Here is a 55,384-nt window from a genome sequence, read left to right on the forward strand (position 1 = left end):
CGCATTAGCGGAGCCGTAACAGAGGTCGCTGGTCTTGCGGTTGGTGTTGTTGCCGCCGGATGTGTCGTCACGGCCGGACCGGTCCGTACCGCCCTCCTCCTGTGCCTCAGAGCACCTTCGACAGAAACGACTTCGTCCGGTCGTGCCGCGGGTTGGTCAGTACATCGCGCGGGTGGCCCGACTCGACCACCACACCGTCGTCCATGAAGACCAGCGCATCGCCGACCTCACGGGCGAAGCCCATCTCATGGGTCACGACGATCATCGTCATGCCGTCCTCCGCGAGACCGCGCATGACGTCCAGGACATCGCCCACCAGTTCCGGGTCGAGCGCCGACGTCGGCTCGTCGAAGAGCATCAGTTTCGGCTCCATGGCCAGGGCGCGGGCGATGGCCACCCGCTGCTGCTGGCCGCCGGAGAGCTGGGAGGGGTAGTTCTTCGCCTTGTCGGCCAGGCCCACCCGGTCCAGCAGCCGCTCCGCCCGGGCCCGGGCTACGGCCTTCGCCTCGCCCTTGACCTGGACCGGGGCCTCCATGACGTTCTCGATCGCCGTCATGTGCGGGAAGAGGTTGAAGCGTTGGAAGACCATGCCGATGTCCCTGCGCTTCAGGGCGACTTCGCTTTCCTTGAGCTCGTAGAGCTTGTCGCTTTTCTGACGGTAGCCCACCAGATCACCGTCGACGTACAGCCGGCCGGCGTTGATCTGCTCCAGGTGGTTGATGCATCGCAGGAAGGTCGACTTGCCGGAACCGGACGGGCCGATCAGGCAGAAGACCTCACGCGGGGCGACCTCCAGATCGATGCCCTTGAGGATGTGCGCGGCGCCGAAGGACTTGTGGACGCCCTCGGCCTTCACCATGGCGGTCATGCCATGCCTCCCTTCGGGCGGCTCATGGACAGCAGGTTGGCCCTGATCTTCTGCAGCGGGGTGGGCGGCAGGCTGCGGGTCGACCCGCGTGCGTAGTAGCGCTCCAGATAGAACTGGCCGACGCTCAGCACCGAGGTCATGATCAAGTACCAGGCCGCGGCCAGGAAGTACATCTCGACCGGGGCTCCGGACGACTGCCCGATGTCCTGGGCGTACTTGAACAGCTCGTAGAACTGCACGGCCGCCACCAGTGACGTCGTCTTGAGCATGTTGATGACTTCGTTGCCTGTCGGCGGCACGATCACCCGCATGGCCTGCGGGATCACGATGCGCCGCAGGGTCTTGCCGTGGCTCATGCCCAGCGCGTGCGAGGCCTCCGTCTGGCCCTCGTCGACCGAGAGCAGACCCGCACGGCAGATCTCGGCCATGTAGGCGGCCTCGTTGAGACCCAGGCCGAGCAGCGCCGTCAGCAGCGGCGTCATGAAGCTCGACCAGTAGTCCTTGTAGATCGGTCCGAGGTTGATGTACTCGAAGACCAGACCCAGATTGAACCAGACGAACAGCTGGACCAGGACCGGGGTGCCGCGGAAGAACCAGATGTAGAACCAGGCGATCGACGAGGTCACCGGGTTCTTCGACAGCCGCATGACGGCCAGCAGGACGCCGCCGAGGACGCCGATCACCATCGACAGAGCGGTCAGCATCAGGGTCTGGCCGACGCCCTTGATGATGCGGTCGTCGAAGAAGTACTCAGGGACCGCACCCCAGTTGATCCTGCCCTGGCTGAACGCGTAGACGATCGCGGCGAGTGCGGCGATGGCGATGACGGCCGAGACATACCGGCCGTAGTGCCGTACCGGAATGGCTTTGATCGCCTGCGGTCCGGCCGACGGGGTGATGGGGGGTATGGCCGGCTGGTCGGCCGGGTTCGTCTTCTCGATGTCAGTCACAGGAAACGCCTTTCAGCGTCGGTCCTTCTCAGGATCCGCCGTTCACCTTGGCCTCGGTGACCGCGCCGGCCTCCACGCCCCACTTGGCGAGGATCTTCCCGTACTCGCCGCTCTTGATGATCGCGTCCAGGGCCGCCTGAACGGCCTTGACCAGCTGGTCGTTGCCCTTGGCGACGGCGATGCCGTACGGGGCGGCCTCGACCTGCTCGCCGACGATCTGGAAGTCCTTGCCGCCGCCCGAGGTCTTCACTGTGTACGCGGCCACCGGGAAGTCGGAGGAGCCGGCGTCGGCGCCACCGCTTCGCAGCCGGGTCTGGGCCAACAGGTCGTTGTCGAACGTCTCCATGGCGATCTTCTTGCCGCCCGTACACTTCTTCGACTCGGACTTGGCGAGGTCGTGCGAGACGGTGCCGCGCTGGACGACGATCTTCTTGCCGCAGAGGTCCGCCCAGGTCTTGATTCCCTGGTCGTCGCCCTTCCTGGTGTAGATCGAGACACCGGCGGTGAAGTAGTCGACGAAGTCGACACCCTCGCCGACCTTCTTCTTCGTCTCGGAGTCGATGCCCTCCTGGCGGTCCTTGGTGTCGGTCATCGACGACATCGCCAGGTCGTAGCGCTTGGAGCGCAGGCCCGTGATCAGCGTGTCGAACGTGCCGTTCTCGAACTGGAACGTCACGCCGAGTTCCTTGCCGAGCGCGGCGCCGAGGTCGGGGTCGATGCCGACCGTCTGGCCGGACTTGTCCTTGAACTCGACCGGCGGGTAAGCGATGTCCGAACCGACCTTGATGACGCCCTTGTCCTTGATCTCCTGCGGCAGCAGTGCGGCGGCCGCGGAGCTCTCGGTTCCGGTCTTCGTCGAGTCGGAGCTGTTGGATCCGCTCTTGGTCTGGTCGCCACAGGCGGTCAGCACCATGGTGCCGGCGACCGCGATGGCGCCGACCGCTGCAATCCGGGACTTCGCGGCCGTACGACGGGTGGTGCTTGCGGTCATGATCGGGTTTCCTCCGGCAGATGAGCGTGGTGTGCCAGGCGGGTGAGGACATACGACATCGGATGTCGCCGCCCTGCGTGATTACGGCATCTTGCCATTCGGACTTGCTCAAACAGGGTGCCAGTCATGTCAAAATCGGGTAACGGGCGATCCCCGAACCTCAAGGGAACCTCAGGGGCCGCGGCATCTCGGGGCCGGACCATCTGAAGGGGTTTCATTTCCGTGCCGGAGGATCTGTGGCGCGTCTCAACCGGTGGGCGTCATTTCGGTGCTTGGCGGACTTGTCCAGATATACGACTATGAGTCGCGTCACCGCGTCGGTATGGACTCGTCCGTAACGCGGTCCGTCCGGTAAGAAAGACCTTTACACCCCTCATCCGGGGCTCAGGGCGCGTGTGCGGCGCGCCCGCGCGTATGTATCTCCCCCTGCCAGGGCGGGCCAACCGCCCCGCGCAGGGAACGTACGCGGTGCCCGCCCACCCCTCCTCAACCAGGAGTGGCCACCCTCAAACGATGAAGAATTAAGGGGTCAACACCATGGCAGCGGAGATCGTCAATCCTCGCAGCGACAGCACAACTGACAGCACAACAGAAGAGCCGTTCGATCCGGCCTTCGCGCTCCACCGCGGCGGCAAGATGGCCGTGCGGGCCACCGTGCCCCTCCGTGACAAGGACGACCTTTCCCTCGCGTACACGCCCGGCGTCGCCAAGGTGTGCAGCGCCATCGCCGAGAATCCCGAGCTGGTCCACGACTACACCTGGAAGTCACAGGTCGTCGCGGTCGTGACGGACGGCACCGCGGTGCTTGGCCTCGGTGACATCGGTCCCGAGGCGTCCCTCCCCGTGATGGAGGGCAAGGCGATCCTGTTCAAGCAGTTCGGCGGAGTCGATGCGGTCCCGATCGCGCTCGCGACCACCGACGCGGACGAGATCGTCGAGACGGTCGTCCGGCTCGCGCCGTCCTTCGGCGGCGTGAACCTGGAGGACATCTCGGCACCGCGCTGCTTCGAGATCGAGCGCAAGCTGCAGGAGCGGCTCGACATTCCGGTCTTCCACGACGACCAGCACGGCACCGCCGTCGTGACGCTCGCGGCCCTGCGCAACGCCGCGAAGCTGTCCGGCCGGAGCCTCGGCGAGCTGCGCGGTGTCATCTCCGGCGCCGGTGCCGCCGGGGTGGCGATCGCCAAGTTCCTGCTGGAGGCGGGGCTCGGCGATGTCGCCGTGGCCGACCGCAAGGGCATCGTCAGCCGGGACCGCGAGGACCTGACGGACGTCAAGCGCGAGCTCGCCGAGATCACGAACCGGGCCGGGATCTCCGGTCCGCTGGAGAGCGCGCTGGCCGACGCGGACGTCTTCATCGGGGTCTCCGGCGGTACGGTGCCCGAGGCTGCCGTCGCCTCGATGGCGCCCGGTGCGTTCGTCTTCGCCATGGCCAATCCGAACCCCGAGGTCCACCCCGACATCGCGCACAAGTACGCGGCCGTCGTGGCCACCGGGCGTTCCGACTACCCGAACCAGATCAACAACGTGCTGGCCTTCCCCGGCATCTTCGCGGGCGCCCTTCAGGTCCGGGCCTCCCGGATCACCGAGGGCATGAAGATCGCCGCGGCGAATGCGCTGGCGGATGTCGTGGGCGATGAGCTCGCGGCGGACTACGTGATTCCGTCGCCGTTCGACGAGCGGGTGGCTCCGGCGGTGACGGCCGCTGTGGCCGCGGCGGCGCGGGCGGAGGGCGTGGCTCGGCGCTGAGGTCCGGGGCGGGGCGGGGCGCGGGTTCCCGGGTGTGGGGTGCGCCTGCGGCGGGCTTGTTCCCCACCCCGCCCCTTGCCGTAACCGGGGCTCCGCCCCTGGCTCCTCAATCGCCGGTGGGGCTGCTCCCGCCACGCGGTGCGCGTCACACCCGTAGCCGGTTACACCGGCCCGCGCCCCGGCCTATCGTCGAGGCCATGTTCGCCGCCTACGCATCCCGCATCGACCGCGACCACCCCCTCAACGGCCTTGAGCTGGGCGAACGCCCGGCCCCCGAGGCACGTCCCGGCTGGAGCACCATCACTGTCCGGGCCGCCTCGCTCAACCATCACGATCTCTGGTCCCTGCGCGGCGTCGGTCTCACCGAGGACAAGCTGCCGATGATTCTCGGCTGCGATGCCGCAGGGATCGACGAGGACGGCAACGAGGTCGTCCTGCACTCCGTCATCGGCCAGACCGGGCACGGCGTCGGCCCGGAGGAACCCCGCTCCATCCTCACCGAGCGCTACCAGGGCACCTTCGCCGAGCAGGTCACCGTCCCCAGCTGGAACGTGCTGCCCAAGCCGAAGGAGCTCACCTTCGAGCAGGCCGCCTGTCTGCCCACCGCCTGGCTCACCGCGTACCGGATGCTCTTCACCAACGCCGGGGTGCGTCCCGGCGATTCCGTTCTCGTCCAGGGCGCGGGCGGCGGCGTCGCCACCGCCGCGATCGTGCTCGGCCGGGCGGCCGGGCTGCGGATCTACGCCACCAGCCGGGACGAGGCCAAGCGCAAAAGGGCCGTCGAACTCGGTGCGATCGAGGCGTACGAGCCGGGCGCGCGGCTGCCGCAGCGTGTCGACGCCGTCATCGAGACCGTCGGCGCCGCAACCTGGTCCCACTCGGTGAAGTCGCTGCGGCCCGGCGGCACGCTCGTCATCTCCGGTGCGACCAGCGGCGACCGACCCTCGCACGCCGAGCTGACCCGGATCTTCTTCCTGGAGCTGAAGGTCGTCGGTTCGACGATGGGGTCCAAGGACGAGCTGGAGGACCTGCTGGCGTTCTGCGCGACAACCGGAGTGCGGCCCGTCATCGACGAGGTGCTGCCGCTGGACCGGGCCCGCGAGGGGTTCGAGCGGCTGGCCTCGGGCGGCCAGTTCGGAAAGATCGTACTCACCGCTTCCTGACGCGCTCTCCGCGGTGCGTCAGTTCGGCTGTTGACTCCGGACGCTCACTTTCACCCGTCGGTGCGCTCGGCGTCGGTGTCCTTCCGCAGCAACGCCCCGATTTGGGCCGCCGCCGTCGACAGATGGCGGCGGGCCTCCGTCAGCTGGGCCTCCGTGACGCCCCGGTCCCGGGCCGCGTCGCGGATGTCGTCGCGGAAGCGGTCGAGCAGGCGGTCCAGATCGCGGGCCGGGTCGCCGGTTCCCGCGGTGTCCTTGCCCCATTCCGGGGCGGCGTCGGCGGGCTCGGGCTTGACGTACGGGGGCCAGCTGCCCGTCCTCGCGAAGCTGCCCAGCTGGCCGGTGATCTCGGCCAGACCCTCCCGTACGCCCGAGGGCCAGTCGCCCCGCGCGAAGTGCTCCTGGACCTGGCGGGCGGCGTTCTGCATCTGCTCGCGCGCCCTGTCCTGGGCCTCCTTGGCCTGGCGACGGGCCTGCTGGGCATCCTCGCGGGCGCGGCGGGACTCGTCCTTCGCCCGGCGGGCCTGCTCCTTCCACTCCTGCTTGGCCTTGCGCAGCTCCTCCTCCGCGGCACGCCACGCCTCCTTGCCGGCGAGGTCGCCGAGGTCGCCGAGGGCGGACCTCCAGTCGCTCTTGCCCCCGGTGGGGCCGGCGGAGGTGTGCCTGGTCTCGTGCGCCGCGGCCCGCATCTCGCTGCGCAGCTTGCCGGCGGCGCCGCGTACGTCGTCCCGGATCTCGGCGGCCAGTTCGGAGACGGAGTCCCTGATCTCCTGTTCCAGATCGGCCAGTTCTCCTGTGCGGCCGGCCAGCTCGGCGCGGCCCGCGTCGGTGATCGAGTAGACCTTGCGGCCCCCCTCGGTGGCATGGGTGACGAGACCTTCGGCCTCCAGCTTGGCGAGGCGCGGATAGACCGTGCCCGCCGAGGGCGCGTACAGCCCCTGGAAGCGTTCCTCCAGGAGCCGGATCACCTCGTAGCCATGGCGAGGGGCCTCGTCGAGCAGTTTCAGCAGATAGAGGCGGAGGCGGCCGTGGGCGAATACAGGGGGCATGTCAGAGCACCTTTCCGGTCGGCTCGGCATCGTACGGATCGTCTTCGGCCGGCGGGCGGCGCAGCAGGGCGATCGATCCCGAGACGGTCGTCGCCCTCAGCTTCCCGGTCCCGGCGCCGAGCGTGCCGGTGATCTTCTTCGCCCCCCACTGGCCGCTGACCCGCAGATCCTCGAAGCCGTTGGAGACGGCGCCGCTCGCGGTGTTCGCCTCGACCGTCGCGTCCGCCGGGTGCGGCAGCCGGATGGCGACCTCGCCGGACACCGTGGCCAGCCGGATGTCCGTGGGCTTCCCGGTCAGGTCCAGGTCCAGCATCATGTTGCCGCTGACCGAGTCCGCACGTACCGAGGCCCCGGCGCCCTCGACGACCGTCAGATCGCCCGAGACCGTCTGGAAGCGCAGCTCACCGGCGACCGACTGGGCCTCCACGCTGCCGGAAACGGTCTCGGCCCGGACCGGGCCTGCGAGCCCGACGAGCGTGGTGTCGCCGCTGACGCCCCGTACGTCCGTACGCCCGCGGATCCCGGATACGACGGCTCCGGCGCCGACCACACCCACTTCCACCGCCGACCCGGCCGGCACGGCGAGCGAGACGACCGCGCTGCGGCGCCAGCCCTTGGGGTCGAACCACTTGAGGAAGTCGTTCCACGGCAGGCCCTCGTACGCGACCGTGAGGGCACCGCCCTCCCGGGTCACGATCAGCGGCGGGCCCTCGATCGCGGAGATCTCCAGCCGGGCGGTCGGCTCCTCGGTGCCGACGACATTGACGGTCCCCCCGACGATGCGCACATTGAGCGACGTCACGGGGTCGTCGAAGGTCAGCTTCTGGGGCTCGGCGATGGCCCATGTCGACACAGGCATGGATCTGGCCTCCCGGGGAACGCGGAATGACGCAACATATCGCGTCTCTTGTCGAAGACGATATATCGCGGATCGATGAAGTCAAGGGGAGGTGCGGGCGCAGGGGGAGGTGGAGGAGTGCGTCGCGACGCCCATTGTTTGATCAAAGGATGCCAAATATGGGCAAATTGCCCGGCCGTGTGAACCAATTGCCCGGCCGTGTGGGCTGTGAATGCGACATCCGCTGTGGGGGGCGCTGCGCTGCTGCGCCGTGCCGAAACCGAGACCATACGGCAAGTGGCGGCTGCGCTGCCGCTCGCTCTCCGGGGGACGAACCGCCGCAGCGGCGGCTGGGTCTTGGCGAGGGGGCTGTTGATGACGAACGGGGCGCTCGGCCTCGTGCACGACCGTTCAGGGCCGAGGGCCCGATGGCATCGGGCCGGTCCAGCTACTCGTCCTCCTACTCGTCCTCGTCGTCGAGGCGGGCCAGCCAGGTGGCGAGGCGCTCGACCGGCACCTCGAAATCGGGATTGAGATCGACGAACGTACGCAGCTGCTCGGCGAGCCACTCGAAAGTGACCTCTTCCTCGCCTCGCCGCTTCTCCAGTTCCTCGATACCTCGGTCAGTGAAATACATGCGGCAAGCCTAACGGCCTGATCCGCACTCTTTATCGTGCACCAGGCCGTAATGCCTGGTGACAGCCCTGCGAAGGTCGGGAGTACGTCCCCGGCAGCCGCGCGAGCCCGCCGAGAACCGGCCCGCGGCACGCCGGCGTCATGGTCCGCGCATCTCGCATCGGCAGCGTACTGCCGTTAGCCTGCGGGTAGTTGGGGGAACGGGGGGTTTCATGGGTGACAGCGGGGCTCGTATCACGCGCATCGAGATGCCGGACGGCACACCGGTCTGGGCGCGGATCTCCGGGGCGGAGGAGCTGGCGAAGCCCGCCCGGGGGCCGGCATTCACGGACATCGGCTACGGGGACTTCGCCGAGCAGGTGCAGGCCCGGGTCGAGAGCCTCCAGGCCGTCGTGACCAGCGTCGCGCGTTCGCTCGCCGAGCCGTTGCGGGCGGTGCGGCCCGACGAGGTCAGCGTCGAATTCGGCATCGAGCTGACCGCGAAGGCGGGCAAGGTCGTCGGCCTCCTCGCGGACGGCGAGGCCAAGGGCGGCATCAAGGTCACGCTGACGTGGAGCGGTGGCGGTCCGCCCGCCGATCCGACGATCCCGGCGCAGACAGGGGCGCGTGGGGTGGGGCAGCCGCCACCGCACCCCGTACCGCCCATGCCGCCCCCGCCCTCCTCGCCGCCCGGACATCCGCCGGCGCCCACGGCACCACCGGCGGCGGCCCGGGGCGCATCCGCGGGAAATCCGGGTGCCGGGGCATCCACCGGCGCACCGGCGCATCCGGACGGTGCCGGGCCGGACGCCGGAAGCCCGTCATGACCCAGCCGCCGGGCAGGGGCGCAGGGGGTGGCTCGGAGAGTACGTACCGCGCGCTGGCGGGCCTCGTGATGGCGGCGACCGTACGCATCCATCGCCCTGAGCCCGGGTATGCCCCTGACGGATCCGACATCGGCTTCCTGGGGAGCGGCTTCTTCATAGCCCCGAGCTGGGTCCTCACGTGCGCGCACGTGGCGATGGAGGGGGAGGGGCGTCACGTGAACGTGGTCTTCAAGCCGGACCGGGGCAGCGCCGAGACCGCGGTCGAGGGCGCCGTGGTCGCCGCCCTGCCCGAGAGCCGTCGTGCCACCGCCGGGCTGGGAGGTGCGCGGTTCGCGGCGCCTTCGGGCGGCTGGCCGGCCCCCGACCTCGCGCTCATCCGGCTGCTGCGGCCCGTCGAGCACCCCTGTGTGTACGTCACCGAGCGCCCGGCGGGCATGTTCGGCGGCGGCTCGGTCCTCTACACGGGCTGGACCGACGGCGGGTCGGGGCAGCTGACCCGGTTCAGCGGGCGATGCCAGGTGATGGGCACCTTCGGCGACTGGGCCGAGGACGACGAACAGATGCGGCTCGACGGCGACCGGATGTATCCGGGCCTGTCCGGCGGCCCCGTGGTGGACCTGGCCCGCGGCGAGGTCGTCGGCGTACTCAAGTCGCGCTCCGACGGCACGACCGGCGGGACCTCGATCGGCGTCGAGCGGCTGCGTACGCTGCCGGTGCCGCCCGGGGCGGTCGCCGCCGAGTCCGACGACCCCTATCAGGCGGTGTTCCACGCCCACGACCGCTACCACGCCGACCGGCACACCAGCCCGGTCGGCACCGAGCGGACCTGGGCCGATCTCCAGCGCGAACTGGGTGCCGGGGCGGGGCTCGCCCTCAGCCCTCAGCAACGTGTCGACCTGCTGGGCCGGCTCGCCGAACTCCCGCCCCCGCTCAGCACCCGCAGCCTCCTCGACCTCCTGGACCGGCTGCCGGACACCCACCCGACCGAGCACCACGCGGCCCCGCGCGGCTGGCGCGACGGACTGGGGACGCTGTACGACGCCCCCGGTGGCGACAACGCACTGGAACTGATCCTGCGCTACTGCATGAGCGCCATCTCCGCCGAACGTCCCTACGTGCTGCCGTCCACCCAACTCGCCGAGGCAGCCCTGTGGGAATGGGTGAAGCGGATGGCCGAGGACCGGCTCTCCCGCAAGTTCCGTCATGAGCTTGCCGGGCTCCGGCACAACGGCCGGCACGCCCCGGTCCTCGAGCATCTGCGAACCCCGTCGCCGACGCTCGAACCGAACGGGACGCGCAGTGCCCCGTTCGTACTGCTGGCGCTGGAGCCGCGCGGTTGGGAACGGGACCACTACGACTGGCGGATCGGCGTCGCCCAGCACGACGGGGACGTCCTGCCCGTCGCCGAGAACAGCCGGGGTACCGCACAGGACGCCCTCCCGGCCCGGCTCGCGGGCCCGCTGGCGGAGGCGTTCCGGAGGTGCGACGAACCCGACGAACCCGCCGTGCTCCAGGTCGCCGTACCCCAGGACCTCATGGACCTGGAGGTCGACGGATGGCGGGTGCCGCCCGACGGGCGGCCGCTCGGAGTGCTGCGCCCCGTGGTCATCCGCCGCCTGGACCGTCCGCTCCTGGCCGATGACGGGATCGACGAGCGTGCGGCGCGCTGGAACCGGACCATGACCGCCGTGATGCGGGCCGCCGTCGTCGACTGCGAGGACGGAATGCGGGTGCCCGTACCCGGGGTGGAGGAGCTGCGGGGACTGGCGTACGAGACCGTCCCGGTGCTCTGCCGTTACGGCGACCGGGCCCACCCGGAGGCCGCGGCCGGTCTCGGGCGGGTGTTCGACGGGGGGTTCGGGGTGGCCCTGTGGCAGCGCCGGGCGGCCGAACCGGCCGCGGTCTGCACGGAATTCCACCGGCGCGCCGCCGATTCGGTTGCCGAGGCCCGAACCGCTGTTCAACTCCCGGAAAAGGTCCATGAGTTGAGGCGGGGGGTGCATGCGGGCCGCGCAGAGATGTTCTGGTCGCACAGCGTCGCCCTGTACTACGACGATCCGCACCATCAACTGCCCGGCTCCGGGCAGTTCCTGGAGGCGCCGTGAACGACCGGGCCCTTACGGGGTGCACGCCGGATCGCTACCGTGATGGATGTTCGACTGCTGCCCCTGGCGGACGAGTGACGACGAGGAACACGCTATGAGCGAACCCAGCGAGTGGCTCATCTACCGAGGGGCCGGCGAACCGCACGAAGGCATCGAGCAGCTCCCGCCCCCACCGCCCTGGCGGGACTTCGGCGGCCGCGGCGCCCCGGCCCCCGACGAGCAGGACGGGGACCGATCCGCCGACCGCCGCCTCGGCGGCTACCGGCACATCGCCGAACTCCACCGGCCGGGCGCCGAAGAGCTCGAAATGATCAATGCCGCGCTCTATCTGCGGCGTCCGCTGCTGGTCACCGGCAGCCCCGGCGCCGGAAAGAGCACGCTGGCCCACTCCGTCGCCCATGAGCTCGGGCTCGGCAGGGTCCTGCGCTGGCCCATCGTCAGCCGCTCGACGCTCCAGGACGGCCTCTACCACTACGACGCGATCGCCCGGCTCCAGGACGTACAGATCGCCGCGCACAGTACGGCGGCCGGGGCGGCCGGCGCCGAATCGGCGCAGAGCGTCGGCAGCTACATCCGGCTCGGGCCGCTCGGCACCGCGTTGCTGCCCTCGGACCGGCCGCGCGTACTGCTCATCGACGAGCTCGACAAGAGCGACATCGATCTGCCGAACGACCTGCTCAACGTGCTGGAGGAGGGCGAGTTCGCCATCCGTGAGCTGGAGCGGATCGCCGACCGGCTGCCTGACGGCGAGGCGGAGGTCCTCGACGACGACGGCAACAAGGTGAAGGTGAAGGGCGGCAGGGTGCAGTGCCGCTCCTTCCCGTTCGTGGTGCTCACCAGCAACGGCGAGCGGGACTTTCCGGCGCCCCTGATGCGCCGCTGCATCCACCTGGAGCTCGGACGCCCCGACCACCAGCGGCTCGCGACCTTCGTACGCGCCCACCTCGGCGACGAGGCGGCACGCTCCGGTGACGATCTCATCGCCCACTTCCTGGAGCGCTCGCGCAGTGAACTCCTCGCCACCGACCAGCTGTTGAACGCGATCTATCTCACCGATGCCGCCGCTCCGGCCGGCCGCGACCGCCTCGCAGACCTGCTCATCCAGCGACTCGACCGGCCGAGGTGATGCGCTGATGGCCGACGGCAAGGCACGGCACGGACCGGGTGAGGGACGCAGCCCCGACGACGGAGGCCTGCTGTCCGCATTCGTCGCACGGTTGCGTGAGGCCGGGCTCGACCCCGACGCCGAGCAACTCTGCGACGCCCTCTGGCTGGCCCGCTGGACCCGCCACCCTGACGCGCCGGACGACGAGAGCGACGCGCCCACGCCGCCTCGGCCCGCCGGCCTGGCCCAGCAGGACCCGGAGGCCGGGCGCCCCGCCCCGCCGGTGAACGGACGGGAGGAAGCCCCGGATCCCGCACCGGACGACGACGAGCCTGTGGAGCAGCGGCACCCCGGCGACGCCGACCGGCGGATCGCCCTCCATCCCGCGCCCCGCTCCGCGCCGCCCGGCGACCCCCGCCCGGGCGGGCGCGGACAGAGCTCCGTCAGCGGCGGCCGGGCGAGAGCGCTCACCCTCGGCGTACCCGCCGCCCCCGCCCTCCCCGCGCCGCTCGAACTCCAGCGAGCTCTACGCCCGTTGCAGCGCTACCACCCGGCCGCGCCCCCGCTGCGCCGCACCCTCGACGAGACGGCGACCGCGGAGCTCAGCGCCCGGGCCGGCGGGTTGATCATTCCGGTGTTCCGCGGCGCGTCCCGGGGCGAGGCGTTGCTGCAGTGCGTCATGGACGCCTCGTCCTCGATGCTGGTGTGGGACCGGATGTTCGGCGAACTTCAGCAGATTTTCGGTCAGTTGGGTGCGTTCCGGGATGTCCAGGTGCGCTATCTGCACCAGGGACCCGACGGTGCGGCCGCGGTGAGTCGCAGCCCCGATCCGGCCGCCGCACCGCTGAACTCCGCGGACCGGCTGAGCGATCCGACCGGCCGCCGGGTCACCGTCCTCGTCAGCGACTGCGCCGGACCGCTCTGGCACAGCGGCCGGGCCCACCGACTGCTGCACCAGCTGGCCGGACAGGCCCCGGCCGCCGTGCTCCAGCCCCTGCCGCAGCGCATGTGGAACCGCACCAGGCTGCCGGTCACCTACGGTTCGCTGTCCCGGGGCGACGGGCCCGGCGGAGCCGCCGTGCTGAAGGTCACGGAGCACGCCGGAACAGGGCCCGCCGTGCACCCGGGAGCCCTCGCGATTCCCGTACTCCCGCCGGTGGAAGGCGCGTTGGCGGCCTGGGCAAGGCTGCTCTCCGGCACCGGAGCGGGACAGATCTCCGGAGCCGTCGGCTGGGTGCGGGCCGATCAGCCCGCGGCGGCCGCACAGCGTCCCGGCGATGGGCTGTCCTCACTCCAACTGGTCAGCCGCTTCCGGTCCGCCGCCTCCCCGGTCGCCGGACAGCTGGCCGTCTACCTCGCGGCGGCCCCGCTGTATCTGCCCGTGATGCAGCTGGTGCAGCGCACGATGCTGCCCCACTCCGGGCCGTCGGAACTCGCCGAGGTGCTGTTGAGCGGTCTGCTGGCACGGAGCAGGCCCGAGGGCGGCGGTGCGGACGGCGGCCAGTGGTACGAGTTCGCGCCCGGCGTCCGGGAAGCGCTGCTCGGTCCGCTGGGCCGGGACGAGGCGCTGCTCGTACTCAAGCACTGCTCGCAGTACATCGAACAACGGTTCGGGAAGGGTGGGCCGAACTTCCCGGCCCTCGCCTTCGCCCAGCTCGGCGAGGGCAGATACGGATCGGCGCGGTCCACCCACACCGCGGACACCGCGGAGAAGGGCACGCTCGACGGGGAGATCGAAGAGGGTGACGAGAACGGGGAGAGCGGCGCAAGCGGCGGGTCGCGCGTCCCCCATCCCTTCGCCGAGGTCGCGGTCCGTGTGCTGGAGCGTTTCATGCCCCTGCCCGAGCAGTTCGTCATCCAGACCGACCAGGACGGCTACCGGAGCCCCGTTCAGACGCCGAACGCGGCGGTGGAGAGCGCCCGCGTCCTCCTGCGGCACTTCGAATCGGACAGCATGGTGCAGTACCTGATCGACGCCGTGCAGCTGCTTCGGGGTGCCACCGAGCGCGAGGAGCGGCCGGGCGCCGACCCCGAGCTGTGGGCGGAGTACTCGCGCTGTGTCCTGCGGCTGTGGGAGGTCCAGGGCGACGCCGAGCTGCTCCGCGAGGCCGAGTACGCCGCCGAACGGGCCGCTGCGCACCCCGGCGCGGCACGCGAACGGGCAGTACTGGCCAAGGTGCTGCACGCCGCGGCCGACGACCGGCGGCGGCGCGGCGACCGGCGCGGCGCACTGGAACTGCTGCGGCGCGCCGACCGCGAGTACACGGCCGCCTGCTCGGACCCCGGTCTGGAACCCGCTGAGGCCCTCCGGCTCACGCTGGAGCGGGTCCGGGCCCTGGAGGCGCAGTGGCGGCTCGACGGCGACACCGCCCTGCTGCAGGCCGCGTACGGCATGCTGGAGGCATTCGCCGATGTCTGGCCCGACCAGGAGAACCGGCCCGCCGCCCTGCCGCTGGCACACGGCCGGACCCTGCTGAGACTGGCGGGGGCCACCGCCGACACCGAGCAGTCCCGGATGTACGCCGGACAGGCGGCGCGCTCCTTACGCGCGGCGTTCGAGCAGGGCGACGGCAGGCACACCACGGGAACCGAGGTGCGCGTCCTGCTGGATCTGGTGGACGCCCTGCTCGCCTCCGGTGAGGAGCCGGACGAGGCGGGCGTGCTGATCGAGCAGGCCCTGGAGACCGTGCGGGAACAGCGGCTGCGCGCCCTGCTCCGGACCCGGGCCGCCCGAGTCCGTGTCGCCCGTTACGAACACACCGGGAATCCGGATGAACTCGTCCAAGCGGCCGACTGGTTCGCCCGCGCCGCGCGCGGCGTCCCGCGCGACTCGAAGGCCCACGCCGATCTGCTCGCCGAATGGGGTGGCACCCTGCTGCGCCGCGCTCAACTGCCCGACGGACGCGCGCATATCGGCGCTGCGGTACGGGTGCTGCGCGACTGCCGTACGGAGACGGCGGCGGGCGGCGCGCGCCAGGCCGAGCGGCTGCTGATGCTGGGGCGGGCGCTGATGCTGCGGCACCGGGCCACCGAGGACCGGGTCGATCTGCGGGAGGCCGAGCATCTCTTCGGGCTTGCGGCCCAGGAGGCGGCCCACCCGCTGACCGCGGCGCGCTGCTGGCTGGAACTGGGCCAGTCCCACCTCGACGCCTCCCGGGTGCTGCAACGTCCGGCCCGGCTCGACGACGCGGCCGAGGCGTTCCGGGACGCGGCCGATGAGGCCGGTACGGCGGAAGCGGAGTTGGAGAGTCCACAACAGGTCCGAGAGGCAGTCGAGTTGGGCGCTACAGCCAACCATTGGCGGGGTATGACATACGAGAGGGCGGGACGTCCCCGGGCCGCACGCGAGGCGTACCGGGCGGCCCGCCAGAAATGGCGCGAACTGCCGGACGGCGGCGGCGCGGCGGGCGAGTCGACCGCCGAACGGCTGGCCGAGCTGGAGCGCTGAGAGGCTGTCGGGTGGCCTCCGATCGGAAATCGTGCGTGCCAGGGCGTGGCCGCCCGGTCAGGCGGCACCCGACAGCCTCTGGGCGCGGGGCAGCGAGCGTTCGGGTCCGATGCGGTAGTGACGACCTCGCCCACGATTGGCAGTGGGAGAAGGAGCGGTGTCTGGGGCCTTCGAATCCAAGGCGGAGGAGGGAGTGATGGCGGAGCCATCGCGACTGACGACAACGCGGGAGGCGGAGGTCCCAGACGCTGCGACGCCGCTGCCAATCGTGGGTGAGGTCGTAAGCGTTACGAGGAGGCGTGATGAGCGAGTCGACAGGCAACGGAGGGCCGGGCGGTGGGCCGTCCGGCGTTCCGGACGCCCTGCCGGATCTGCTGGAACTCGATCTGGAGGAGCTACGGACACTGGACCACCCGGTGCTCAGCGAGGTGGTCGCGGATCTCTGCGGCCGGACCGAGCAGCCTCGGGAAATGCTGTGGGGATTCAACAGCGCCTTCTGATGAGAGGAGCCCCCCGGCGCACGGAAACCGGTGCCGATGGCCGACTCCCGGTCCCCTTCGGGCAGTTCATCGTCAAGGTACACGGCCGGTGCAATCTCGCCTGCCGCTACTGCTACCTCTACGAGGGCCCCGACCACACCTGGCGTGCCCGCCCGGCTGCCGCCGCACCCGCCGTCCTGGACCGCGCCGCGGACCGGATCGCCGAACATGCGTCGGCCCACGGACTGCGCGACGTCGCCCTCGTCCTGCACGGCGGCGAGCCCCTCCTCGCGGGTGCCGGCCGGCTGGCCGCACTCACCGACCGGGTACGCGAGCTGGTGCCTGCGCACTGCACCGTCCACGCCACCGTGCAGACCAACGCCACCCTGCTCGACGAGGCGCGCGTCGCCACCCTCGCCCGGCACGGCATACGTATCGGCATCAGCCTCGACGGTGGTCTGGCCGCCCACAACACTCAGCGCACCGACCACGCCGGACGGCCCTCCTGGCCCGCCGCCTCGCGCGGCGCCCGGCTCCTCGCCGACCGGCACCCCGACGCGTACGCGGGCATCCTCACCGTCGTCGACCCGCAAACCGGCCCGGTGGAGATGTACGAGTCGCTGCTCACCCTGCGCCCACCGGCCCTGGACCTGCTGCTGCCGCACGGCAACTGGACGAACCTCCCACCGGGCCTGCGCGGTGCGGGAACGGCCCCCGCGGGGCCGGGCTCGGGCCGACCGACCCCGTACGGCGACTGGCTCATCACCGTCTTCGACCGCTGGTGGCCGGCCGCACACCGGGAGACCCGGGTGCGGCTCTTCGAGGAGTGCATCGCCCTGCTGCTGGGTCTGCCCGCCGCCACTGAATCCCTCGGTCTCGACCCCGTCAACGCGATCGTGGTCGAGACCGACGGGTCGATCGAGCAGGTGGACTCCCTCAAGTCCGCCTACGACACGGCCGCCGCCACCGGGCTTGACATCTTCCACCACACCTTCGACGACGCCCTGCGCCACCCCGGCGTCGCCGCCCGCCAGGCAGGCGCCGACGCGCTCGCCGCCGCCTGCCGCAGCTGCCCGCTGCTGACCGTCTGCGGCGGCGGCCACTACGCACACCGCTACCGCGCGGACAACGGCTTCACCAACCCGTCCGTCTACTGCGCCGATCTCGAACGGCTGGTGCGCCACATCGCGGGCCGGCTGTCCGACGCAACCGCAGGAGCACACCGATGAGCCCCCCACCGAGCTCCTCGCTCTCGGAGCGCATGCTGCGCCAACTCGGCAGCACCGAGGGCGACGTGGACACCCTCCGTGTCCTCGTGCGCGACCAGGACACCCGTCGGCTTCTCCTTCTGCGCGTGCTGCTCGACGCGGCCGAGGCCGCCCCCGCCACCATCTGCCCCCCTCGGGCACTCGACCGGCTGCACCAGGACTGGGCGCTGCTGGAAGCGTCCGAGCGCGCCGACCGGGCTGCCGTACGCACCGTCCTGCTCCACCCCTTCACGGGCCCCTGGGCGCAACGCTGCCTGCGCGGCCTCTCCGGCAATGCTCCCAGCACCGGACTCCGCGCCGATCTGGACCACTTGAGCGCTCTCGCCGCCGCGGCCGCGATCCGCGCGCAGGTCGCCTTCACGGCCCGGCTCACCGCACACGACGGACTTCTGTCGCTGCCCACCCTGGGTGCCCTCCGTATGGCCCCGGGGCCGGCCGACATCGTCTTCTCCGAAGGGGAATTGACGGTACTGGGCACCGATGACCGAGCGCCGGTCACCGTACATGCGGGGCGGGACGGCACCGTCTGCTCCGCCGACCCGCGCTGGCTGCCCGTGCTCGCCCTGCCCGCCGTGCTGCCGGGCGCCGGACCCGTACCCCTGGACGACGTCGACCCGTACCGCACCCACGGCAGCGGTCTCCGGCGCCACGGACTGAGCGCCGCAACCCACATCGACGATCACGAACGCAAGGCCTGGGCCGAGTCCTGGGCCGGAATGGAGCCCCTGCTCCGCATCGGCGGCGAGCACCGCCTCACCGAAGCGGCCGTCCTGCTGCGCTGCCTGGTGCCGCTCGGACCGCCACCCGGATCCGGGCCCCTCGGCAACGGTGTGGCGCACTGCAGCGGCACCAGGCGCGAGGCGTTCGGCGCCGTCCTCAGCAGCAAACCAGACACCCCCGCCTACTTCGCCTCGACCCTCGTCCACGAACTCCAGCACACCAAACTGGCCGCGCTCGGCTCCCTCGTACCGCTGCACCACGAGGACGCGACACCCCGCCACTTCGCCCCCTGGCGCTCCGACCCCAGACCCTTCGACGGCCTGCTCCAGGGCGCCTACTCGCACATCGCGCTGGCCGACTACTGGCAGCGGTTCGCACTCGGCACGCAGCGCGTCACCCACCGCGGCCTCGCCTGGGCCGAGCACGCTCGCTGCCGCGAACAGGTCGGGGCCGTACTGCCCGTGCTGGCCGGATCGGCGGCACTGACCCGCGAAGGCCGAATACTGGTCGACGAGATGATCACGCTCTACCACCGTCTGGACGATTGTCCGCCCCCCACGGGTCATCTCGCGCGCGCAAAGGCGTACGTGGTCACCGCCAAGGTGATATGGCAGCAGAGGAACGGCTCGCGAAGGCACTGAGCGACCGTGATACCAGCCGGAGCAGCCACGCTCCGGTGTATCTTGACAAGGCCCGTATCGAGGCAGGGAGATGGTTGAATGCCCGGAACGCGTAAGCAAGTTGAAGCAACCGGGGCGCAGACCGTCACCATCAGTTTCGCCGGCTTCAACCGCGCCTGGGCGGCGTGGATCGGAGACCGTCTGGAGCGCCGTGGAGTGACGGTCGTCCAACAGCGCTGGGACCCCCCGGTGGAGGATCCGCTGGAGGAGTCGCTGCGCGATCTGACACTGTCGCGCGGCCGCGTCCTGGTGATCCTCAGCGACTGGTACTTCCAGCTCGGCCCCCGCAGCCACGACGAGTGGAACAGGGCCCTGCGCGAGGTCGTCGCCCCCGACCCCGACCGCTTCGCCGCCGTCTGTGTCACCACCTCCGCGCTGCCCGGCGCCACCTCGGTCCTCGGCGCGGCCGACCTCACCAACGTCGGCGCCGACGAGGCCGAACGGCGCCTCCTCGCACGCCTTGGCCTGCCCACCGACCCGCTCCCCGAGTCCGTCGAGGTCAGGCAGACAATCCGGTATCCGGCCGACACCCCCGAGGTGTGGGGCGGGGTGCCGCGCCGCAACACCCGGTTCACCGGCCGTGAGGAACTGCTCAGCAAGGCGTACCGGGCCGTCCAGAACGCCGGACCCGGCGCCGGCGTCGTGACCCTGCACGGCATGTCCGGTGTCGGCAAGACCCAGCTGGCCGCCGAGTACGTCTACCGCTTCGGCTCCGAGTACGACGTCGTGTGGTGGGTGCCCGCCGACCGCCGCGCCCTCTACCGCCAGAAACTCGCCGAACTCGCCCCCGAACTGGGCCTGTCCACCGGCGCCGAGTACGGCGAACGGCTGCGCGCGGTACGTGACGCCCTGCGCCGCGGCGAACCCCACTCCCACTGGCTCCTCGTCCTCGACGGCGCCGACGAACCCGAACACATCTGGGACCTGGTGCCGACCGGCCCCGGACACGTCCTGATCACCTCCCGCAACCCGGAGTGGAGCGAACACAACAGCAACCTCGTCGAAGTCCCCGTCTACGACCGCGAGGAGTCGGTCGCCTTCATCCGCCGCCGGGCCCCGCGCCTGACCCCGGCCGAGGCCGACCGGCTCGCCGACGCCCTCGAAGACCTCCCACTGCTCCTCGACCAGACCGCCGGCTGGCTCAACGATTCCGACATGTCGGTCGAGGAGTACATCGAACTCCTCGAAGGCGGCATCGACCAGAACGTCGTCAAGGTCTCCGCGGACTTCCCGCTCGCCTTCCAGACCGCATGGTCGATACTGCTGAACAAGCTCAAGGACACCGTCCCCGAGTCCGTCGACCTGCTGCGCCTGTGCAGCTTCTTCGCACCCGGCTCCATCCCCGTACGGCTGTTGAAGGAAATGCCCCCCGGCGAACTGCCGGAACAGCTCTCCGGCCTGATGAACGACCCGCTGCTGTGGAACAGGGCGATCGGCCAGCTCCGCCAGTACTCCGTGGTCCGCCTGGAGTCCCACGAATCGGTCGTCGACGAGGCGTCGTCCGGCGAATCGCTCTACATGCACCGCATGGTCCACCAGATCATCGGAAAGGACATGCCGGAGCGGGACCGTCAGGAGTTCATCGACGTGGTCCGCCGGGCCCTCGCGGCGGCGGACCCCGGCCGGCCCACCGACACCCGTCTGTGGCCCGCCTACGCCGAGATCACCCCGCACCTGAAATGGGCCGACGTCCTCAAGAGCACCGACCCGGCGGTGCAGACCCTGGTACTCAACTGCCTGCGCTACATGTACCTCTCCGGGGAGTACCGGGCCGGCATCAAGCTGGGCGCACGGGCGATGGATGCCTGGCGGGAACTCCTCGGCGAGGACTACTCCAGGGTCTGGGACCTCCGATACCACTACGCCAACCTGCTGCGGGCCGTCGGCGACTACGCCGGTACGGAGGCCATCGAACGGGCCGCCGTCGACCATCTGCGTGCCGAACGCGGACCGCAGGACCTGGAACACCTGCGCGCCGCCAGCGGCCTCGCCGCCGACCTGCGCGGCCTGGGCCGGTACGACGAGGCGCTGAACATCTCCAGCTGGATCCTCGGCGCCTACCGCGAACTGCTGGGCGACCAGGACTCGCGCACGCTCAACGCGCAGAACAACCTGGGCACCTCGTTGCGTCTGCTGGGCCGGTACGAGGAAGCGCTCGATCTCAACCAGCGCACCCTGGAGGCCCGGCGCCGACTGCTGCGACCGCGCCACAGCTGGACGCTCTACTCCGAGATCAACTACGCCACCGACCTGCGCCTGCTCGGCCGGTACGGCGACGCCCTGTCGCTCCAGAACCAGAGCGCCCGGGTGCACCGGCTGGTCATGGGCCCCGACAACCCGCAGACCCTGCGCGCGGAGCACAATCTCGCGCTGTGCCAGTACCGCTCGGGGGAGCGAGCCAGGGCCGCGGCCATGTTCACCCGGGTTCTCGAACGGTCGGAGCGGGTGCTGGGCGAGGACGACCCGCTGACGATGATGTTCGCGGCCAGCCAGAGCTTCTTCGCCCGTGAGCACGCCGACATCGACCGGGCCAGGGACATAAGCGAGAAGGTCGTCGGCGGCTATGTGGACATGCTCGGCGAGACACACCCGTATGTGGCGGGTACCCGGGCCAACCATGCCCTGATCCTCCGCAATGTGGGGGAGCGGGACCATGCGCACACGCTTCTGGAGGAGGCGCTCGCCGACATGACGCGAGCCGTGGGAGAGAACCACCCCTGGACGCTGGGCTGCGCGATCAACGCCTCGGCGCTGCGCAACCTGGTGGGCGACCCGGAATCCGCCGCCGCACTGACGGACTCGGTCATCACCCGGGCCGTCGAGGTCCTCGGCCGGACCCATCCGCTGACCCTCTCCGCCCGGATCGCGCACGCCGCGGACCTGCGCGGCCTCAGGGATCTGCAGCGCGCGGACAAGGTCGAGGCGGAGGCGCTGGGCGACCTGGCGGCGACCCTGGGCGAGCAGCACGTCCACACGGTCTCGGCGCGTTCCCGCAACCGTCCGTACTGGGACTTCGAACCGCAGATGATCTGAAGCACTCGGACGCGGGCGCACATGCCGAAGGGCCCGGTTCCGCGATCAACTCGCGGAACCGGGCCCTTCGGCGTGCGTATAGCGACCGGTCAGGCCTCGAAGCGTCAGGCCTCGAAGACCTCGGCGACCAGCTGTGCCTGCTCGGCCTGGTGGCGCTTGGCCGAGCCGACTGCGGGGGACGAGCTGTGCGGCCGCGAGATGCGGCGCAGGCGCTCACCATGCGGGACGTCGGCGCCGACGGCCAGGTCCAGGTGGTCGATCAGGTTCAGGGCGATGAACGGCCAGGCGCCCTGGTTGGCCGGCTCCTCCTGGGCCCAGAGGTACTTCTCGGCGTTCGGGTACTTGGCGATCTCGGCCTGCACCTCGGCGCCCGGCAGCGGGTAGAGGCGCTCCAGACGGATGATCGCAGTGTCCGTGACGCCACGCTTCTCGCGCTCGGCCTCCAGGTCGTAGTAGACCTTGCCGGCGCAGAAGACGACCTTGCGGACGTCGCTCGCGTTCACCGAGTCGTCGCCGATCACCGGGCGGAAGCCGCCGGTGGTGAACTCCTCCGCCTTCGACGCGGCCGCCTTGAGGCGGAGCATCGACTTCGGGGTGAAGACGACCAGCGGCTTGTGGTGCGGGTTGTGCACCTGCCACCGCAGGAGGTGGAAGTAGTTCGACGGCAGGGTCGGCATGGCGACCGTCATGTTGTTCTGCGCGCACAGCTGGAGGAAGCGCTCGGGGCGGGCGGACGAGTGGTCCGGGCCCTGGCCCTCGTAGCCGTGCGGCAGCAGCAGCGTGACGCCGGAGGTCTGGCCCCACTTCTGCTCGGCCGAGGAGATGAACTCGTCGACGACGGTCTGCGCGCCGTTGACGAAGTCACCGAACTGGGCCTCCCAGATGACCAGCGACTCCGGACGGGCCAGCGAGTAGCCGTACTCGAAGCCCATCGCCGCGTACTCGCTGAGGAGCGAGTCGTAGACGTTGTAACGGGCCTGGTCGTCGGAGAGGTAGAGCAGCGGGGTGTAGTCCTCGCCGGTCACCTGGTCGACGAGGACCGCGTGCCGCTGACCGAAGGTGCCACGGCGGGTGTCCTGACCGGCGAGCCGGACCGGGGTGCCCTCCATCAGCAGCGAACCGATGGCCAGGGTCTCGCCCATGCCCCAGTCGATCGTGCCGTTCTCCACCGAGGCCGCGCGACGCTGCATCTGCGGCATCAGGCGGGGGTGGACGGTGATCCGGTCGGGGACGTTGACCTGGGACTCCGCGATGACCTTCACGACCTCCTGGGAGATCGCGGTGGTCACGGCGACCGGGAACTCGGGCTGGACCTCGGGGACGTGTGCCGGAGCCGGCAGCGAAGTGGCCTCGCGGACCTCCGCGAAGACCTTCTCCAGCTGGCCCTGGAAGTCCTGCAGTGCCTGCTCGGCCTCTTCCAGCGTGATGTCGCCGCGACCGATGAGGGACTCGGTGTAGAGCTTGCGCACCGAGCGCTTCTTGTCGATCAGGGTGTACATCTGCGGGTTGGTGAACTCCGGGTTGTCGCCCTCGTTGTGACCGCGGCGGCGGTAACAGATGAGGTCGATCACGACGTCCTTGTTGAACGCCTGCCGGAACTCGAAGGCCAGGCGCGCGACACGGACGACGGCCTCGGGGTCGTCACCGTTGACGTGGATGATCGGCGCCTCGATCATGCGCGCCACGTCCGTGGCGTACATCGAGGAGCGCGAGGATTCCGGGGCGGCGGTGAAGCCGACCTGGTTGTTGATCACCACGTGGACGGTGCCGCCGGTGCGGTAGCCGCGCAGCTGCGACATGTTGAGCGTCTCGGAGACGACGCCCTGGCCCGCGAAGGCCGCGTCGCCGTGGAGCGCGATGGGCAGGACCGTGAAGTCCGTGCCGCCCTTGTTGATGATGTCCTGCTTGGCGCGGGTGATGCCCTCAAGGACCGGGTCGACCGCCTCCAGGTGCGAGGGGTTGGCGGCCAGCGAGACCTTGATCTGCTCGCCGTCCAGACCGGTGAAGGTGCCCTCGGCCCCCAGGTGGTACTTCACGTCGCCGGAGCCGTGCATCGACCGGGGGTCGAGGTTGCCCTCGAACTCGCGGAAGATCTGCGCGTACGACTTGCCGACGATGTTCGCCAGGACGTTCAGCCGGCCGCGGTGGGCCATGCCGATGACGACCTCGTCGAGGCGGGCCTCGGCGGCGGAGTCGATGACCGCGTCGAGCAGCGGGATGACGGACTCGCCGCCCTCCAGCGAGAACCGCTTCTGACCGACGTACTTGGTCTGCAGGAACGTCTCGAACGCCTCGGCGGCGTTCAGCCGACGCAGGATCCGCAGCTGCTCCTCGCGCTCGGGCTGCTGGGTGCGCGTGCGCTCCACCCGGTCCTGGAGCCACTTGCGCTGCCTCGGGTCCTGGATGTGCATGAACTCGATGCCGGTGGTACGGCAGTACGACTCACGCAGCACACCGAGGATGTCGCGGAGCTTCATCATCGACTTGCCGGCGAAACCGCCGACCGCGAAGTCCCGCTCCAGGTCCCACAGGGTGAGGCCGTGCTCGGTGATGTCCAGGTCGGGGTGCTTGCGCTGGCGGTACTCCAGCGGGTCGGTGTCGGCCATGACATGGCCGCGGACCCGGTAGGAGTGGATCAGCTCGAAGACCCGCGCGGCCTTGGTCACGTCGTTGTCGTGCGAGGCGTCGATGTCCGTGAGCCAGCGGACCGGCTCGTACGGGATGCGCAGCGACTTGAAGATCTCGTCGTAGAACTCGTTCTCGCCGAGCAGGAGCTGGGCGACGATCCGCAGGAACTCGCCGGAGGCGGCGCCCTGGATGACCCGGTGGTCGTACGTCGAGGTCAGCGTCATGATCTTGGAGATGCCCAGCTTGTTCAGGGTGTCCTGAGAGGTGCCCTGGAACTCGGCCGGGTAGTCCATCGCGCCGACGCCCATGATGAGGCCCTGTCCGGGCATCAGGCGGGGCACCGAGTGCACGGTGCCGATGCCGCCGGGGTTGGTCAGCGAGGCGGTGACTCCGGTGAAGTCGTCCATGCCGAGCTTGCCGTTGCGGGCGCGGCGGACGATGTCCTCGTAGGCCTGCCAGAACTCGAAGAAGTTGAGCGTCTCGGCCTTCTTGATGGCCGCGACGACGAGTTGGCGGTCGCCGTTCGGCTTCACCAGATCGATGGCCAGACCGAGGTTGACGTGGTCCGGCTTGACCAGGGTCGGCTTGCCGTCCTTCAGCGCGAAGGAGTGGTTCATCGCCGGCATTGCCTTGAGGGCCTGCACCATCGCGTACCCGATGAGGTGCGTGAAGGAGATCTTCCCGCCCCGGGCGCGCTTGAGGTGGTTGTTGATGACGATGCGGTTGTCGAAGAGCAGCTTCACCGGAACGGCGCGGACGGACGTGGCCGTCGGCAGCTCCAGCGAGGCGTTCATGTTCTTCGCGACGGCGGCCGACGGGCCGCGCAGCGTCACGTACTCGGGGCCCGCCGGGGCCTCGGTGGCCTCAGCCGCGGCGGGCTTGGCCGGAGCAGGAGCGGCGGCCTTCGCGGCCGGAGCCGGCGCGGCCTTCGCCGGGGCTGCCGGGGCAGCGGCGGCGGGAGCGGCCTGTGCGGTCGCCGGAGCCGCGGGCGCGGCGGCCTTCGCGGCCGGAGCCGGGACCTGCGCTTCAGTGGGCCGGGGCGTGGCGTTCGGTGCGGTGGCGGCCGGGGCCGGGGTCACCGCGGCCCCTGCGGCTGCGGCGCCGGGAACGGGCTTGTCCGCCGTGCCGGACGTGCCCGGCTTGTAGTCGGCGAAGAAGTCCCACCAGGCGCGATCGACCGAACTGGGATCCTGGAGGTACTGCTGGTAGATCTCGTCGACGAGCCACTCATTGGGACCGAAAGCTGCGGCCGGGTTCGAATCCGGGTTGGCTTGGTCGGTCGAGATGCTCGAGTTACTGGGGGCCTGAGACGACACGGCGGCAACCGCCCTCTTCCGCTTCACAAGGTGATGGACAGCGGAAATCAAGGCTACGCCTCCCTGGCCGTTCCATGCAGGCCGGGCCGGTCTTCGTCGTGCAAGTCACACAGGAAGGCGGGTTTCGGCGCAGGAAATGGCGGGAAACAAGCATGGTTCCGCTTCACTCCGGGTACACGGGGCCGCAGCCACGGCCCCCTGGACCGTACCCCTTGGACAGAAGACGCAGAACATGCGCTTCCGCTTCGAACCCTATGTCAGCCTCGCGGTTGCCGGACCCCCGGAAGAGTGACCCGAATGCGGCAGCCGCGAGCAGATTCGGCCACGCCGATTCGTCCGCCGTGCAGATCCACCGCCCAACGGGCGATCGCCAGGCCCAGGCCCGTACCGCCGTCGCTGCCCGGACCGTGCGGGGACTGCACCTCGCCGCGGTTGAAACGCTCGAAGACCCGGTGCCGCTCGGACTCCGGAATGCCCGGGCCCTCGTCCAGAACCTCAAGTGCCAGGGATTCCGGTCCGGCCCCACGCCGGGCCAGCACGGTGACCCGGCCGTGCGGCGGGCTGTGCTTGACAGCATTGTCGATCAGATTGGCCACTACCTGGTGCAGTCGTTCCGCATCCGCGTGCGCGGTCAGCTCGGGCGGCGACACATCCAGATGCAGATGTACGTCCTTGCGGGTGTGATTCCCGGAACCGGAGGACAGCCGGCGGTGCGAGGCGGCGAGGTTCGCCTCCTTCAGCACACCCGACAGATACGGCCACACCTCGAAGCGGCGGGCCTTCAGCGTGACGACCCCGCTGTCCAGGCGGGACAGGTCCAGCAGCGTCTCCACCAGCCTGCCGAGCCGCTCGGTCTGCGTCAGTGCCGTACGCATGGTCTCCGGATCGGCCGAGGACACCCCGTCCACGACGTTCTCCAGCACGGCTCTCAGCGCCGCGATGGGTGTCCGTAGCTCATGCGACACATTGGCCACCAGCTCCTTGCGGTGCCGGTCCACGGCCTCCAGATCGTCCGCCATGAGGTTGATCGTCTGGGCCAGATCGCCGAGCTCGTCACGCCGGTCGGCGCCGCTGACCCGTCTGGTGTAGTCACCGTGCGATATCGACCGGGCCACGGTCGTCATCTCGTCCAGCGGCGCAGTCAGGCCGTGCGCCACGAACTGGGTGATCAGCAGGGTCGCGATCACCGAGAACACCGTGATGAAGCGCAGCTCCGTCCTGGTGCGCAAGGCCACCATCAAAAGCCCGGTGGTGATGAACACCGAGACCACCACGAGGGTGCCGAGCTTGGCCTTGACCGAGAAGGGGCGCAGTCCGGAACCGGGCCGGCTCATGGTGCAGGGGTCTCCAGGGCGTAGCCGACACCGTGCACGGTACGGATCCGCTCCGCGCCGATCTTCCGGCGCAGCGCCTTGATGTGGCTGTCGACGGTACGGGTGCCGGAGGCGTCCGCCCAGTCCCAGACCTCGGCCAGCAGCTGCTCCCGGGAGAGCACCGCGCGCGGGCTATTGGCCAGGCAGACCAGCAGATCGAACTCGGTCGGCGTGAGGTGGACGTCATCGGCACGCACCCGGACCCGTCGCTGCGCGTGATCGATCTCCAGTTCGCCGAGGCGGAGTATGCCGCTGCGCGGTGTCACCGCGGCGAGCGCGGCACGCTCGACCCGGCGCAGCAGGACGTGCACCCGGGCCGCGAGCTCGCGCATCGAGAACGGCTTGGTCATGTAGTCGTCGGCGCCGACCCCGAGGCCGACCAGCATGTCGGTCTCGTCGTCCCTGGCGGTCAGCATCAGCACCGGGACCGGCCGCTGGGCCTGCACACGGCGGCAGACCTCCAGGCCGTCGAAGCCGGGGAGCATGATGTCGAGCACCATCAGGTCGGGCTGCCATGCCTCGGCCGCGTCCACGGCTGCGGGTCCGTCGAGGGCGGTCTGCACCAGAAAGCCCTCGGCCCGCAGCCGGGCGGAAATGGCATCGACGATCGTGGCGTCGTCCTCGACCACCAGCACCCGGCGCTGCGCGCCCGGCGTGGCTGCGACACCATGGTGGGTGGTGTGTGTCTGTTCCATCGCCCCGCCCCTGCCCCGCTCTCACGAGGGCCATTCCCCCGGACGCACGGTCTTCGCTTGTGGATTTCGTGGGTGATCCCCATTACCGGTCAGCAGCGTAAAGGCAGGGGACTGCTCTCGGCTACGCAGGGTGTAACGGCTTGGGCGCGACGAAGTGGCGGAGTGTCGGCCTTGTGGCGCTTGGCCCCGGGCGTCCGGGGGCCCGGATACCCGGTGGGGGCTCTCAGCCTGTCCGAAGTGCGAGATGCACCACGTCGGGCACACCTCGGGCAACACTGATCTCTTCCGTCCTAACTCCGCTGAAACCGGCATTCCGCAAGGCTTGTTCAAACTCGGCGGACGGTTGTGCGGACCACACCGCGAGAACGCCGCCCGGTGTCAGTCGCTCCCAGCAGTCCGCCAGACCGGCGGGGGAGTACAGGCTCGTGTTGTCCTCGGTGACGGTCCAGTCCGGTCCGTTGTCGATGTCCAGGCACAGGGCGTCGTAACGGTCCGTAGTCGTACGCAGGTACGAAATGAGGTCCGTTGTCAGTATCTCGGTCCGCGGATCGGCGAGCGCCGCGCCGGAGATCCCGGCCAGCGGCCCCTCCAGATGCCAGTCCACGATCGCCTGCTCCCGCTCGACGACGGCGATCCGCCCCCATCGCGGCTCGGCGGCGGCCCGGACGAGCGAGAACCCGACCCCGAGACCTCCGATGAGCACCGCCGGTGCCGCCCGGTCGGCGGGCAGTGCGGCCAGCGCCGCGTCGATCAGCAGCCGCTCGGAACGCCCGTCGGAGGTGTCCATCAGAAAGCACCCGTTGGCGATGATCTCGAAGTCGTCACCCCGTTCCCGCAGAACGACCTCGCCGTACGGGCCTTCGCGGCGGTCGAGCGTGACGGGGCCGTGGATGTCGGGGCCGTTGATGTCGGGCATGGTGCGGATCTCCGGTGGATGGTGGACGCGGTCTCAGAGGCTGTCGGGTGGCCTCCGATCGGAAAGCGGACACGGTCTGGTGCGTGCGATCCCGGCAACGCGGGAAGCGTGCGCGGACGGACGTGGCCGTCCGATCAGAGGCCACCCGACAGCCTCTCAGCCATCCTGGCCGCTCGACGCGGCCGGAGCCAGCGGATTGCCGGATCTGCCCGATCCGTCCGGGCGGAGCGTGCGCCGTTGCGCGGCCCGGGGCGTGCGCCGTCGAGGGATGTCGCCTGCGGAGCGAGCGCATTCAGTCGATCGCTCACAGCGAACGTGCACCGGGGAACAATGGGCGGCTAAGGAGCATTGAGTCTGGATAGCTCAACTTGAATGCCGAAGGGGAGATCATGGCTATCGAGTCCGATGCGGTCACTCCGCTCACCCTGCCCGTGCTGCCGCTCGACGACGAGGTCGTGCTGCCCGGGATGGTGGTGCCTCTGGACCTGTCCGACCCCGATGTACGCGCCGCCGTGGAAGCTGCGCAGGCCGCAGCCCGCGAGGGCGGCGGCAAGCCCGAAGTGCTTCTTGTGCCGCGGATCGACGGGACGTACACCGGCACCGGTGTCATCGGCACCGTCGAGCAGGTCGGACGGCTTTCGGACGGGGATCCGGGCGCGCTCATCCGCGGCCGTGGCCGGGTGCGGATCGGGGCCGGGACCACCGGGCCGGGTGCCGCCCTCTGGGTGGAGGGGACACGGGTCGACGCGGTCGTCCCCGATTCTTCGCTGGCTTCGAACAAGCTCGGCCGGGGAGACGCCGTTCCCGGAGCCGCCGCCGAGCTGGTCAGGGAGTACAAGGCACTCGCCACCAGCTGGCTGAAGAAGCGCGGCGCCTGGCAGGTCGTGGACCGGGTCCAGCAGATCGAGGACATCTCCGCGCTCGCCGACAATTCCGGATACTCACCCTTCCTCACCACCGCCCAGAAGGTGCAGCTCCTGGAGACCGTGGACGCGGTCGCCCGGTTGAAGCTCGCCATCCAGTGGCTCCGTGAACACCTCGCCGAGCAGGATGTCGCCGAGTCCATCGCCAAGGACGTCCAGGAGGGCGTCGACAAGCAGCAGCGCGAATTCCTGCTGCGGCGCCAGCTCGAAGCCGTGCGCAAGGAGCTCGCCGATCTCAATGGCGATCCTGGTTCCGGCGCGGACGAGCCCGACGACTACCGGGCGCGCGTCGAGGCCGCCGATCTTCCCGAGAACGTCCGCGAGGCGGCGCTCAAGGAGGTCGGCAAGCTGGAGCGTTCCTCCGATCAGAGCCCCGAGGGCTCCTGGATCAGGACCTGGCTCGACACCGTCCTCGAACTGCCGTGGACCGAACGGACCGAGGACGCGTACGACATCCGCGGCGCCCAGGAGATCCTCGACGCCGAGCACGCGGGCCTGCAGGACGTGAAGGAGCGGATCACCGAGTACCTGGCGGTACGCAAGCGGCGTTCCGACCGCGGCCTCGGCGTCGTCGGTGGGCGGCGCGGCGGTGCCGTGCTGGCGCTGGTGGGTCCTCCGGGCGTGGGCAAGACCTCGCTCGGTGAATCCGTCGCGCACGCCATGGGGCGCAAGTTCGTCCGCGTCGCGCTCGGCGGTGTGCGGGACGAGGCGGAGATCCGCGGCCACCGGCGTACCTACGTCGGCGCCCTGCCGGGCCGTATCGTCCGGGCCATCAAGGAGGCCGGTTCGATGAACCCGGTCGTGCTGCTCGACGAGATCGACAAGGTCGGCTCCGACTTCCGGGGCGACCCGGCCGCCGCCCTCCTCGAAGTCCTCGACCCGGCACAGAACCACACCTTCCGGGACCACTACCTGGAGGTCGAACTCGACCTCAGCGACGTCGTCTTCCTGGCGACGGCCAATGTGCTCGAAGCCATTCCGGAAGCCCTGCTCGACCGTATGGAACTGGTCAGGCTCGACGGCTACACCGAGGACGAGAAGGTCGTCATCGCCCGTGACCACCTGCTTCCGCGCCAGCTGGAGCGGGCCGGTCTGGAGAAGGAAGAGGCGATGCTCGACGAGTCCGCGCTGCGCAAGCTGGCAGGCGAGTACACCCGTGAAGCGGGCGTACGAAACCTGGAGCGGGCCATCTCCCGGCTGCTCCGCAAGGTTGCCGCTCAGCACGAACTGGGCGACCGGGAGCTCCCGTTCACGGTCACCGAAGCGGATCTGCGAGGTCTGATCGGCCGGCCGCACCACGTCCCCGAGTCCGCCCAGGACCCGGCCGAGCGCCGTACCGCGGTGCCGGGCGTGGCCACCGGGCTCGCGGTGACCGGTGCCGGTGGTGACGTGCTGTTCGTGGAGGCGTCGCTGGCCGACCCGGAGACCGGGGCGTCGGGACTGACCCTCACCGGTCAGCTCGGCGACGTCATGAAGGAATCCGCGCAGATCGCGCTCGGCTTCCTGCGGTCGCACGGCGCGGAGCTGGAGCTGCCGGTCGCGGATCTGAAGGACCGCGGCGTGCACATCCACTTCCCGGCGGGCGCGGTCCCGAAGGACGGCCCGAGCGCCGGCATCACCATGACGACGGCGCTGGCCTCGCTGCTCTCCGGACGACTGGTCCGTACGGATGTGGCGATGACCGGTGAGGTCTCGCTGACCGGACGGGTGCTGCCGATCGGCGGCCTGAAGCAGAAGCTGCTGGCCGCGCACCGGGCCGGAATCACCACCGTGGTGATCCCGAGGCGGAATGAGGCCGACCTGGACGATGTCCCGGCCGAGGTCCTGGAAACCCTGGAGGTCCACCCGGTGACGGACGTCCGCCAGGTGCTGGAGCTCGCCCTCGCCCCGGCCTCCGCGGCCAGGCCCGAGGAGAGGATCCCGGCCGCGGCGTAGGTGCCATGGCGTGACGGGTGTGGCACCACGTGCACGACCGGTGCGGACGGCCCGCCTCTCCGGCAACGGGTGGGCGGGCCGTTCCGTGTGCGCCGGGCGTTCCCGCGCTTCGGGCCGCACGGCTCAGTCTCACGGGCGGTAGATGGTCCCCGGGACCGGCTCTGCGGGCGCCATCAGCTGAGGGACAGTGACGAAGGTGTGGCCCTGCTTCTTCAGCGCGTCGATGATGCCCGGCACGGCGGGCACCGTCCCCTTGTAGATGTCGTGCAGCAGGATGATGCCGTAGCTGAACAAGGCGCACGGCGTGCGCAGTGGAAAGGGCTATACGCACGGTGTATACGCTGAGTGTATAGAGGGTCCTCGTTGCCGGTTCGGAGAGAGGAATGCCTGTTCACGGGCGCGAACAGGGCAGAGCCCCGGCGACTGGGTGGGTCACCAGGGCTCTGCTGTGCGAAGCGTCGGACCGGGCAGGCGCGGCAGGCCGGCTCAGCCGTTCGCGAGAGCCTGTACGCGGTCGAGAGCGCCGTTGAAGCGGTCGTGGTCACCGACGTAGGGGCCGGACGAGGTGTACTGCCACATCGTGTAGTAGCTCCAGCCGGCCGGGAGTTCGCCGACCGTGGTGTTGTAGCGGGCCACCCACAGCGGGTTGGTGCTACCGAAGCTCGCGCTGTTCCCGGTGCAGGCCTGCCACCAGCTGGTCGCTGTGTAGATGACCGCGTCGCGTCCGGTGCGCGCCTTGTAGGTGTTCACGAAGTCACGGATCCAGGACACCATGCCTGCCGCGGTCTTGCCGTAGCACTGCGCGCCGTACGGGTTCCACTCGATGTCGAGCACGCCGGGCAGGGTCTTGCCGTCCTTCGACCAGCCGCCCCCGTGGTCCACGAAGTAGTTGGCCTGGACGGCGCCGCTCGTGGTGTCCGGGGTGGCGAAGTGGTACGCGCCCCGGATCATGCCGATGTTGTACGAGCCGTTGTACTGCTGGGCGAAGTAGGGGTTCGTGTAGTACGTGCCCTCCGTGGCCTTGGTGTAGGCCCACTTCACGCCGCTGTTCCAGAGTGTCGCCCAGCTGACGTTGCCCTGGTGGCCGCTGACGTCCACGCCTTCGGTCTGGACGGCGCGGGTGTCACGCGGCAGTCCGCCCTGGCCATCGTGGGCGACGACGCCCATGCCCATGGTGGCCGTGCCGCGCTCGGGCTTCTTGGCCGCGGCGGCGGTGTCGTGGGTGCCCGAGGCGCTCGCCGCGCCGGGCAGGGTGAGGAGTAAGGAGAGGGCTGCGAGCAGGGTTCCGGCCGCGGCGAAGCGCGAGCGACGGGATGGTCCGGATCTGGATCTGAGCACTGGCATGTGAGTGCCTCCGAGGCCTTGGTGGGGGGGACGTGCTGATCCCAGGGGGACGGTGGGCGAACCCCTGTTGGCATGCCATGGCGCGAACATGCCATGCATGACGCTACGCACGTAGACCCGCGCTGCGGAAGAGGGCCCCAGCGCTGCCGTTGGTCTACGCCTGCGAAATACTGGCCAAGCTGCGGCGATGACCAGCAACGAAAGAAACTTTCAGCGTTCGGAAAGCTCATGAGGGGTGTTGACGTGCACGGGAGCGAAAGCGGTAGTGAACCCGGCGCGACCGGAGAAAGTGGTGTGGACCACGCATTCCTTGCGCTGGAGCGGGAGTTGGCCGTCTTTCTGCGCCGGGCGCGCGCCAATTCCGGGGAAATGGCGCGCGAGGTACACCCCGAACTGGAGGCCGCCGCGTACGGACTTCTCGTACGGCTGGAGTCGGCCGGGCGGCAGCGAGCCACCGACCTCGCGGCCTACTTCGGGGTCGGCAAGGCGACCATGAGCCGTCAACTGCGTGCCCTGGAGGACCTCGGACTGGTGGCGCGCGAGCCCGATCCGGCCGACGGCCGGGCCTGGCTCGTCCACCTCACCGTCGAGGGACTGGCCCGCTATCGCAGCGTCCGCGACGCCCGCCGCGAACGCTATGTGCGCAAGCTCGCCGACTGGGACCGGGCCGAGGTGGCCGAACTGGCCCGGTTGCTGCATCACTTGAATGCCCGAGCCGAGGACTGACAGTGACCGCTTGACATCCACAGGGGCATCGCCCCGCCGTGGCCCGCCCTTCCCGGTAGGCCGTCACAGCACCGCGTAGACCGCCGTCGCGTCGTCGTGGGTCTTGCTGCGGCGCAGATATGTGCGCTCCGTGTCCGCGTCCTCCAGAATCCGGACGCGGTCGATCAGCCCCTGTGTCCCTTCTTTGTGGAGCACTCCGAGGCAGTCCGCCCAGTCGCCCTCCTGGAACATCTCGGTCCAGCGGGCTGCCCCGTCGGTCATCGCGGCCAGCGCCCGCACCTGGCCGAGCGGGGTGCGTCCGGTAACTGCGCGGGCCGCCACGGAGGGGTCTGCGGCGGCGGTGAAGAAGCCGCCCTCCTTGTTGCGCATTCGTGCGTCGGTGGTGGCTTCGCAGGCCAGCGAGCCCGGCGGTAGGCGGTCCAGCCGGTCGTCGAGGAGGGGGCGCACGGTCCCGTCGGGTGTCTCGAACAGCAGTACGGAATCGGAGAGCACCAGGTGCTCGATCTCGCGTTCGTCCCAGCGCACCATGACGACCGTTGCCTGCGGCGTTCTAACGTGAGAAAGGTCACACAGGGGGCGGTGTGCATCGGCGGTGTGCCGGATGGACTCGGCCAAGATCTCCTGGAGGGTCAGATCCCGTCGCGAACCGGACAGTTCAACCAGCGAGCCGCCCAGTCGTGCAGTGAACCAGGGGACGGAGTGCACACAGCCGTCGTCACCCTGAGGAGGAGTCACTCCGTCGAGCAGGATCAGCGTCCCGCCCTGGCCGGAAGCGGGCAGGGCGGTGGCAGCCCAGTCCTCGTTCGGTCGTTCGGCGCTACCGGCGACGGTGGCGAGTTCGATTCGCATCCAGCCAGTCTGCACGACGCCTTCACGAGCCCTGCACTGGCCGAGACCGGCCTGCGCCAGCAGGCCAGGCGGATGTCCGGAGCGGAAGGAAGGGCTCCGTGTGGCGTGCGGGCGGGCATCCTGCCAAAGCCTGGGCGGAAGTTCCAACCGGCGGTCAAGGTGTGCCGGACGCGCTCCAGGGGAAGACTTGTTCGTCAACTCCAGAGTGATGTTCACTCGTTCGGGTGGCGGAGTGGTTGATGCGTGCCCCCCTCTCAAAAGCACTGGAATGGTCAGAAGCCGTACCAGGGGTCGGGGCGCTCGTTCACAAGTGACTGTGCGTCACCTCTGCTTCAAGGGCGGACGAGTCAAGAATGCGAGCACCGGTGCAGAAGAAGCGGCCTCGGAGCAAGGGCAACAAGCACGGCGGTTCCGGGGCGACGACTCCGGTACCTGCCGAGAGCGAGGGCACCAGACGCACCGTGCGCGTACGCAGCCGGCTGGTTGCCGGTGTCGCGGTCGTCGGTATCACCGTCATCGCCGCGGGCGCGCCCGCGGTCCTCAGTGCTTCCTCCGACCTGAACGAGTCGCAGCGGCTGGTCACCCTGGCCGAGCTGAACCAGCAGGCCATCGCGCTCGCCCACGCCCTCGCGGACGAGCGTGACGAGGTCACCGCCTACATCGCGGCCGGCCGTGACGAGAAGACCGGCCCCAAGGCGGAAGGCAAGGGCGACCCCGGCAGCCCGAGCGCCCGCGTCGATCAGCAGGTGGAAGAGATCAGGGACGCGGCCCCGGCCGCGCTGCGCCGCGACCTCTCCACCATTCCCTCCCTGCGCCGCGACGCGCTCAGCGGCAAGGGCACCGCGCTGGAGGCCCATCAGGCGTACTCCGAGGTCATCGCCAAGCTCCACGACATCGCCGACGAGCTCGCCGAGAAGACCCCGCCGCGCGTAGCCGAGTCCACCCGAGCCCCGCTCGCCCTCGGCCAGGCCACCGAACAGGCCTCCGCCACCCGCGGGCTGCTGATGGCCGCGCTCTCCGTGCCCCACAACACCACGACCCCGCAGCTCGACCCGGTCACCGGGCTGCCCGTCCAGCCCCAGGGCGAGGGCAGCGGCAGAGCCGACGACACCCGTGACGAGCTGAGTGCCGCCGCCCAGCAGGCGCGGGTCCGCGAACTCTCCTCGCTCGCCGACTTCGACCAGGCCGCGGGCTCCGCCGCCCGCGACAAGCTGTCGTCCACCGTCACCGGGCCAGAGGTCAACAGCGCGGAGAAGTACCTCAACTCCCTCACCGACAGCCCCCAGCTGTCGGAATCCGAGCAGCAGGCCGACCGCAAGAAGGTCGAGGCGGCACTCTCCGCCCGGATCGACCGGATGCGGGGCGTCGAGTCCGCCCTCGGCACCGCACAGGTCCAGAGCCTGGAGCAGCTGCGCGACGACGACGTCACCGCGCTCGAACTGCGGATCGCGCTGCTCGGCGGCTGTCTGCTGGTAGCCGTCGGCGTCTCCACCGCCGTGGCCCGCACCCTCACCCAGCCGCTCGCCGTCCTGCGGATCGGTGCCGCCCGCCTCGCCGCGGAACCCGACACCGCCGAGCCGGTCCGCTACACCGGCCGCAACGACGAGTTCGCCCAGGTCGTACGGTCCGTCAACGCCCTGCACGGCAAGCTGCACGGACTGCTCCACGAGTTCAACGGCCGCTTCGAGAGCGTGCAGACCGAGCGTGCCGAGCTGATCGCCGGACGCGAGGCCCTCACCGTGCAGCGCGCCGAACTCCAGGTGATTGCCTCCGACCTCACAGCCCAGCTGGAGCGGCTGAAGAACACGGTCCACCACACCTTCGTCAACCTCTCGCTGCGCACCCTCGGCCTCGTCGAGCGTCAGCTCGGTGTCATCGAGAGTCTGGAGGAGCAGGAGCACGACCCGGAGAGGCTGGACACCCTCTTCAAGCTCGACCACATGGCCACGGTCATGCGCCGCCACAGCGAGAACATGCTGGTCCTCGCGGGCGCCGAGCACGGCCACGGGCACGCGGGCCCGATCCCGCTGGTCGATGTGTTGCGTGCCTCCGTCTCCGAGATCGAGCGGTACGAGCGGGTCACCATCCAGTCCCTGCCGCCGCACGCCCAGATCGCCGGTTTCGCGGCGGACGACCTCAGCCACCTCGTCGCCGAACTCCTGGAGAACGCGACCTCCTTCTCGCCGCCGGACTCCGCAGTCCAGCTCTCCGGCTGGCTGCTGGAGACCGGCGAGGTGATGCTCTCCGTCCAGGACGAGGGCATCGGGATGTCCGCCGTACGGATGGGCGAGCTCAACGACCGGCTCGCCGACCCCACGTTGTTCGGGGTGGGGGAGCAGAGTGCGGAAGGGGCCGGGCTCGGCCTCCAGGTCACCTCCCTGCTGGCCGCGCGCCACGGCGTACGGGTCCAGCTGCGCGACCACAAGGGCAGCGGGGGGGTCACGGCAGTCGTCGTACTGCCCCAGGCGCTGCTGCCGGAGGCGCCACAGGCCGCCACGCCGCCGCCCGTGAAGGCCCCTGGGGACACGGCCTCGCTGAACCTGCCGGGGTCGGTCGCCGAGGCCAACTCCAATGCACTGTCAGGGCGTACGCTCGCGCTGCCCGACGACCCGCTGATCGCCGCGGCCGAGCAGACGATCCGCGAGTCCGGGGTCGCTGCCGAGCCCGAGCCTGCTCCCACACCCGGGCATGTGGCGGGCAACGCCCCCGCACCCGCCCCGGTCGCTGCCGAGGCCGAGGCCGAGACCACGATGCAGGTACGGCTCCCGGTGGCTCCGGAGTTCACGGACGCCCCCGACTTCACGACGCCCGACCCGTACGCCATCGGCCCTGACCGCCACGAGCGCCTTGCCGACGAGTCCCCGGAGCCGTACGCCGCTCCGGCTCCCGCGCCTGCCGCGGAGCCGTACGTCGCCCCGGCCCCCGCGCCCGTCACCGACGCGCTGCCCGGCCCCCGTCAGCCGGAGCAGCAGGCACAGCCGCAGCAGGAGCGCATCACGGACAAGGGGCTGCCCAAGCGCACCCCCAAGGTCGTCAAGCCCACCACGGCACCCAGCACTGAGCGCAAGGGAAGCCTGGACAAGGAGGCGCTGCGCCGTCGGCTCGGCGGCTTCCACCAGGGCGCGAAGGACGGCCGCCGGGACGTCGAGGCGGAGATCGCGGAGATGACGGCGACCCAGCCGTTCCCCGGGAACCCCGCGCACGCCGGGCGCTCCGCACTCACCGAGCACAGTGACCCGGCCCACCGTAGCGACGGCCGGACCGATGAGACGGGGGACACAGTCGAGGAGGCACGCAGTTGACTGCGCCCAGCACATTCGGGCTGAGTACCGAGGCCCGGAACCTTCACTGGTTGCTGAGCAATCTGGTGGAGGAGGTGCCAGGAGTCCACTCGGTCACCGTCGTCTCGTCCGACGGGCTGATGCTGCTCTCCTCCGACCCCGGCCATCTGACCACTCAGGACACCGGTCGGCAGGACGGCCCCAAGGGCTCCAGCGCCGACCTGGCCACCATCGTCTCCGGCATCGGCAGCCTCACCATCGGCGCCGCCAAGCTGATGAACGGCGGCGGCGTCAAGCAGACCATGGTCGCCATGGACGAGGGCAGCGTCTTCGTCATGTCGATCAGCGACGGCTCGCTGCTCGGTGTGCACGCCACCCCGGACTGCGACATGAGTGTCATCGCCTACCACATGGCGCTCTTCGTCGGTCGAGCCGGACACGTACTCACCCCCGAACTCCGCAGTGAATTGCGCAAATCGATGGAGAGCGCCCAGTGACGCCCGCTGTTGAACCTGCCCATAGGCTCCCCGTCCGCGGGTTGGACCGAAGGCCGGCACGGGTTCGCCCGTACTCGCTCACCGGCGGTCGCACCCGCTTCGGCCACGTCCTGCTCGTCGAGACGTTCGTCGCCGCGCTCGAAGCCCCCGAGGAGCGCCGCGAGCTGACCAACGGCAACCTGGGCACCCGCGTCATGCCGGAGCTCCAGGCCATCGTCGAAATCTGCCGCCGGATGCGTACGGTCGCCGAGATCTCCGCCCTGTTGAAGATGCCGCTCGGCGTGGTACGCGTGCTGCTCAGCGACTTGGCCGACCAGGGAAAGATCCGCGTGTACGGGACCGGCCACAGCGCCGGCCAGCCCGACCGCGCACTGCTCGAAAGGGTGCTCAATGGACTCCGCCGTCTCTGAGTCGCCGCTCTTCGCCCCGCGCCAGCCGGGGACCAAGGACCAGGCCGAAGAATCGCTGCAGGCATGGCAGTTGAACCACACCAAGGCCCCCATCGCCACGAAGATCGTGGTCGCGGGCGGGTTCGGCGTGGGCAAGACGACCTTCGTGGGGTCGGTCTCCGAGATCACCCCGCTGAAGACTGAAGCGGTGATGACCCAGGCCAGTGAGGAGACCGACGATCTCTCCGCGACGCCCGACAAGGTCACCACGACCGTCGCGATGGACTTCGGCCGGCTCACACTCGACGACGACCTCGTGCTGTACGTGTTCGGCACACCGGGCCAGCAGCGCTTCTGGTTCATGTGGGACGACTTGGTGCGCGGCGCGATCGGTGCGGTCGTGCTCGCCGACACCCAGCGGCTCGCCGACTGTTTCCCCGCACTCGACTACTTCGAGAGCTGCGGCCTGCCGTACATCGTCGCCGTCAACCACTTCGAGGGCACACCGGGGTTCGAGGCGGAGGATGTCAGGGACGCCCTGTCCGTGCCTCCGCACGTGCCTGTTGTGATCATGGACGCGCGTAACAAGACCACCGTCGTCGAGTCGCTGCTGGCCCTCGTCGGCCACGCCCTCGACGCCACCCCCGCATAGGAGGGCGCTGAAGATCCAGGTCGCGAACCCGGCCAAGATCTTCAGCACCCCCTGGCTCGCACGCAACACGTAATGGAGAACCGCGATGCGGAAGATACTCATAGTCGGAGCCGGTCAGTCCGGTCTCCAGCTCGCCCTCGGACTGCAGTCCAAAGGGTACGAAGTCACCCTGATGTCCAACCGCACCTCCGACGAGATCCGCTCAGGCCGGGTCATGTCGACGCAGTGCATGTTCAACACTGCGCTCCAGTACGAGCGTGATTACCAGCTCAACTTCTGGGAGTCCCAGGCCCCGCGCATCGAGGGCCTCGGCGTCTCGGTCGCCGCGCCCGACTCGTCGCGCGCCGTCGACTGGGTCGGAAAGCTGGACGGTTTCGCCCAGTCCGTCGACCAGCGCGTGAAGATGGCCGGCTGGATGGAGACCTTCGCCCAGCGCGGTGGGCAGCTCGTCATCCACGGTGCCGCCGTCTCCGACCTGGACTACTTCTCCCGCACCTATGACCTGGTGCTGGTCTCCGCGGGCAAGGGCGAGCTGGTCTCCATGTTCGGCCGGGACGCGTCCCGTTCGCCGTTCGACGCCCCGCAGCGCGCCCTGGCCGTCGCGTACGTCCACGGCATGGGCCCGCGCCCCGAGCACCCCCACTTCGACGCGGTCCGCTGCAACCTGGTACCCGGCGTCGGCGAGCTCTTCGTGATGCCCACCCTGACCACGTCCGGCCGCGCCGACATCCTGTTCTGGGAGGGCATTCCGGGTGGCCCGCTCGATGTGTTCCGGGACATCAAGGACCCCTCCGAGCACCTCGCCATGACGCTGGAGCTCATGAAGCGGTTCACGCCGTGGGAGTACGACCGTGCCACCAAGGTCGAACTGACCGACGCCAACGGCACCCTGGCGGGCCGCTACGCCCCGACCGTCCGCAAGCCGATCGGCCGGCTGCCCAGCGGCGGTCTGGTGCTCGGTGTGGCGGACGTCGTCGTCGCCAACGACCCGGTCACCGGCCAGGGCTCCAACTCGGCCTCCAAGTGCGCCAATGCGTACCTGGAGTCGATCATTGAGCACGGCGACCGGGAGTTCGACGCGGATTGGATGCAGGCCACGTTCGACCGTTACTGGGACACCGCGCAGCACGTCGTGAAGTGGACCAACGCGATGCTTGGCGTACCGCCGGAGCACGTGCTGAACCTGATCGGCGCCGCCGGCCAGCTCCAGCCGGTCGCTGACCGCTTCGCCAACGGCTTCAACAACCCGGCGGACTTCGAGAACTTCTTCTTCGACCCGGAGAAGGCGAACGCGTACCTCGCCGAGGTGTCCGGGGCCGCGTCGGCCGCCTGACCGCAGCAGTCGGGCCGAGTCCCGTCGGGAATCCGACGGGGCTCGGCCCGACTGTCATGTGCGGACATTACGGGCCCCGGCTGCCTACTGCTTGGGCGCCGACGACGAGCTGTACCCCGCGCCCGAGCCCGAAGAAGCCCCGTGCGGCAGTTGCGGCGGCTTGTACGCGGAGAGTGGCGCGCTCTGCGGATCCGGCCGTACGGCACCCAGCAGCGGATTCGACGCCACCGACGCGACTGCACCGCGTCCCGCTGCTTCTTCTGCTCGGCGGCCAGGACCTGCTGCCGGTCCAGCACTTTGCAACGGATCAATACGGTCACTCGATCTCGGGAGAGGCAAAACCGCACGGTGTGGCGGCAGACGGGTTCGCCCGGAAGGCGGTGGGCGGGAAGCAGCCGAGTCGGCCCATGTCCCGGGGCAAGTGCGCCAGAGACTGTCTTTTCTCTCCCATTGGCGAGCGAAATGCGAGAAGATTCACCCTGTGGATCTGGACCTTGTCAGCCGTTGGTACCCCATCGGATCTCAAGTGGTCGTACACCTCAAGGGCAAGCCCATGATCCGGGGGCGCCTGGAGGCAGTTGGTAGCGACAGCCTTGTGCTTGGCACATCATCCGGTCCGGCGCTGCTAGCGGCTGCCGCGATCGACCTGGTCGAGGCGGCTCCGGTGGATGAAGCGGAGGCTCCCGCTCCGAGCGGGCTTCCTACCCCAACTGGCGTTCCTGCCCCGACCGGATTTCCCGCTCCACGCGAGCAACCGGTGCCGGAGTACTCTCCCTCGCCTGCCTGGGACGCCTTGCGCGCGCAACTCGAGCCGCACATCCCCTCGGGGCCGGACCAAATGGCGCTCACGCCGATAGTGTTCAAGCGCGATGCCGCGTTTCCGCTCGATCCCAGTTTCGTCCCACTGGTGGAAGGCGAGCTGGCCCGCTGCGGTCAGAAGCACGCTTACGCACTGAAGATACGCGAACCCCGCCGACTGCTGGAGATAGCACGACTGCTGCTCTCACTCGCCGACCGCTGCGACTACCTTCCGGCCCGCCATCTCGCGGCGCTGCTCACGCTGAGCGGCACGTCGGGAGCCGCGGCTGCGCGGCAGGCGATCGAGTGGATGACCAGCGCGGCGACGCTCGGCGGGCGGTACGCCTGGGACCTGGCGGTGCTCCATGTCCGGCTGGGGGATCACATCTCTGCCGCTACGGTGCTCGGCGACGCACTCGTCGTCGATCCGGCGCAGCATCATGACGACCGTTTGCTGGGCCTCTTGATGTGCCTGCTCAAGGACAACCCGCTGCCCGGCACTGCGGCCATGGCGTTTGCGGGGGCAGTCCACACCGACGCCGAGACGCGGAGGGTGGCGCTGCGCAGTGCGTTGTACCTGTTGACCGCTTGGGGGCAGGCGCCGGAGGCGTCGCTGGAGCCGCTGGTGTCCGAGGCGGCCCCGACGGAAGAGCACCTGTTTCAGGTGCTGCGCGTTCTGGCCCCCGAGTTCGCACCGGCGTTCAGGGCGGAGTGGGCCGCACCGGCCTCCGGTTCCGGACCCTCGGTTCCCGTCCCGCAGAGCGTTCCTCCGCAGCTGCTGGCAGCTCAACGGGCCATTGACGCAGGCCGTTTCGAGGACGCCATTCGTATCGCCGAGGTGGGTCTGAGGAATCACCCCAACCACGGTGGATTACATGCTCTTGTCGCCGAGGCCCGCAGACTCGCCGGTCTTGGCTGCGACCAGGCTTCGGCACTCCGGCAGCAATCGGTCCCTCGGCGCGTGCCAGCCCAACGGCCTGATTCCCCGCGGCGGCCGAAGGCCCAGGCGAACCGCCATGCGCCCTGGTCGGGGTCCTCCTACCAGCAGGCGTACCACGCGGAGACCATTACCAGAGATCTCGACGCCGCCGAGCACCTGTACCGCCGCGCCATCGCCGAAGGCGACAACACCGACCGCGCTGTCCGTTCACTGGCCTGGCTGCTGCAACGCCTCAGGCGCGGCGACGAGGGGCTTGAGCTGCTCCGAGCACATACCCCGGTGGCAGAGGAGATCGAGGCCCACCAGAACGTCATGGCGACGATCTGCAAGGACATCGGCAAGCACGACGAGGCGGCCAGGATCCTGGAGGGCATGCTCGCCGCGCAGACGCAGCCGCGGCTTCAGGCCGGTCTGCTGAAGCGGCTGATCTGGTCGTACCGCGCCACACGCGAGTGGACGAAGGCGAAGACGGCCTCCGAACGCCTGCTGCGCATCGATCCCTCCGACAAGGAGTTCGTCGCGATCGCCGCGGAGCTGGACCGGGCCGAGATCGGTATCACCTCACGGCTCGACGAACTGCTGCACGCCGACGCCCTGGACATCCACTACTCGCACCAGTTGGTGAGCGTGCTGCTCGCCTTCCATCTGGACAACTGCGAGTACAAGGGCGTGCCACCCGCCCGGCTGAGCAGCGGCCCCGGCGAGCGCGACATCCAGGACCTGGAACGGCTCATCGCCAGCATGGGTGTACGGCGCCCCGGAGAGCGTGCCGAGTACAACCTGTCGGCCGCGCGGATCCTGCGTGACGTCGGCCGTACGGACGACGAACGGTTCACCAAGTCCCTACGCTATTTCGCCGCAGCCATGGGGGATTTCTGCGCCGCAGAGCGAAGCCCGGGCGATGTGACCCGCGCCTATTACGCGGAAGCGGTGGCGCTCGGGGGCTGGGACGGGCTGGGTGAGCTGAAAGCACGGCAGTTCATCTTGACGTTCGCGGACCGGGACTGGAAGCAGCTGTCGGAACCGCCGCGGTTCGAGAAGTGCCTGAACATGGTGCTGCAGGGCGGGCCGCTGCGACGCCAGGTTCTTCTGGGGCTGCTGATGCTGGCAGGTGGTTCGGAGCGCGTGCGGCACGAGATCGTGAACCGTACCTGGACCGACAAGCAGTTGCGCCAAACGCTCTTCACCGAGCTGAACGGCTACATCGGTGAGAAGCCCGGTGTCCAGAACCAGGACTCGTTCGTGACGTGCTGGACTCGTGCACTGAGTCTGTTCAGGACGCAGCGGGACGCCATCCGTAAATCCCTGCGCTCCGTCCTGGAACAGCCTGAGCCGCTGCGGGCGCTCGCGAAGGTCGAGGACGAGATCGGCCGTCAGCACGATGGCGCGACGGCGCTGGACACCCAGCGCCTGCAGGCCATCTCTACCGAGATCCTGGGAAAGCTGCGCACGTACCTGGACCAGACGTCCTACGTTGAGCAGGAGTGGCTGGAGAGCCAGATCCAGGCGGAGATCCGTCAGCAGATCTCCGACTTCGAGAGTGGTCCGACGGCACTGGGCATGGAGTACCTCCGTCCGCTGCTGCGGCGTCTGCAGGAGCAGCTGACCACTCACTTCACCAGCGTGCAGCGTGCGGCGGAGCCCAGTCGGCTGGATGTTGAGCTGGTCCTCGCCAGTCAGGCGCACGACACGGAGACCCCGGTCCAAGTACAGCTGACCGTCGCGAACCAGCCGCGCCGCAGCCCGGCCGGCGATGTGAAGCTGCACATCCTTGAGAATCCGACCGACTACGTCGCGCCGGCACGGACGCTGGATGTGGCCCAGAGCCTGGGCGACGGCGAGACCCATCCGTGCGCGTTCGAGCTCAAGGTGACGGATCACAGCATTCTGGAGCAGGTGCTGACGCTGCGGTACCAGATCGAGTTCACCGTGCGCGGGGGCACCAGCATCACCACGGACCCCGAGTCGATCACTGTACGTCTCCTGGACGGAACCAACTGGACGTCGTTGGACAATCCCTATGCTTCCTTTGCGGAGGGCGCTGCGGTGCAGGATCCTGCGCTGTTCTACGGACGTGATCCCCTGCTCAACATTTTGGTTGACTCGATCGCGCAGACCCAGACCAAGAGCATCGTCCTGTACGGCCAGAAGCGGGCCGGCAAGTCATCGGTGCTCCTCCACCTACAGACCAGGCTGGAGGCCAACCCGGACCCGAGGATCCTGGCCGCGCGTCTCAGCGTGGGTGACCTGGGTGACAAGCCGGACGACGCATACTTTCTCTACAAGATCGCCCGAAAGTTCTACGACCGCTTCGACGACCTCACGGATGACGGATTCGCGATGCTCGACATCGCGGAGCCCGTACTCAGCAAGTTCCGTGACGGCGGAGCACCGCAGATCATCTTCCATGAGTATATGTCGGGGATGCGTCGTCAGATGCGCCGCCACGAGGAGTTTCGCAGCTGGCGACTGGTTGTACTGATCGACGAGTTCACCATCGCGTACGCCGCGATTCGGCGTGGCGAACTGTCGCGCGGATTCATGAAAGTGTGGAAGTCGATCCTTGAGGAAGGTCTGTTCAGCAGTGTCGTCGTAGGCAATGACCTCATGCCGGCGTTCCTCGGCGAATTCCCCAATGAGTTCCAGGTGGCACGGCAGGAGCGCGTCTCGTACCTCGATCAGCAGTCGGCCACCGATCTGATCACCGAACCGGTCAGAAGCCAGGACGGGGAATCCCCATACCGCGGAGACTCCGTCGAGCGAATCCTCGAACTTACTGCCCGTAGCCCCTACTACATCCAGCTGTTCTGCAATCGGCTCATCGAGCACATGAACAGTCGGCGCAAGGCGCTGATCGGCCCGGCCGACGTCGACGAGGTCGCCGAGATGCTCACCAGGGGTGACAAGTCACTCACAGACGCGCAGTTCGACAACTTGATCACCCCTGGCGACGCCGATGTGAGCAACTTCCCCAAGGAGAGCGTCCTCACGGTGCTCTCGACGTGTCTGGCCGGCAGTCGGGGCGATCGCTACCTCGACGCGCGCAAGGCCGATACGCTCCCGGACGGCCGCCGCATCCTTGACGACCTGGTCAAGCGCGAGGTCATCATCCGGGGGGCGGAGGAGCGGTATCGCATCAAGGTCGGCCTCTTCGCCGAGTGGGTCTGGGACAGGAAACGGTGACATCCACAGCAGACAGTCATGAACGGCCGACGGGATCGCGCGGGTTCCCGACGGTCGGAAGCATCGTCCACGGAGAGGACCACATCGGGCGCGCCGGTGAAATCGGCGTCCTGAGGGCTCGTCTGCTCGCTTCGGCCACGAATGCCGGGGCGACCGCCGTTGTGGGGCCGCCCCGCATCGGTAAGTCCAGCCTCGCCTATCACACGTTCATGCGCGACGAGGTGCGCGCCGAGCATCCTCGGCTTCTTCCGGTCTGGATCAATCTGCGCACCCAGACGAGCGCCGAACACCTCTTTCGCAAGCTCACCGCCGATGTGTGGGACCTTCTGGAGGAGTCCGGCGACGACACGGCAGTCCGTGCGACCGAGCGGCACTACCGGCGCGTCGAGAGCACGTACGGCGACTGGCAGCTGCTGCAGGACAGTACGCAGCGCTTCCTGCAGCGGGTGCGGCGGCACGGCTACAAGGTCGTGCTGATCCTGGACGAGTTCGATTCGGCCCGCGACGTCTTCAAGACCCACCCCGGTGGCTTCCAGTCGCTGCGTGAGCTCGCCTACAACCCGGACTGGCGTATCGGGCTGGTCACCACTTCCCGGCGTGAGCTCCGGGAGATCGTCGACAACACCGACCCGGCCGAGTCGACCTTCCCCGGCATCTTCCGCGAGGTCTACCTCTCCTGCTTCGACGACGACGAACTCGTGGAACTCATTTCGCGCCTGCCGGGCCATTGCGACACACCGACCGAGCTCCACAAGATTCTGATGGAGCTGACGGGCGGCCACCCGTATCTGGCGAGCGCCGTGCTCGAACGGCTCGGTGACATGGGTCGCCCCGTGACCGCGGCGAACATGGCACGGGCCGTCGACGAGTCCCGTCCGCAGATCCACAACTACTACCGCGACCTCGAACAACTCCTCAGCGGTGACGGACGCTTCCAGACCCTGCTGGAGATCCTCATAGGTCCACAGATCACCGCCACTCCCGAGGATGTGGAACTGCTCCGGCACCAGGGACTGATCCACAGCGAGGGTGAGCGATACCGTGCGTTCTCCGAGCACTTCGCGGCACATCTCGCGATGGTGCACCGGCGATCCGACTACTGGCATACATGGAGTCACCTGGAACGCAGCTTGCGGCACTTTGTGGAGGACAAGCTCGTCGAACGCTATGGACGCGACTGGGCGGCCTCGCTCGTCCTCAAGCAGCCGACGTTGACTGAGATCATCGAGAAGTGCCAGCAGGCCCAGCAGAAGGAGCAGCACACCTTCGGCGCGCTCGCGTCCCGCAGCCTGCTGGATTTCACCTATCCCAAGGACCTGTACGCCCTCATGGCCAAGCACTGGGACCTGTTCGGTCCTGTGCTCGGCAAGCAGAAGGGTTACTGGGCGGAGCGGTTCGACGTACTCGCGAAGGTGCGCAATCCCATCGCCCACAATCGGATGAACGCGCTCACACCAGCCGACCGAAGCCTGTTCCAGGCCTATTGCGCAGAGCTTCTCGCCCTTCTTGAGACGCACCCGGCGCCCGAACTCCCACCAACAGGGTGATAGTGGCCTGATGCGGCCCATGCCGGCCGGCCTTGGACCGACGGGCAAATAGGGGGAGGCGTCGCAGGGCTCCGCACCTCAGCCCGGCTTCGACCAGGGCCACTTGGGGCTGTGCCGCTCACGTCCCTCGGGGGCGTATTCATACACCCAGCCACGCGGAATCCCCAGCCGCTTGGAGTGACCGGCCGACACCCGGCGGTACGCGTACACAGTGGCGGGCCCGCCGTCGACGGCCGGTACCGGGACCTCATACCACTTGGGCGGATGTCCGGTCGGACCGACGAGTACGGGCAGTACCCGCCCGTCCAGGGGGCCGCCGGTGAAGTAGGTGTTCTCGCTTCTCACCGCCCCAGTCTGACCGATTACGGCCTCACCCGCGGTTGGCGGTGGGAGAAGGAGCGGTGTCTGGGGCCTTCGAATCCAAGGCGGAGCAGGGGGTCGGATGGGGTCTTCCCTGCTCGAACGCAGCTGAGAGCTTGAGGAAGGAGCGTCGGCGACTGACGACAACGCGGGATGCGGAGGTCCCAGGCTCTGCGACGCCGCTGCCAATCGTGGGTGAGGCCGTCAGCCCTCGGACAGCAGCTGGGCCGCCCCGGAGGCCAGCGGGATCAGCCGCTTTGCCAGCCGTCCGGCCGGACTCGTGGCGGTCTCCAGCGGCAGCAGCTCCGCCACCACCTCCGCGGTCTTGGGGTCCGTCGCCGCCGTCGCGGCCAGCAGCGCGATCAGCTGGTCGACCAGCCAGTCGCGCAGATCGGCCGCGGCAGGCTGCTTGCCCTCGTCCAGCCAGATCAGGGACGCCGCTTCGACGGCCGCGATCCAGGTGCGCACCATCATCCGCAGCCGGGGCCCGGGCTCGGCCCCCGCATCCGCGCCGCCCCGGCCCAGGTGGAGCAGGATCTGTTCGGCCGCCGCCCGCCGGACCTCGTCGACGATCGCGGTCGTACGCGAGGTCTCGGCGACGCTCCCGCAGCGCAGCAGTGCGCTGAAGCCTGTGTCGTGCCCGTCCACGAAAGCGAGATAGCGGTCGAGCACCCGCAGCACCCGCTCGGTGGGCGGCCCCACGGGCGGCTCGCTGAAGCACAGGATCAGCTTCTCGGCCGCGGACCTCAGCGCCGCCTCGTACAACTGCTGCCGTCCGCCGGGGAAGTAGCGGTACACGAGCGGGCGGGAGACCCCGGCGACCGTCGCCACCTCGTCGAGCGAGACCTCGTCGGGGGCCCGGTGTGCGAACAGGGTGAGTGCCACACCGAGGAGTTGGGTGCGGCGCTCCTCGACGCTGAGCCTTCGGTATGCACGGGTCGGCGGCGCGGCAGCGGTCATGCCATGAAGCCTAACGACCTCCCCCATGACCGGGAGCCCGCTCCCGGTCATGGGGGAGGTCGTCAGAGCTCCGCCTGAACGGGCAACGGGACGTCGGCTCAGGCAAGCAGGCCGGAGCTCTTCCACAGCCTGCGTCCCACCCCGTTGAGTACCCCGATGTCGTCCAGGAAGTCCGTCAGCCGCTTCGCGCCGGCCTGCATGATCTCCGCCCGGTGGCCGCTCGCCTTCACCTGGGCGACGGCCTCGCGGCGGTCCAGGCCGATGTTCTCGTACACCAGCGGGTTGATGAAGCAGACGGAGAAGACACGGGCCGCCTCGCCGCAGCTCACCCGGGTGAGCTCGCGCTCCCAGCGCGGGGCGGTCACCATCTGGCGGCGCAGTTCCTCGCGGGCGTAGCGGACGTGCCGCGCCTCCTCGATGACATGGATGCGGGTCACACCGCGCACCAGCGTCTGGACGCGCTCGTCCGGGAACGTCAGCCGCTGCATCCAGTCGAGGATCTCCTCACCCAGCAGGGTCGCGGCGAACGAACCGGGCGTGGTGGAAACGGTCTTCAGTACGCGTGCGAGGTTGTGGTAGACGCGCGGTACGGGGTATTCGGGCGACCCGGTCCACTTGATCAGGCGGCCGAACATCATCGAGTGCCGGCACTCGTCGGCTATCTCGGTGAGTGCGTAGCGGACGTGGTTGCTGGTCACCGGCTTGTCGTAGATGTGCCGGACCAGCAACTGCATGAGGATGATCTCGAACCAGATGCCCAGTGAAGCCAGCGACGCCGCCTCGTGCCTGGCCAGGTCCGTCCGCTGCTCCTGGGACATCCTCCGCCACAGCGGGGTGTCGTAGAGCGAGACGAGCTCGGGCGGCCAGCACCATTTGTCGTCCTCGATCGCCGAGTCCCAGTCGAGTTCCTTGTCCGGATCGAAGGAGTGCTTGGCCGAGGAATCGAGCAGCCGCTCGGCGATCTGCTCCCGGTCCCGGAGCGGGCCGAGTGCATCGCGAAGCAACTGCACGTCGCGTTCGGTCACAGTCGTCATTGCTGGAGCCACCTCACGCATGGGATACCGGCGGTCACTCCTTATGAGACTCTCCGTCAGCAAGACCGTCAATCCCTTGCGCGCGACTTGTTGACGCGGCGTCTATCAACGTGTGAACCTGCCAACTGACGTAATTCCAAAGGGACTTATCGGAGCACGCAAGGTAAAGGGGAGCATTCCGTGTCGACACGCGACCTCTACACCACCGCCCCCGGCACACCGCTGTGGCAGGTGCCCGCCTCCGGCGCGGCCCGCTTCAGCTGGGACTACGACGACGGCCGCGAACGCCTGCTCGCCCTCTACCAGAAGGGCAAGGACAAGCAGTGGGACGGCAACAAGCGCATCGACTGGTCCCTGGAGGTCGACCCCACCGACCCGCTCGGCACCCCGGACGACGTCCTCCCCCTGTACGACACGCCGCACTGGGCGAAGATGACCGACAAGGACCGGGGCGAGCTGCGCAAGCACTACACCGCCTGGCAGTTCAGCCAGTTCCTCCACGGTGAGCAGGGAGCCATGGTCTGCGCGGCCAGGATCGTGGAGTCCGTCCCCGACCTGGACGCGAAGTTCTACTCCGCGACCCAGACCATGGACGAGGCCCGGCACGCGGAGATATACAGCCGGTTCCTGCACGAGAAGATCGGGATGCTCTACCCGATCAACGACAACCTCCAGGGCCTGCTCGGCGACACCCTGCGCGACTCCCGCTGGGACATGCCCTACCTCGGCATGCAGGTCCTCATAGAGGGCCTCGCCCTGGCCGCGTTCGGCATGATCCGCGACACGACGACCAAGCCGCTGCCCAAGCAGATCCTCGCGTACGTCATGCAGGACGAGGCCCGGCACGTCGCCTTCGGGCGTATGGCGCTACGCGACTACTACAAGCAGCTGAGCGACGCCGAGCTGCGCGAACGCGAGGAGTTCGTCATCGAGGGCTGCTATCTGATGCGCGACCGGCTCAGGGGCGTCGAGGTGCTGGAGAACTTCGGCATCGGCAAGCAGGAGGCCGAGAAACTCTCCGAGCAATCAGCGTTTCTGCAGCTCTTCCGCCAGCTGTTGTTCAGCCGGATAGTGCCGTGCGTCAAGGACATCGGCCTGTGGGGCGAACGGCTCCAGAAGGCCTACGTCGACATGGGCGTCTTCGAGCTCGGCGACTCCAACCTGGACCTGCTGATGGCCCAGGACGAGGAGCTGGCCGAGCAACTGGACCGGGACCGTTTCGCGGCGGAGGAACAGGCCAGGGTCGCCGAGGTCGAAGAGGCGATAGCGCAGGGGGAGTCGATCCCGTCGGGGGACTGAGAGGCTGTCGGGTGACATCTGATCCGGCGGCCACGCCCTGGCACCGGCCGACCCGTCGGTCGCTGTGTGTCATGGCCGCGCACCAATCAGCACACTCTCCATCGCGCGGGCCATACCGAGCAGCGAGACGTCCGCCCCGCGCTGCGCGACCAATTGGAGCCCGACCGGGCAGCCGTCCGCCGTAAACCCGGCGGGCACACTCGCGGCGGGATGCCCGCTTAGGTTGAACGCCCAGGTCAGCGCGGTCGAGTAGAGATCGCCCGGACCGTCGTGGCCGTGCGGTCGGTTGGGGGTGGTCGGGGTGAGCAGCAGAGGGGTACGGGCGAACAGGGCGTCGAGCCGGAGGTCGTTCTCGCGCCGGATCTCCTCGGCGGCCGGGGACGGCTCCCCGCCCCGGACCGCCTGCCACGCCTCTCGCGGGTCGAGCAGCTCGCACGTACGGTCCACGAGCCGCACCACCCCGCCGGCCACGAGCCGCCCCGCCGCGCGCCGGACGACCGACTCGACTTCCGGGTCGACCTCCGCGTACCCCAGACCGGGGCTGAAGACAGCAGGGATCGGAAGGTCCACCGTCGCCGGTTCGCAGCCGTCCAGGACACAGCGCAGATAGGTCTGGGCGTGAGCCGCCGAGCGGGTCAGCACCCCGGCGGAAGCGAGCCCGGACCGGTCGGGGGAGGGCAGCAGGCCATTCGTCGTCTTCAGGCCGAACACCCCGCACCACGCTGCCGGAATCCGTACCGACCCCGCCCCGTCGCTGCCTGTCGCCAGCTCCACCAGATCCGCCGCGACCGCCACCGCCGAGCCTGCCGAGGAGCCACCGGGCGTGCGGTCGGGGTGCCAGGGGTTGACCGTGCGGCCGTGGGTGCCCAGCCCCCAGGTCTGCCAGGGCGTGCCGGGGCCGGGCACCGAGGTCGCGCCGACCGGGACGGCGCCGGCCACGACCAGCCGCCGGGCCGTGTACGAGCGGATACCGGTCGGCCCCTTGACCGCGAACGGCATTCCGGCCAAAGGAAGTTGACGGGCCTGTTCCTCGTCGGCGAGCGCCCTTTCGGGCCACACCTCGATGAACGCGCACAGACGCGGATCCTCCCGCCCGATCCGCTCCAGCGCCCGGCTCACCTCGCCCGCATCCGCCACCCGGTCAGTCTCTCAGGGCCGCCTCCATGACGGAACGGGCGATCGGGGCCGCGCTGCCACCGCCGCTGATGTCGGCCCGGTTCGCGGCGGCGTCCTCGACGACCACGGCGACCGCGACGGCCGGCTGCGCCGAGTCCGGCGCCTGCGCCCAGGAGATGAACCAGGCATACGGCCTGCCCGAGTTCTCGATGCCGTGCTGTGCGGTGCCGGTCTTGCCACCGACCCTCACCCCGTTGATCGCGGCGTTGGACCCGGTGCCCCGCTCCACGACGTCGACCATCATCCGCCGCAGCTGCACGGCCGTCCGCGGGTCCATCGCCCGGTGGTAGGTGCGCGAGCCGTTCCGGTGGACGGTCGAGCCGTCTCTCGTGGTCGTACGGTTCACCAGATACGGGTACTTGAGGTCGCCGCCGTTCGCCACGGCCGAAGCCACCATCGCCATCTGGAGCGGTGTCGCCGTCGTGTCGTACTGCCCGATCGACGAGAGCGCCAGCTCGTCGTCGCTCATCTCGGTGTCGAAGTTGCTCTTCGCCACCCCCGACGGGATCTTCAGCCCGGTGTCGTTGAAGCCGAACTTACCCACCGCGTCCACCATGCCCTTCAGTCCGACCCGCACCCCCAGCTCCGCCAGCACGGTGTTGCAGGAGACCCGGATCGCCTCGGCGAGCGAGGCGTTCTCACAGCCTTCCGCCTCATTGGGGAGCGTGGTCGTCGTACCGGGCAGCACATAGGGGGACGGGGTGTCGGTCGCGGCGTCGGGGTCGGTGACGACGTCCGTGTCCAGGGCGGCCGCCGCCGTCACGATCTTGAAGGCGGAACCCGGCGGATAGGTCTGCCGGATCGCCCGGTTGAGCATCGGCCGGCTCTTCGCCGCGTTCAGCTGCTGCCAGGCGTCGGTGACCGACGAACCGGTGCCGGAGAGCCGACCGGGATCGTACGAAGGGGTCGAGACCAGCGCCAGGATCTTGCCGGACGACGGCTCGACGGCGGCGACCGCGCCCCGCCGCCCGGCGAGCCCGTTGTAGGCGGCGCGCTGCATCGAGTCCTTGATGGTCGTGACGACATTGCCGCCGGGCTGCCGGCTTCGGGTGATCTCGTTCCACAGGGGGAACGGGGCGAGCATCGGGTCGGTGCCGGAGAGGATGTCGTCCTCGGCGTTCTCGAGCAGGGTCGTGCCGTACGTCTGCGAGGCGTAGCCGGTCACCGGCGCGTACAGCGGGCCGTTCGTGTACGTGCGCTCGTACTTGAGCTGCTCACCGGTGTTCTCGGAGCCGGTGACGGACTTGCCGCCGACCAGGATGTTGCCGCGCGGCTGGCTGTAACGGGTGATCGTGAGACGGCGGTTGGCGGGGTTGTGGTTCAGGCTGTCGGCCTGGAAGACCTGGATGCGGGCGGCGTTCAGCAGCAGTGCCACGAGCAGCAGCAGACAGAGCGCGGCGGCCCGGCGGATGTAGCGGATCACGGCCTGGCCTCCGGGACTTGCGGCAGGTACGGGATCACGGCTCGTCCTCCGCCATCGGCGCGATGACTCCGGTCTCCACATGGTCAGGGTGGGGTCTGCGGGCCTGGTCGCTGACCCGGATCAGCAGCGCCACGATGATCCAGTTGGTGACGACGGACGAACCGCCCTGCGCGAGGAACGGCATCGCCATACCGGTGAGCGGGATCAGCCCCATCACCCCGCCCGCGATCACGAACACCTGGAGCGCCAGGATCGAGGCGAGACCGATCGACAGCAGCCGCCCGAAGATGTCGCGCAGGGCGAGGCCGGCCCGGTACCCGCGGGCGACCAGCAGCGTGTACAGCAGGAAGACCGCGGTCAGCCCGGTTAGGCCGAGCTCCTCGCCCGCGGTCGCCAGAATGAAGTCGGACTTGACGGCGAAGCCGATGAGGATGGAGTGACCGAGCCCCAGCCCGGTGCCGAGCATCCCGCCGGCGGCGAACGCGAACAGCGACTGGGCCAGCTGGCTGGGGCCCTGGCCGGCGACGATGGAGGCGAACGGGTCGAGCCAGTCCTGGACCCGGCTGTGCACATGCGGTTCCAGGGAGCCGACGACTAACGCGCCGACGGCGGCGAGCAGCAGACCCACCGCGATCCAGCCGGTCCGGCCGGTCGCCACGTACAGCATGATGACGAAGAGGCCGAAGAAGAGCAGCGAGGTGCCCAGATCGCGTTCCAGGACCAGCACACCGACGCTGAGCAGCCAGATCGCCACGATCGGGCCGAGCACCCGGCCGGTGGGGAGCTGGAGCCTCCAGATCTGGCGGCCCGTGTAGGCGAGGGCGTTGCGGTTCGCGGCGAGATACGCGGCGAAGAACACGGCAAGCATGATTTTGGCGAACTCGCCCGGCTGGAAGGAGAGTCCGCCGACCCTGATCCAGATCTTGGCGCCGTTCACCGCAGGGAAGAAGATCGGCACGATCAACAGGACCAGGGCGGTGGCGACCGAGAGGTAGGCGTACCGCTGGAGCACCCGGTGGTCGCGCAGGAATACCACCACCGCGATGAAGAACGCCACGCCGAGTGTGGACCAGACCAGCTGGGTGGGGGCTGCCTGGTCCTTCGGTGTCTCCAGGTCGAGCCGGTAGATCAGCACCAGGCCGAGTCCGTTGAGCAGTACGGCGATGGGCAGCAGCAGCGGATCGGCGTACGGCGCACGGAAGCGGATCGCGAGATGGCCGAGGAGGGCGAGCAGCCCCAGGCCCGCGCCGTAGCCGGCCATATCGGGAGGGACCGCGTTGTTCCTGGCCAGGCCAACGGCTGCATAGCCGTAGACGGAGATGAGGACGGCCCCGATGAGGAGCAGCAGCTCGACTCCGCGCCGCTTGGGCAGCCGTAGATCGGGCGGGGGTGCGTCCGCCGTCGTTGCGGTCATGCCACGCAACGTAGCAAGAGGTGGTGGCTATTTCCCTTATGTCATAGCGGGTATGTCCGCCAGCCGGCCAGCAGTGCTGCACCGACGACGGCCCCGAGGGCCGCCGCCGCGTTTTCAGCGCTGGTAGGGGTCAGGAACTGCTCTCGAATAAGTGTTCATGAGTGTTCTTCAGGTGTCATGAGTGTTGTATGGTCTTGTGTATGAACCTGACGGAATGGGCGCGCGCGCAGGGGGTCGCCCCGCGTACTGCGTACCGCTGGTGAGGGCACGCTGCCGGTCCCTGCGGAGCGAGTGGGGCCGCGCACGATCCTGGTGAACATCGACGCGAACACGTCACCGTCCGTGACCGGTGGTGTGGGTCTGTATGCCCGTGTCTCCTCCCGTGACCAGGAGGCCGACCTGGAGCGGCAGATCGCACGCTTGTCGGTATGGGCCGCGAAGGCCGGGCATAGGGTCGTGCGTGTCGAATCCGAGATCGCTTCGGGTATGAACGGTGCCCGTGTCAAGG

General features: G+C 69.4%; 39 protein-coding genes and 1 pseudogene. 21 read left to right on the forward strand and 19 right to left on the reverse strand.

Features of this window, described 5'->3' with window-relative positions; genetic code table 11:
• Nucleotides 1-106: 106 nt before the first annotated feature.
• Genes ABT115_RS24830 through ABT115_RS24840 form a run of 3 tightly spaced genes read right to left on the reverse strand, consistent with a single transcriptional unit; the run spans nucleotide 107 to nucleotide 2,809 of the window.
• Nucleotides 107-868 carry an amino acid ABC transporter ATP-binding protein gene (locus ABT115_RS24830; protein ID WP_351793798.1) on the reverse strand — a complete coding sequence of 254 codons (762 nt, stop codon included), beginning with the start codon at nucleotides 866-868 and terminating at the stop codon, nucleotides 107-109.
• Nucleotides 865-1,818, reverse strand: a complete 954-nt coding sequence (locus tag ABT115_RS24835) for an amino acid ABC transporter permease (RefSeq protein WP_351793801.1) — start codon at nucleotides 1,816-1,818, stop codon at nucleotides 865-867. The genes ABT115_RS24830 and ABT115_RS24835 overlap by 4 nt, the downstream gene beginning before the upstream one ends.
• A gap of 28 nt (nucleotides 1,819-1,846) precedes the next feature.
• Nucleotides 1,847-2,809, reverse strand: a complete 963-nt coding sequence (locus ABT115_RS24840) for an ABC transporter substrate-binding protein (RefSeq protein ID WP_351793804.1) — start codon at nucleotides 2,807-2,809, stop codon at nucleotides 1,847-1,849.
• Between the two features lie 537 nt (nucleotides 2,810-3,346).
• On the opposite strand from ABT115_RS24840, the gene ABT115_RS24845 reads away from it, so the two are divergent.
• Both ABT115_RS24845 and ABT115_RS24850 read left to right on the forward strand, forming a co-directional pair.
• Entirely contained in the window at nucleotides 3,347-4,558 is a 1,212-nt protein-coding gene (locus ABT115_RS24845; protein WP_351793806.1) for an NAD(P)-dependent malic enzyme, read from the forward strand.
• A 197-nt stretch (nucleotides 4,559-4,755) separates the two neighbouring features.
• Nucleotides 4,756-5,721 carry a zinc-binding dehydrogenase gene (locus ABT115_RS24850; RefSeq protein ID WP_351793809.1) on the forward strand — a complete coding sequence of 322 codons (966 nt, stop codon included), beginning with the start codon at nucleotides 4,756-4,758 and terminating at the stop codon, nucleotides 5,719-5,721.
• A gap of 50 nt (nucleotides 5,722-5,771) precedes the next feature.
• Here the strand turns inward: ABT115_RS24850 and ABT115_RS24855 are convergent, their stop codons facing one another.
• The 3 genes from ABT115_RS24855 to ABT115_RS24865 form a co-directional block, all read right to left on the reverse strand.
• On the reverse strand, nucleotides 5,772-6,767 hold the full coding sequence (locus ABT115_RS24855; protein WP_351793812.1) for a PadR family transcriptional regulator: 996 nt from the start codon (nucleotides 6,765-6,767) through the stop codon (nucleotides 5,772-5,774).
• A gap of 1 nt (nucleotide 6,768) precedes the next feature.
• The gene (locus tag ABT115_RS24860; protein ID WP_351793815.1) at nucleotides 6,769-7,626 is read right to left on the reverse strand and encodes a DUF4097 family beta strand repeat-containing protein; all 858 of its coding nucleotides are present in this window, start codon (nucleotides 7,624-7,626) and stop codon (nucleotides 6,769-6,771) included.
• A gap of 439 nt (nucleotides 7,627-8,065) precedes the next feature.
• Nucleotides 8,066-8,242, reverse strand: a complete 177-nt coding sequence (locus ABT115_RS24865) for a DUF6104 family protein (RefSeq protein ID WP_097878907.1) — start codon at nucleotides 8,240-8,242, stop codon at nucleotides 8,066-8,068.
• Nucleotides 8,243-8,453: 211 nt separating this feature from the next.
• Between ABT115_RS24865 and ABT115_RS24870 the strand changes: the two genes are divergently transcribed.
• The 8 genes from ABT115_RS24870 to fxsT all read left to right on the forward strand — a co-directional run bounded on the left by ABT115_RS24870 (nucleotide 8,454) and on the right by fxsT (nucleotide 21,885).
• Nucleotides 8,454-9,047, forward strand: a complete 594-nt coding sequence (locus ABT115_RS24870; protein WP_351793818.1) for a CU044_2847 family protein — start codon at nucleotides 8,454-8,456, stop codon at nucleotides 9,045-9,047.
• On the forward strand, nucleotides 9,044-11,152 hold the full coding sequence (locus ABT115_RS24875) for a VMAP-C domain-containing protein (RefSeq protein WP_351793820.1): 2,109 nt from the start codon (nucleotides 9,044-9,046) through the stop codon (nucleotides 11,150-11,152). Before ABT115_RS24870 ends, ABT115_RS24875 begins: the two co-directional genes overlap by 4 nt.
• A gap of 94 nt (nucleotides 11,153-11,246) precedes the next feature.
• Nucleotides 11,247-12,278 (forward strand): AAA family ATPase, encoded by a 1,032-nt coding sequence (locus tag ABT115_RS24880; protein ID WP_351793823.1) that lies wholly within the window; start codon nucleotides 11,247-11,249, stop codon nucleotides 12,276-12,278.
• Between the two features lie 7 nt (nucleotides 12,279-12,285).
• Nucleotides 12,286-15,705, forward strand: coding sequence for an SAV_2336 N-terminal domain-related protein (locus ABT115_RS24885; RefSeq protein ID WP_351793826.1), 3,420 nt, complete (start codon nucleotides 12,286-12,288; stop codon nucleotides 15,703-15,705).
• Between the two features lie 302 nt (nucleotides 15,706-16,007).
• Nucleotides 16,008-16,205 (forward strand): FxSxx-COOH cyclophane-containing RiPP peptide, encoded by a 198-nt coding sequence (gene fxsA / locus ABT115_RS24890; protein ID WP_351793829.1) that lies wholly within the window; start codon nucleotides 16,008-16,010, stop codon nucleotides 16,203-16,205.
• On the forward strand, nucleotides 16,205-17,413 hold the full coding sequence (locus ABT115_RS24895) for an FxsB family cyclophane-forming radical SAM/SPASM peptide maturase (RefSeq protein WP_351793832.1): 1,209 nt from the start codon (nucleotides 16,205-16,207) through the stop codon (nucleotides 17,411-17,413). Before fxsA ends, ABT115_RS24895 begins: the two co-directional genes overlap by 1 nt.
• Nucleotides 17,410-18,813: an aKG-HExxH-type peptide beta-hydroxylase gene (locus tag ABT115_RS24900; protein ID WP_351793835.1), complete on the forward strand. Its 1,404-nt coding sequence runs from the start codon at nucleotides 17,410-17,412 to the stop codon at nucleotides 18,811-18,813. Before ABT115_RS24895 ends, ABT115_RS24900 begins: the two co-directional genes overlap by 4 nt.
• Before the next feature lie 78 nt (nucleotides 18,814-18,891).
• The gene (gene fxsT, locus ABT115_RS24905) at nucleotides 18,892-21,885 is read left to right on the forward strand and encodes an FxSxx-COOH system tetratricopeptide repeat protein (RefSeq protein WP_351793838.1); all 2,994 of its coding nucleotides are present in this window, start codon (nucleotides 18,892-18,894) and stop codon (nucleotides 21,883-21,885) included.
• A gap of 104 nt (nucleotides 21,886-21,989) precedes the next feature.
• Here fxsT and ABT115_RS24910 read toward each other — a convergent pair whose 3' ends face one another.
• The 4 genes from ABT115_RS24910 to ABT115_RS24925 all read right to left on the reverse strand — a co-directional run bounded on the left by ABT115_RS24910 (nucleotide 21,990) and on the right by ABT115_RS24925 (nucleotide 28,813).
• Nucleotides 21,990-25,829, reverse strand: coding sequence for a multifunctional oxoglutarate decarboxylase/oxoglutarate dehydrogenase thiamine pyrophosphate-binding subunit/dihydrolipoyllysine-residue succinyltransferase subunit (locus ABT115_RS24910; protein ID WP_351793841.1), 3,840 nt, complete (start codon nucleotides 25,827-25,829; stop codon nucleotides 21,990-21,992).
• A 257-nt stretch (nucleotides 25,830-26,086) separates the two neighbouring features.
• Nucleotides 26,087-27,163, reverse strand: coding sequence for a HAMP domain-containing sensor histidine kinase (locus tag ABT115_RS24915; RefSeq protein WP_351793844.1), 1,077 nt, complete (start codon nucleotides 27,161-27,163; stop codon nucleotides 26,087-26,089).
• On the reverse strand, nucleotides 27,160-27,897 hold the full coding sequence (locus ABT115_RS24920) for a response regulator transcription factor (RefSeq protein ID WP_351793847.1): 738 nt from the start codon (nucleotides 27,895-27,897) through the stop codon (nucleotides 27,160-27,162). Before ABT115_RS24920 ends, ABT115_RS24915 begins: the two co-directional genes overlap by 4 nt.
• A 223-nt stretch (nucleotides 27,898-28,120) precedes the next feature.
• Nucleotides 28,121-28,813 carry a spermidine synthase family protein gene (locus ABT115_RS24925; RefSeq protein ID WP_351793850.1) on the reverse strand — a complete coding sequence of 231 codons (693 nt, stop codon included), beginning with the start codon at nucleotides 28,811-28,813 and terminating at the stop codon, nucleotides 28,121-28,123.
• 389 nt (nucleotides 28,814-29,202) lie between these two features.
• Between ABT115_RS24925 and lon the strand changes: the two genes are divergently transcribed.
• Complete coding sequence (gene lon, locus ABT115_RS24930; RefSeq protein ID WP_351793852.1) at nucleotides 29,203-31,671, forward strand: endopeptidase La; 2,469 nt, start codon at nucleotides 29,203-29,205, stop codon at nucleotides 31,669-31,671.
• 129 nt (nucleotides 31,672-31,800) lie between these two features.
• On the opposite strand, the pseudogene ABT115_RS24935 reads toward lon, so the two are convergent.
• Nucleotides 31,801-31,953: pseudogene (locus ABT115_RS24935) on the reverse strand (polysaccharide deacetylase family protein); the annotation flags it as partial.
• Nucleotides 31,954-32,157: 204 nt separating this feature from the next.
• Complete coding sequence (locus tag ABT115_RS24940) at nucleotides 32,158-33,015, reverse strand: lysozyme (protein WP_351793854.1); 858 nt, start codon at nucleotides 33,013-33,015, stop codon at nucleotides 32,158-32,160.
• A 228-nt stretch (nucleotides 33,016-33,243) separates the two neighbouring features.
• On the opposite strand from ABT115_RS24940, the gene ABT115_RS24945 reads away from it, so the two are divergent.
• Nucleotides 33,244-33,741 carry a MarR family winged helix-turn-helix transcriptional regulator gene (locus tag ABT115_RS24945; RefSeq protein WP_502969159.1) on the forward strand — a complete coding sequence of 166 codons (498 nt, stop codon included), beginning with the start codon at nucleotides 33,244-33,246 and terminating at the stop codon, nucleotides 33,739-33,741.
• A 63-nt stretch (nucleotides 33,742-33,804) separates the two neighbouring features.
• Here the strand turns inward: ABT115_RS24945 and ABT115_RS24950 are convergent, their stop codons facing one another.
• On the reverse strand, nucleotides 33,805-34,590 hold the full coding sequence (locus ABT115_RS24950) for a protein phosphatase 2C domain-containing protein (protein WP_351793859.1): 786 nt from the start codon (nucleotides 34,588-34,590) through the stop codon (nucleotides 33,805-33,807).
• Nucleotides 34,591-34,955: 365 nt separating this feature from the next.
• On the opposite strand from ABT115_RS24950, the gene ABT115_RS24955 reads away from it, so the two are divergent.
• The 7 genes from ABT115_RS24955 (at nucleotide 34,956) to ABT115_RS24990 (ending at nucleotide 47,210) form a co-directional block, all read left to right on the forward strand.
• Nucleotides 34,956-37,892, forward strand: a complete 2,937-nt coding sequence (locus tag ABT115_RS24955; protein WP_351793900.1) for a sensor histidine kinase — start codon at nucleotides 34,956-34,958, stop codon at nucleotides 37,890-37,892.
• Nucleotides 37,889-38,368 (forward strand): roadblock/LC7 domain-containing protein, encoded by a 480-nt coding sequence (locus ABT115_RS24960; protein WP_351793862.1) that lies wholly within the window; start codon nucleotides 37,889-37,891, stop codon nucleotides 38,366-38,368. The genes ABT115_RS24955 and ABT115_RS24960 overlap by 4 nt, the downstream gene beginning before the upstream one ends.
• On the forward strand, nucleotides 38,365-38,778 hold the full coding sequence (locus tag ABT115_RS24965) for a DUF742 domain-containing protein (protein WP_351793864.1): 414 nt from the start codon (nucleotides 38,365-38,367) through the stop codon (nucleotides 38,776-38,778). Before ABT115_RS24960 ends, ABT115_RS24965 begins: the two co-directional genes overlap by 4 nt.
• A complete protein-coding gene (locus tag ABT115_RS24970) occupies nucleotides 38,759-39,409 on the forward strand; it encodes a GTP-binding protein (protein WP_351793867.1) in 651 nt (216 codons plus the stop codon). The genes ABT115_RS24965 and ABT115_RS24970 overlap by 20 nt, the downstream gene beginning before the upstream one ends.
• A gap of 85 nt (nucleotides 39,410-39,494) precedes the next feature.
• Nucleotides 39,495-40,742, forward strand: coding sequence for a styrene monooxygenase/indole monooxygenase family protein (locus ABT115_RS24975; RefSeq protein WP_351793869.1), 1,248 nt, complete (start codon nucleotides 39,495-39,497; stop codon nucleotides 40,740-40,742).
• Between the two features lie 838 nt (nucleotides 40,743-41,580).
• On the forward strand, nucleotides 41,581-45,663 hold the full coding sequence (locus ABT115_RS24985; RefSeq protein ID WP_351793871.1) for a tetratricopeptide repeat protein: 4,083 nt from the start codon (nucleotides 41,581-41,583) through the stop codon (nucleotides 45,661-45,663).
• Nucleotides 45,660-47,210 carry an AAA family ATPase gene (locus tag ABT115_RS24990; protein ID WP_351793874.1) on the forward strand — a complete coding sequence of 517 codons (1,551 nt, stop codon included), beginning with the start codon at nucleotides 45,660-45,662 and terminating at the stop codon, nucleotides 47,208-47,210. The genes ABT115_RS24985 and ABT115_RS24990 overlap by 4 nt, the downstream gene beginning before the upstream one ends.
• Nucleotides 47,211-47,288: 78 nt before the next feature.
• On the opposite strand, the gene ABT115_RS24995 is transcribed toward ABT115_RS24990, so the two are convergent.
• From ABT115_RS24995 to ABT115_RS25005, 3 genes are all read right to left on the reverse strand, one after another.
• Nucleotides 47,289-47,555 (reverse strand): DUF8847 domain-containing protein, encoded by a 267-nt coding sequence (locus ABT115_RS24995; protein ID WP_351793876.1) that lies wholly within the window; start codon nucleotides 47,553-47,555, stop codon nucleotides 47,289-47,291.
• A gap of 219 nt (nucleotides 47,556-47,774) precedes the next feature.
• Nucleotides 47,775-48,530 carry a TetR/AcrR family transcriptional regulator gene (locus ABT115_RS25000; protein WP_351793879.1) on the reverse strand — a complete coding sequence of 252 codons (756 nt, stop codon included), beginning with the start codon at nucleotides 48,528-48,530 and terminating at the stop codon, nucleotides 47,775-47,777.
• A 98-nt stretch (nucleotides 48,531-48,628) separates the two neighbouring features.
• Entirely contained in the window at nucleotides 48,629-49,564 is a 936-nt protein-coding gene (locus tag ABT115_RS25005) for an AurF N-oxygenase family protein (protein WP_351793882.1), read from the reverse strand.
• A 180-nt stretch (nucleotides 49,565-49,744) separates the two neighbouring features.
• Between ABT115_RS25005 and ABT115_RS25010 the strand changes: the two genes are divergently transcribed.
• The gene (locus ABT115_RS25010; RefSeq protein WP_351793885.1) at nucleotides 49,745-50,863 is read left to right on the forward strand and encodes a ferritin-like domain-containing protein; all 1,119 of its coding nucleotides are present in this window, start codon (nucleotides 49,745-49,747) and stop codon (nucleotides 50,861-50,863) included.
• A 69-nt stretch (nucleotides 50,864-50,932) separates the two neighbouring features.
• Here ABT115_RS25010 and ABT115_RS25015 read toward each other — a convergent pair whose 3' ends face one another.
• Genes ABT115_RS25015 through ABT115_RS25025 form a run of 3 tightly spaced genes read right to left on the reverse strand, consistent with a single transcriptional unit; the run spans nucleotide 50,933 to nucleotide 54,876 of the window.
• Nucleotides 50,933-52,000, reverse strand: coding sequence for an amidase family protein (locus ABT115_RS25015; RefSeq protein ID WP_351793888.1), 1,068 nt, complete (start codon nucleotides 51,998-52,000; stop codon nucleotides 50,933-50,935).
• A 4-nt stretch (nucleotides 52,001-52,004) separates the two neighbouring features.
• Nucleotides 52,005-53,462: a penicillin-binding transpeptidase domain-containing protein gene (locus ABT115_RS25020; protein ID WP_351793891.1), complete on the reverse strand. Its 1,458-nt coding sequence runs from the start codon at nucleotides 53,460-53,462 to the stop codon at nucleotides 52,005-52,007.
• A gap of 34 nt (nucleotides 53,463-53,496) precedes the next feature.
• Nucleotides 53,497-54,876: an FtsW/RodA/SpoVE family cell cycle protein gene (locus ABT115_RS25025; protein ID WP_351793894.1), complete on the reverse strand. Its 1,380-nt coding sequence runs from the start codon at nucleotides 54,874-54,876 to the stop codon at nucleotides 53,497-53,499.
• 312 nt (nucleotides 54,877-55,188) lie between these two features.
• Between ABT115_RS25025 and ABT115_RS25030 the strand changes: the two genes are divergently transcribed.
• Nucleotides 55,189-55,384: recombinase family protein (locus tag ABT115_RS25030; protein WP_351793897.1), on the forward strand; the 196-nt coding region annotated here is incomplete at its 3' end.

The organism is Streptomyces sp. NPDC001832, assembly GCF_040297265.1.
GTDB lineage: Bacteria > Actinomycetota > Actinomycetes > Streptomycetales > Streptomycetaceae > Streptomyces.

What these genes read in the sequence shown, in the direction of transcription:
- ABT115_RS24850 (WP_351793809.1), top strand. Translation starts at nt 4,756, where the DNA reads ATGTTCGCCGCCTACGCATCCCGCATCGACCGCGACCACCCCCTCAAC.
- ABT115_RS24855 (WP_351793812.1), bottom strand. Translation starts at nt 6,767, where the DNA reads ATGCCCCCTGTATTCGCCCACGGCCGCCTCCGCCTCTATCTGCTGAAA.
- ABT115_RS24925 (WP_351793850.1), bottom strand. Translation starts at nt 28,813, where the DNA reads ATGCCCGACATCAACGGCCCCGACATCCACGGCCCCGTCACGCTCGAC.
- ABT115_RS24970 (WP_351793867.1), top strand. Translation starts at nt 38,759, where the DNA reads ATGGACTCCGCCGTCTCTGAGTCGCCGCTCTTCGCCCCGCGCCAGCCG.
- ABT115_RS24830 (WP_351793798.1), bottom strand. Translation starts at nt 868, where the DNA reads ATGACCGCCATGGTGAAGGCCGAGGGCGTCCACAAGTCCTTCGGCGCC.
- ABT115_RS24975 (WP_351793869.1), top strand. Translation starts at nt 39,495, where the DNA reads ATGCGGAAGATACTCATAGTCGGAGCCGGTCAGTCCGGTCTCCAGCTC.
- ABT115_RS24865 (WP_097878907.1), bottom strand. Translation starts at nt 8,242, where the DNA reads ATGTATTTCACTGACCGAGGTATCGAGGAACTGGAGAAGCGGCGAGGC.
- ABT115_RS24840 (WP_351793804.1), bottom strand. Translation starts at nt 2,809, where the DNA reads ATGACCGCAAGCACCACCCGTCGTACGGCCGCGAAGTCCCGGATTGCA.
- ABT115_RS24880 (WP_351793823.1), top strand. Translation starts at nt 11,247, where the DNA reads ATGAGCGAACCCAGCGAGTGGCTCATCTACCGAGGGGCCGGCGAACCG.
- ABT115_RS24900 (WP_351793835.1), top strand. Translation starts at nt 17,410, where the DNA reads ATGAGCCCCCCACCGAGCTCCTCGCTCTCGGAGCGCATGCTGCGCCAA.
- ABT115_RS24870 (WP_351793818.1), top strand. Translation starts at nt 8,454, where the DNA reads ATGGGTGACAGCGGGGCTCGTATCACGCGCATCGAGATGCCGGACGGC.
- ABT115_RS24845 (WP_351793806.1), top strand. Translation starts at nt 3,347, where the DNA reads ATGGCAGCGGAGATCGTCAATCCTCGCAGCGACAGCACAACTGACAGC.
- ABT115_RS24940 (WP_351793854.1), bottom strand. Translation starts at nt 33,015, where the DNA reads ATGCCAGTGCTCAGATCCAGATCCGGACCATCCCGTCGCTCGCGCTTC.
- ABT115_RS25025 (WP_351793894.1), bottom strand. Translation starts at nt 54,876, where the DNA reads ATGACCGCAACGACGGCGGACGCACCCCCGCCCGATCTACGGCTGCCC.
- ABT115_RS25005 (WP_351793882.1), bottom strand. Translation starts at nt 49,564, where the DNA reads ATGACGACTGTGACCGAACGCGACGTGCAGTTGCTTCGCGATGCACTC.
- ABT115_RS25000 (WP_351793879.1), bottom strand. Translation starts at nt 48,530, where the DNA reads ATGACCGCTGCCGCGCCGCCGACCCGTGCATACCGAAGGCTCAGCGTC.
- ABT115_RS24920 (WP_351793847.1), bottom strand. Translation starts at nt 27,897, where the DNA reads ATGGAACAGACACACACCACCCACCATGGTGTCGCAGCCACGCCGGGC.
- ABT115_RS24985 (WP_351793871.1), top strand. Translation starts at nt 41,581, where the DNA reads ATGGCGCTCACGCCGATAGTGTTCAAGCGCGATGCCGCGTTTCCGCTC.
- fxsT (WP_351793838.1), top strand. Translation starts at nt 18,892, where the DNA reads ATGCCCGGAACGCGTAAGCAAGTTGAAGCAACCGGGGCGCAGACCGTC.
- ABT115_RS24895 (WP_351793832.1), top strand. Translation starts at nt 16,205, where the DNA reads ATGAGAGGAGCCCCCCGGCGCACGGAAACCGGTGCCGATGGCCGACTC.
- ABT115_RS24875 (WP_351793820.1), top strand. Translation starts at nt 9,044, where the DNA reads ATGACCCAGCCGCCGGGCAGGGGCGCAGGGGGTGGCTCGGAGAGTACG.
- ABT115_RS24885 (WP_351793826.1), top strand. Translation starts at nt 12,286, where the DNA reads ATGGCCGACGGCAAGGCACGGCACGGACCGGGTGAGGGACGCAGCCCC.
- lon (WP_351793852.1), top strand. Translation starts at nt 29,203, where the DNA reads ATGGCTATCGAGTCCGATGCGGTCACTCCGCTCACCCTGCCCGTGCTG.
- ABT115_RS24945 (WP_502969159.1), top strand. Translation starts at nt 33,244, where the DNA reads ATGAGGGGTGTTGACGTGCACGGGAGCGAAAGCGGTAGTGAACCCGGC.
- ABT115_RS24950 (WP_351793859.1), bottom strand. Translation starts at nt 34,590, where the DNA reads ATGCGAATCGAACTCGCCACCGTCGCCGGTAGCGCCGAACGACCGAAC.
- ABT115_RS24860 (WP_351793815.1), bottom strand. Translation starts at nt 7,626, where the DNA reads ATGCCTGTGTCGACATGGGCCATCGCCGAGCCCCAGAAGCTGACCTTC.
- fxsA (WP_351793829.1), top strand. Translation starts at nt 16,008, where the DNA reads ATGAGCGAGTCGACAGGCAACGGAGGGCCGGGCGGTGGGCCGTCCGGC.
- ABT115_RS24915 (WP_351793844.1), bottom strand. Translation starts at nt 27,163, where the DNA reads ATGAGCCGGCCCGGTTCCGGACTGCGCCCCTTCTCGGTCAAGGCCAAG.